Source organism: Lentzea sp. HUAS12, assembly GCF_024125735.1.
Classification (GTDB): Bacteria; Actinomycetota; Actinomycetes; order Mycobacteriales; family Pseudonocardiaceae; genus Lentzea; species Lentzea albida.
This window is the reverse complement of the sequence record NZ_CP099738.1, coordinates 6,813,874-6,869,721: the sequence shown is the minus strand read 5'-3', so window position 1 is coordinate 6,869,721 and position 55,848 is coordinate 6,813,874. Positions and strand designations below refer to the sequence as shown.

The 55,848-nt window shown below is 66.8% G+C and carries 57 protein-coding genes and 3 tRNA genes (2 of these 60 cut by a window edge); 36 read left to right on the top strand and 24 right to left on the bottom strand.

All coding sequences use genetic code 11. The annotated features are described in order from the left end of the window. Together ND450_RS31660 and ND450_RS31655 are read right to left on the bottom strand one after the other, a co-directional pair. On the bottom strand, positions 1-600 hold the 5' portion of the coding sequence (locus tag ND450_RS31660; RefSeq protein ID WP_253322068.1) for a class I SAM-dependent methyltransferase. 252 nt of this gene lie to the left of the window's left edge; only the first 600 of its 852 coding nucleotides appear in the window; the start codon lies at positions 598-600; its stop codon lies off the left edge, out of view. A 67-nt stretch (positions 601-667) separates the two neighbouring features. After that, complete coding sequence (locus ND450_RS31655; protein WP_371927452.1) at positions 668-1,144, bottom strand: bacterial proteasome activator family protein; 477 nt, start codon at positions 1,142-1,144, stop codon at positions 668-670. 91 nt (positions 1,145-1,235) lie between these two features. On the opposite strand from ND450_RS31655, the gene ND450_RS31650 reads away from it, so the two are divergent. Together ND450_RS31650 and ND450_RS31645 are read left to right on the top strand one after the other, a co-directional pair. Next, a complete protein-coding gene (locus tag ND450_RS31650) occupies positions 1,236-2,435 on the top strand; it encodes a cysteine desulfurase-like protein (RefSeq protein WP_089907815.1) in 1,200 nt (399 codons plus the stop codon). A gap of 19 nt (positions 2,436-2,454) precedes the next feature. Then, entirely contained in the window at positions 2,455-3,099 is a 645-nt protein-coding gene (locus tag ND450_RS31645; RefSeq protein WP_253322067.1) for a class I SAM-dependent methyltransferase, read from the top strand. On the opposite strand, the gene ND450_RS31640 is transcribed toward ND450_RS31645, so the two are convergent. After that, positions 3,083-4,048, bottom strand: coding sequence for an NAD(P)H-quinone oxidoreductase (locus ND450_RS31640; protein WP_253322066.1), 966 nt, complete (start codon positions 4,046-4,048; stop codon positions 3,083-3,085). The two genes, ND450_RS31645 and ND450_RS31640, sit on opposite strands and share 17 nt — an antisense overlap. A gap of 45 nt (positions 4,049-4,093) precedes the next feature. On the opposite strand from ND450_RS31640, the gene ND450_RS31635 reads away from it, so the two are divergent. The 3 genes from ND450_RS31635 (at position 4,094) to ND450_RS31625 (ending at position 8,233) form a co-directional block, all read left to right on the top strand. Beyond that, the gene (locus ND450_RS31635; protein ID WP_253322065.1) at positions 4,094-4,726 is read left to right on the top strand and encodes a GNAT family N-acetyltransferase; all 633 of its coding nucleotides are present in this window, start codon (positions 4,094-4,096) and stop codon (positions 4,724-4,726) included. 78 nt (positions 4,727-4,804) lie between these two features. Continuing rightward, a complete protein-coding gene (locus tag ND450_RS31630) occupies positions 4,805-6,316 on the top strand; it encodes a M28 family metallopeptidase (RefSeq protein WP_253322064.1) in 1,512 nt (503 codons plus the stop codon). Between the two features lie 183 nt (positions 6,317-6,499). After that, on the top strand, positions 6,500-8,233 hold the full coding sequence (locus ND450_RS31625; protein WP_253322063.1) for an alpha/beta fold hydrolase: 1,734 nt from the start codon (positions 6,500-6,502) through the stop codon (positions 8,231-8,233). A 141-nt stretch (positions 8,234-8,374) separates the two neighbouring features. Here the strand turns inward: ND450_RS31625 and ND450_RS31620 are convergent, their stop codons facing one another. From ND450_RS31620 to ND450_RS31600, 5 genes are all read right to left on the bottom strand, one after another. Further along, entirely contained in the window at positions 8,375-9,184 is an 810-nt protein-coding gene (locus tag ND450_RS31620) for a phosphotransferase family protein (RefSeq protein WP_253322062.1), read from the bottom strand. A 108-nt stretch (positions 9,185-9,292) separates the two neighbouring features. Next, positions 9,293-9,469: a hypothetical protein gene (locus ND450_RS31615; RefSeq protein ID WP_253322061.1), complete on the bottom strand. Its 177-nt coding sequence runs from the start codon at positions 9,467-9,469 to the stop codon at positions 9,293-9,295. A 6-nt stretch (positions 9,470-9,475) separates the two neighbouring features. Next, positions 9,476-10,588: a radical SAM protein gene (locus ND450_RS31610; RefSeq protein ID WP_253322060.1), complete on the bottom strand. Its 1,113-nt coding sequence runs from the start codon at positions 10,586-10,588 to the stop codon at positions 9,476-9,478. Positions 10,589-10,831: 243 nt separating this feature from the next. Beyond that, complete coding sequence (locus tag ND450_RS31605; RefSeq protein WP_253322059.1) at positions 10,832-11,221, bottom strand: hypothetical protein; 390 nt, start codon at positions 11,219-11,221, stop codon at positions 10,832-10,834. 250 nt (positions 11,222-11,471) lie between these two features. After that, entirely contained in the window at positions 11,472-11,900 is a 429-nt protein-coding gene (locus tag ND450_RS31600) for a hypothetical protein (RefSeq protein ID WP_253322058.1), read from the bottom strand. Positions 11,901-11,941: 41 nt separating this feature from the next. Here ND450_RS31600 and ND450_RS31595 point away from each other — a divergent pair, with 41 nt between their 5' ends. From ND450_RS31595 to ND450_RS31575, 5 genes are all read left to right on the top strand, one after another. Beyond that, positions 11,942-12,328: a hypothetical protein gene (locus ND450_RS31595; protein ID WP_253322057.1), complete on the top strand. Its 387-nt coding sequence runs from the start codon at positions 11,942-11,944 to the stop codon at positions 12,326-12,328. Further along, positions 12,328-12,852: a DUF6879 family protein gene (locus ND450_RS31590; protein ID WP_253322056.1), complete on the top strand. Its 525-nt coding sequence runs from the start codon at positions 12,328-12,330 to the stop codon at positions 12,850-12,852. Before ND450_RS31595 ends, ND450_RS31590 begins: the two co-directional genes overlap by 1 nt. A gap of 16 nt (positions 12,853-12,868) precedes the next feature. Beyond that, positions 12,869-13,741 (top strand): helix-turn-helix transcriptional regulator, encoded by an 873-nt coding sequence (locus ND450_RS31585; protein WP_253322055.1) that lies wholly within the window; start codon positions 12,869-12,871, stop codon positions 13,739-13,741. A 2-nt stretch (positions 13,742-13,743) separates the two neighbouring features. Continuing rightward, positions 13,744-13,926: a DUF397 domain-containing protein gene (locus ND450_RS31580; protein ID WP_253322054.1), complete on the top strand. Its 183-nt coding sequence runs from the start codon at positions 13,744-13,746 to the stop codon at positions 13,924-13,926. Positions 13,927-14,723: 797 nt separating this feature from the next. Beyond that, a complete protein-coding gene (locus ND450_RS31575) occupies positions 14,724-16,508 on the top strand; it encodes an IS481 family transposase (protein WP_371927794.1) in 1,785 nt (594 codons plus the stop codon). Between the two features lie 42 nt (positions 16,509-16,550). Here ND450_RS31575 and ND450_RS31570 read toward each other — a convergent pair whose 3' ends face one another. From ND450_RS31570 to ND450_RS31560, 3 genes are read right to left on the bottom strand one after another with little or no spacing between them, the layout of a single operon-like run. Then, entirely contained in the window at positions 16,551-17,615 is a 1,065-nt protein-coding gene (locus ND450_RS31570; RefSeq protein ID WP_253322052.1) for a ComEC/Rec2 family competence protein, read from the bottom strand. Then, positions 17,605-18,282: a hypothetical protein gene (locus tag ND450_RS31565; protein WP_253322051.1), complete on the bottom strand. Its 678-nt coding sequence runs from the start codon at positions 18,280-18,282 to the stop codon at positions 17,605-17,607. Before ND450_RS31565 ends, ND450_RS31570 begins: the two co-directional genes overlap by 11 nt. Before the next feature lie 35 nt (positions 18,283-18,317). Further along, on the bottom strand, positions 18,318-20,429 hold the full coding sequence (locus tag ND450_RS31560) for an ATP-binding protein (RefSeq protein WP_253322050.1): 2,112 nt from the start codon (positions 20,427-20,429) through the stop codon (positions 18,318-18,320). 422 nt (positions 20,430-20,851) lie between these two features. Here ND450_RS31560 and ND450_RS31555 point away from each other — a divergent pair, with 422 nt between their 5' ends. Then, a complete protein-coding gene (locus ND450_RS31555) occupies positions 20,852-21,871 on the top strand; it encodes a hypothetical protein (protein ID WP_253322049.1) in 1,020 nt (339 codons plus the stop codon). An 8-nt stretch (positions 21,872-21,879) separates the two neighbouring features. Here the strand turns inward: ND450_RS31555 and ND450_RS31550 are convergent, their stop codons facing one another. Next, the gene (locus ND450_RS31550; RefSeq protein WP_253322048.1) at positions 21,880-22,551 is read right to left on the bottom strand and encodes an HAD family hydrolase; all 672 of its coding nucleotides are present in this window, start codon (positions 22,549-22,551) and stop codon (positions 21,880-21,882) included. Between the two features lie 47 nt (positions 22,552-22,598). Continuing rightward, positions 22,599-23,405 (bottom strand): GntR family transcriptional regulator, encoded by an 807-nt coding sequence (locus tag ND450_RS31545; RefSeq protein WP_253328051.1) that lies wholly within the window; start codon positions 23,403-23,405, stop codon positions 22,599-22,601. A 249-nt stretch (positions 23,406-23,654) separates the two neighbouring features. On the opposite strand from ND450_RS31545, the gene ND450_RS31540 reads away from it, so the two are divergent. From ND450_RS31540 to ND450_RS31510, 7 genes are all read left to right on the top strand, one after another. Further along, complete coding sequence (locus ND450_RS31540; RefSeq protein WP_253322047.1) at positions 23,655-24,131, top strand: hypothetical protein; 477 nt, start codon at positions 23,655-23,657, stop codon at positions 24,129-24,131. Positions 24,132-24,399: 268 nt separating this feature from the next. After that, positions 24,400-24,672: a hypothetical protein gene (locus ND450_RS31535; RefSeq protein WP_253322046.1), complete on the top strand. Its 273-nt coding sequence runs from the start codon at positions 24,400-24,402 to the stop codon at positions 24,670-24,672. Between the two features lie 407 nt (positions 24,673-25,079). After that, positions 25,080-25,298 (top strand): hypothetical protein, encoded by a 219-nt coding sequence (locus tag ND450_RS31530; protein ID WP_253322045.1) that lies wholly within the window; start codon positions 25,080-25,082, stop codon positions 25,296-25,298. Positions 25,299-25,408: 110 nt separating this feature from the next. Further along, complete coding sequence (locus ND450_RS31525; protein ID WP_371927451.1) at positions 25,409-26,758, top strand: FtsK/SpoIIIE domain-containing protein; 1,350 nt, start codon at positions 25,409-25,411, stop codon at positions 26,756-26,758. A gap of 56 nt (positions 26,759-26,814) precedes the next feature. Beyond that, complete coding sequence (locus tag ND450_RS31520) at positions 26,815-28,365, top strand: replication initiator (protein ID WP_253328050.1); 1,551 nt, start codon at positions 26,815-26,817, stop codon at positions 28,363-28,365. Between the two features lie 18 nt (positions 28,366-28,383). Next, the gene (locus ND450_RS31515) at positions 28,384-28,563 is read left to right on the top strand and encodes a helix-turn-helix domain-containing protein (protein ID WP_253322043.1); all 180 of its coding nucleotides are present in this window, start codon (positions 28,384-28,386) and stop codon (positions 28,561-28,563) included. A 77-nt stretch (positions 28,564-28,640) separates the two neighbouring features. Then, positions 28,641-29,840, top strand: coding sequence for a site-specific integrase (locus ND450_RS31510; RefSeq protein ID WP_253322042.1), 1,200 nt, complete (start codon positions 28,641-28,643; stop codon positions 29,838-29,840). Between the two features lie 76 nt (positions 29,841-29,916). On the opposite strand, the gene ND450_RS31505 is transcribed toward ND450_RS31510, so the two are convergent. Next, positions 29,917-30,001, bottom strand: a tRNA-Ser gene (locus ND450_RS31505). 28 nt (positions 30,002-30,029) lie between these two features. After that, positions 30,030-30,461, bottom strand: coding sequence for a MarR family winged helix-turn-helix transcriptional regulator (locus tag ND450_RS31500; protein WP_253328049.1), 432 nt, complete (start codon positions 30,459-30,461; stop codon positions 30,030-30,032). Positions 30,462-30,626: 165 nt separating this feature from the next. Between ND450_RS31500 and ND450_RS31495 the strand changes: the two genes are divergently transcribed. The 4 genes from ND450_RS31495 to ND450_RS31480 all read left to right on the top strand — a co-directional run bounded on the left by ND450_RS31495 (position 30,627) and on the right by ND450_RS31480 (position 35,324). Then, entirely contained in the window at positions 30,627-32,342 is a 1,716-nt protein-coding gene (locus ND450_RS31495) for a bifunctional UDP-sugar hydrolase/5'-nucleotidase (protein WP_253322041.1), read from the top strand. Between the two features lie 97 nt (positions 32,343-32,439). Further along, positions 32,440-33,012, top strand: a complete 573-nt coding sequence (locus tag ND450_RS31490) for a hypothetical protein (protein WP_253322040.1) — start codon at positions 32,440-32,442, stop codon at positions 33,010-33,012. Positions 33,013-33,066: 54 nt separating this feature from the next. Then, positions 33,067-33,858 carry a hypothetical protein gene (locus ND450_RS31485; protein WP_253322039.1) on the top strand — a complete coding sequence of 264 codons (792 nt, stop codon included), beginning with the start codon at positions 33,067-33,069 and terminating at the stop codon, positions 33,856-33,858. Between the two features lie 569 nt (positions 33,859-34,427). Further along, positions 34,428-35,324, top strand: coding sequence for a neutral zinc metallopeptidase (locus tag ND450_RS31480; protein WP_089907838.1), 897 nt, complete (start codon positions 34,428-34,430; stop codon positions 35,322-35,324). Here the strand turns inward: ND450_RS31480 and ND450_RS31475 are convergent. The 4 genes from ND450_RS31475 to ND450_RS31460 form a co-directional block, all read right to left on the bottom strand. Further along, a complete protein-coding gene (locus ND450_RS31475; RefSeq protein WP_253322038.1) occupies positions 35,321-36,715 on the bottom strand; it encodes a M28 family peptidase in 1,395 nt (464 codons plus the stop codon). The genes ND450_RS31480 and ND450_RS31475 overlap by 4 nt on opposite strands. A 61-nt stretch (positions 36,716-36,776) precedes the next feature. Beyond that, positions 36,777-37,484, bottom strand: a complete 708-nt coding sequence (locus ND450_RS31470) for a class I SAM-dependent methyltransferase (RefSeq protein WP_253322037.1) — start codon at positions 37,482-37,484, stop codon at positions 36,777-36,779. 157 nt (positions 37,485-37,641) lie between these two features. Further along, complete coding sequence (locus tag ND450_RS31465; protein ID WP_253322036.1) at positions 37,642-38,043, bottom strand: VOC family protein; 402 nt, start codon at positions 38,041-38,043, stop codon at positions 37,642-37,644. Between the two features lie 10 nt (positions 38,044-38,053). Further along, entirely contained in the window at positions 38,054-38,473 is a 420-nt protein-coding gene (locus ND450_RS31460) for a helix-turn-helix transcriptional regulator (protein ID WP_253322035.1), read from the bottom strand. 195 nt (positions 38,474-38,668) lie between these two features. Between ND450_RS31460 and ND450_RS31455 the strand changes: the two genes are divergently transcribed. Continuing rightward, positions 38,669-41,815 carry a hypothetical protein gene (locus ND450_RS31455; protein WP_253322034.1) on the top strand — a complete coding sequence of 1,049 codons (3,147 nt, stop codon included), beginning with the start codon at positions 38,669-38,671 and terminating at the stop codon, positions 41,813-41,815. 123 nt (positions 41,816-41,938) lie between these two features. Beyond that, a complete protein-coding gene (locus ND450_RS31450) occupies positions 41,939-42,691 on the top strand; it encodes a sulfite exporter TauE/SafE family protein (RefSeq protein ID WP_089907854.1) in 753 nt (250 codons plus the stop codon). Positions 42,692-42,697: 6 nt separating this feature from the next. Here the strand turns inward: ND450_RS31450 and hisC are convergent, their stop codons facing one another. Beyond that, a complete protein-coding gene (gene hisC, locus ND450_RS31445; RefSeq protein ID WP_253322033.1) occupies positions 42,698-43,765 on the bottom strand; it encodes a histidinol-phosphate transaminase in 1,068 nt (355 codons plus the stop codon). A 76-nt stretch (positions 43,766-43,841) separates the two neighbouring features. Here hisC and ND450_RS31440 point away from each other — a divergent pair, with 76 nt between their 5' ends. From ND450_RS31440 to ND450_RS31410, 7 genes are all read left to right on the top strand, one after another. Then, a complete protein-coding gene (locus ND450_RS31440; protein WP_089907862.1) occupies positions 43,842-44,483 on the top strand; it encodes a dienelactone hydrolase family protein in 642 nt (213 codons plus the stop codon). Between the two features lie 193 nt (positions 44,484-44,676). Continuing rightward, positions 44,677-45,150 carry a hypothetical protein gene (locus ND450_RS31435; RefSeq protein ID WP_253322032.1) on the top strand — a complete coding sequence of 158 codons (474 nt, stop codon included), beginning with the start codon at positions 44,677-44,679 and terminating at the stop codon, positions 45,148-45,150. Further along, complete coding sequence (locus ND450_RS31430; RefSeq protein ID WP_253322031.1) at positions 45,147-46,439, top strand: hypothetical protein; 1,293 nt, start codon at positions 45,147-45,149, stop codon at positions 46,437-46,439. Before ND450_RS31435 ends, ND450_RS31430 begins: the two co-directional genes overlap by 4 nt. Next, positions 46,436-47,191, top strand: a complete 756-nt coding sequence (locus ND450_RS31425; protein ID WP_089907871.1) for an ESX secretion-associated protein EspG — start codon at positions 46,436-46,438, stop codon at positions 47,189-47,191. The genes ND450_RS31430 and ND450_RS31425 overlap by 4 nt, the downstream gene beginning before the upstream one ends. Positions 47,192-47,266: 75 nt before the next feature. Then, positions 47,267-49,210: an acetoacetate--CoA ligase gene (locus tag ND450_RS31420; RefSeq protein ID WP_253322030.1), complete on the top strand. Its 1,944-nt coding sequence runs from the start codon at positions 47,267-47,269 to the stop codon at positions 49,208-49,210. A 155-nt stretch (positions 49,211-49,365) separates the two neighbouring features. Next, positions 49,366-49,455, top strand: a tRNA-Ser gene (locus ND450_RS31415). A 42-nt stretch (positions 49,456-49,497) separates the two neighbouring features. Then, a tRNA-Arg gene (locus ND450_RS31410) sits at positions 49,498-49,570 on the top strand. Positions 49,571-49,673: 103 nt separating this feature from the next. Here the strand turns inward: ND450_RS31410 and ND450_RS31405 are convergent. Continuing rightward, complete coding sequence (locus ND450_RS31405; RefSeq protein WP_253322029.1) at positions 49,674-50,234, bottom strand: RDD family protein; 561 nt, start codon at positions 50,232-50,234, stop codon at positions 49,674-49,676. Positions 50,235-50,481: 247 nt separating this feature from the next. Between ND450_RS31405 and ND450_RS31400 the strand changes: the two genes are divergently transcribed. Together ND450_RS31400 and ND450_RS31395 are read left to right on the top strand one after the other, a co-directional pair. Further along, complete coding sequence (locus ND450_RS31400; protein WP_253322028.1) at positions 50,482-51,324, top strand: cyclopropane-fatty-acyl-phospholipid synthase family protein; 843 nt, start codon at positions 50,482-50,484, stop codon at positions 51,322-51,324. Positions 51,325-51,404: 80 nt separating this feature from the next. After that, positions 51,405-51,731, top strand: a complete 327-nt coding sequence (locus ND450_RS31395) for a hypothetical protein (RefSeq protein ID WP_143091403.1) — start codon at positions 51,405-51,407, stop codon at positions 51,729-51,731. Here ND450_RS31395 and ND450_RS31390 read toward each other — a convergent pair. Next, positions 51,715-52,536, bottom strand: a complete 822-nt coding sequence (locus tag ND450_RS31390; protein WP_253322027.1) for a serine hydrolase — start codon at positions 52,534-52,536, stop codon at positions 51,715-51,717. The genes ND450_RS31395 and ND450_RS31390 overlap by 17 nt on opposite strands. Before the next feature lie 23 nt (positions 52,537-52,559). Between ND450_RS31390 and ND450_RS31385 the strand changes: the two genes are divergently transcribed. Beyond that, on the top strand, positions 52,560-53,471 hold the full coding sequence (locus tag ND450_RS31385) for a ribonuclease Z (protein WP_253322026.1): 912 nt from the start codon (positions 52,560-52,562) through the stop codon (positions 53,469-53,471). Here the strand turns inward: ND450_RS31385 and ND450_RS31380 are convergent. Further along, positions 53,416-54,273: an NAD-dependent epimerase/dehydratase family protein gene (locus tag ND450_RS31380; protein ID WP_253322025.1), complete on the bottom strand. Its 858-nt coding sequence runs from the start codon at positions 54,271-54,273 to the stop codon at positions 53,416-53,418. The two genes, ND450_RS31385 and ND450_RS31380, sit on opposite strands and share 56 nt — an antisense overlap. Before the next feature lie 66 nt (positions 54,274-54,339). Between ND450_RS31380 and ND450_RS31375 the strand changes: the two genes are divergently transcribed. Next, a complete protein-coding gene (locus ND450_RS31375) occupies positions 54,340-54,549 on the top strand; it encodes a hypothetical protein (RefSeq protein ID WP_089907906.1) in 210 nt (69 codons plus the stop codon). Between the two features lie 159 nt (positions 54,550-54,708). On the opposite strand, the gene ND450_RS31370 is transcribed toward ND450_RS31375, so the two are convergent. Then, entirely contained in the window at positions 54,709-54,882 is a 174-nt protein-coding gene (locus ND450_RS31370; protein WP_245785813.1) for a hypothetical protein, read from the bottom strand. 33 nt (positions 54,883-54,915) lie between these two features. On the opposite strand from ND450_RS31370, the gene ND450_RS31365 reads away from it, so the two are divergent. Further along, on the top strand, positions 54,916-55,848 hold the 5' portion of the coding sequence (locus ND450_RS31365) for a hypothetical protein (RefSeq protein ID WP_253322024.1). It continues 306 nt past the right edge of the window; only the first 933 of its 1,239 coding nucleotides appear in the window; the start codon lies at positions 54,916-54,918; its stop codon lies off the right edge, out of view.

The window sequence follows — 55,848 nt, the reverse complement described above, 5'->3', positions numbered from 1 at the left end:
CGGCCCCTCGTGTTCCGCCAGGAAGCCCGGCAGCACCTCGTCGAACCAGCCCACGACGAGCTCGGCACCCGGCACCTCGGGCAGGCCGTCGACGTTGAACGCGCCGGCGGGGAAGCCGTTGCGCCAGTTCTCCGGCAGGCCCTCGAACGAGTCGAAGCCGAAGACGCCCTCACCCTCGCGCGCGGTCGCGATGATCTTCAGCGTGGTGCCCTGGTAGACGCCGAACTCCAGCGCGAGCCCGCCCGCGGGGGCGAGCGACAGCGCGTGTTCGAGCGTCTCGTGCGGGTGACCGAACTGAGGCGCGTGCGGCATGTGGTCGCGCACGAAGTTCGCGCTCTGCAGCGCGGCCTCCTGCTCACCCGCGAACACCAGGTCGCGGCGGGTGCGGATCTCCAGCTGACGGGTCTGGTCGACGGACCGGTCACCCTGGTGGCGGATCTCGTCGCGCACCTGCCGGCCCAGGTCGTCCACCTGGCGTTGCAAGTCGTCGACCTGCGCGCGGATCGGAGCGACGGCGTCCGCCACGATCTCGATCGCCTTCACCCGCAGCTTGTGGCGCAGTTGCTTCGCCGACAGGGCGCGGCGCACCTGCTCGAGCACGATGGCTCCTCTCCCAGGAAGTTCAGCGCATAGTAGAGCCGCTTCCGGGCATCGTCGCTAGAGGTCGTCAGAGGTACTGACCGGTGCCCTTGCCCGTGATGCCGCCCTCCGTGCCCTCGGCGCCGCTACCCGCGGGCAGCGCACGGCCGCGCATCTGCTCCAACTGGGCGCGGGCCGCCATCTGCTGGGCGAACAGCGCCGTCTGGATGCCGTGGAAGAGGCCCTCCAGCCAGCCGACCAGCTGGGCCTGCGCGATCCGCAACTCGGCGTCGGACGGGGTGCCTTCCTCGGTGAACGGCAGCGACAGCCGCTCCAGCTCCTCGCGCAGCTCGGGCGCCAGGCCGTCCTCGAGCTCCTCGATCGACCGCTTGTGGATCTCCTTGAGGCGGTTGCGGCTGGCCTCGTCCAGGGGAGCGGCCCGCACCTCCTCCAGGAGCTGCTTGATCATCGTGCCGATCCGCATGACCTTGGCCGGCTGTTCGACGAGGTCGGCGATGTCGCCGTCCTGGCCGCCGACGATTACGACGGGCTGCTCCTGGTTCATGGTGTCCATCCTCGCGCCATTCACGTTTTCGAAACTTATCGGGGTGGGGCTGGTCGTCGCGGTGTTTGCTCGCATACGTACGGTGTGTGTCATGGCGTTCGACGTCGCACGGGTACGAGGGCTCTTCCCCGCGCTCGGCGACGGCTGGGTACACCTCGACGCACCCGCCGGCATGCAGGTGCCCGAACAGGTCGCCACCGCCGTCTCCACCGCGCTGCGCGCCCCCGTGTCCGGACCGGGAGGCATCTTCCCCGCGTCCCAGAGGGCCCAGGGCATCGTGGACGCCGCCCGCAGGGCCGTCGCGGACCTCGTCGGAGGCGATCCCGCCGGCGTCGTGCTCGGTCCTTCCTCCGCTGTGATGTTGCAACGCCTCGCCGACGCCATGACCGACGACTGGTTCATGGGCGACGAGGTCCTGGTTTCCCGGTTGGACCACCCCGCGAACATCGCGCCGTGGCTGCGGGCGACACAGCGCACCGGCAGTGCGGTCAAGTGGGCGGAAATCGACATCGAGACCTGCGAGCTGCCGAGCTGGCAGTTCGACGAGCTGGTCACCGACCGCACCAAGCTCATCGCCATCACGGCGGCGTCCGGCGTGGTCGGCACCCGTCCCGACCTGGCCAAGATCTCCGCGGTGGCCCGCGCGCACGGCTCGCTGATGGTGGTCGACGCCTCGTCCGCGGCCCCGTTCGTGCCGCTGGACATCGTTGCCATGGGCGCCGACGTCGTGGCGTTGTCCGCCGGTCAGTGGGGCGGTCCGCCGGTCGGTGCACTGGTGTTCCGCGACCCGTCGGTGCTGGAGCGGCTGCCGTCGGTCTCGGTCGACCCGATGGCGCGCGGCCCGGAGCGCCTGGAGCTCGGCCCGCACGCGTATCCGATGCTCGCCGGGCTCGTTGCGTCGGTTGAGTACCTCGCGGACCTCGACGACGCGGCCTCGGGCACGCGCCGGGAGCGGCTGCTCACGTCGCTCGGATCGGTGAAGGCGTACCAGGCGGGGCTGCTCGCTAACCTGATCAACGAACTGCGTTCGCTGCGGCACGTGATGGTGATCGGCGACGCGATGCGGAGAGTGCCCGCGCTGGCGTTCTCGATCGCCGGGGTCAAGGCGGAGGACGGCGTCGAGCACCTCGCGTCGCGGGGCGTCTGCGCGTTCGCCGATCCGGGCCAGCACGGGGTGTTCTCGGTGCTGGGCGTCGGCGAGATCGGCGGCGCCATCCGCATCGGGCTCGCGCACTACACGAACGCAGTCGAGATGGACGACCTGGTGCGGGCGGTGGCCGAACTGGGCTGAGGGATTCGGGAGAGCACGCTTGGACGACTCGCTGGCTCGCGAGCTCGCTGACCTCTCCGCCCTGCAGCGCATCGGCTCGTTGAACACCGAGTACCTGCCGCGGCTCTCCGGCGACCTCAGGCCGGCGGCACTCGTGGCGGTGATGGACGAGGTCGTGCTCGGCGCCCGGACCGTCCTGGTGGAACTCGGCTGCGGCTCGTCCTCCGTCCTCTTGGCACGGTTGTTGCAGCAACGCGGTTTCGGTCACCTGTTGTCGATCGAGCACGACGAGCGCACGGCTGCTTTCGTTGCCTCACAACTACGTCGTGAAGGTCTTGGCTCGGTGGCCCGCGTCGTGCACGCGCCGTTGTCGAGGCATCCGGCGGCGTTGTCGCGGCACGGCCAGTGGTACGCGCCGCAGCAGGTGCACGACGAGGTGCTCGCGTACGTCGAGCGGTTCGGCCTGGTGGACCTGCTGCTCGTGGACGGGCCGGGGTCCGGCGACTCGCGCTACCCGGCGTTGCCCGTGCTGCGCGCCGTGCTGGCGCCGGGGGCGACCGTGCTGGCCGACGACGCGGACCGGCCGGACGAGGCCGCCGTGCTGACGCGGTGGTCCGAGGAGTTCGGGCTGGAGTTCCACACGGCTCCCCGGACCTCGATGGCGACCTCTACCGTTCCCGCTTGAGCAGCACCTTGCCGAAGACCGTGCTGGACTCCAGCAGCCGGTGGGCTTCCGCGGCGTCCGACATCGGCACGACCTGACCGACGACGGGCTTCACCGCGCCGCTCTCGACCAGCGGCCACAGGTGCTCGCGGACCTGGGCCACGATCGCGCCCTTGTTCTCGACGCTGCGGCCGCGCAGGCCGGTCCCCATCACCGACGCGCGCTTGGCGAGCAGCTTGCCGATCGGCAGCTCGCCCTTCACACCGCCCTGCATGCCGATGATCATCAACCGGCCGTCGGGCGCGAGCACGTCGACGTTGCGCGGCAGGTAGGAGGCGCCCATGTTGTCGAGGACGACGTCGGCCTGCTTCACCTCGGCGACGAAGTCCTGGGTCTTGTAGTTGACCGTGATGTCGGCGCCGAGCTCGGCGCACTTCTGGAGGCGTTCGTCCGATCCCGCCGTGACGGCGACGGTCGCGCCGAGCGCCTTGGCGACCTGGATGGCGTGCGTGCCGATGCCGCCCGCGCCGCCGTGCACGAGGAACGTCTCACCGAGCTTGAGGCGGCCGTCCATCACGACGTTCGACCACACCGTGCACGCGACCTCGGGCAGTGAGGCGGCCGTGACGAGGTCGACGCCCTTCGGCACCGGCAGGAGCTGTGGCGCGGGCACGACGACCTTCTCCGCGTAGCCACCACCGGCCAGCAGCGCGCACACCTCGTCGCCGACGTTCCAGCCGGTGACGCCCTCACCGATCTCGGCGATCGTGCCGGAGCACTCCAGCCCGATGATCTCCGACGCGCCCTTGGGCGGCGGGTACAAGCCCTGGCGCTGCAACAGGTCCGCGCGGTTGACCGCACTCGCCGCGACGTCGATCAACACCTCGCCCTTGCCGGGCGAGGGGTCCTGCACCTCGGTCCACTCGAGCACGTCCGGACCGCCGGGTTCGCGAACAGTGATGGCACGCATGCAGTCGACCGTAATACCGTTCGACAGGTCCGGCACCATCGGATCATGGACGCCTGGCCTCTGCGACACCTCGTTCTCCGCACCCCGCGCCTGGAACTGCGCCCGGACGACGACGCCGGTCTTCTCGAGCTCGTCGACGTGGCGCTGGCGGGCGTGCACGACCCGGACGAGATGCCGTTCAACGTGGCGTGGACCGACCGTCTCCCGGAGGACGGCGGCCGCAGCATGCTCCAGCACTTCTGGGGCGTGCGCGCCCGGTTCGAGGTGGAGGACTGGGCGATCTGCTTCCTCGTGCGGCACGAGGGCCGGGTCATCGGCGTGCAGGAGGTCAACGCGCAGAAGTTCGGCGCGCTGCGTGAGGTGACCACCGGCTCGTGGCTCGGCAAGGAGTTCCACGGCAACGGTTTCGGCACGGAGATGCGCGTGGCCGCGCTGCAGTTCGCGTTCGACCACCTGGGCGCGCGCATCGCTCGTTCGGCGGCTTGGCAGGGAAACCACGCGTCGAACCGCGTCAGCGCCAAGCTCGGCTACGTCCACGACGGCACGATGGCCGCCGCACCGCGCGGAGAACGCCTTGAGCACGTGCGATTGCGCCTCGACGAGCCCGACTTCGTGCGCCCGGACTGGAACGTGGAGGTCGCCGGGCTAGCGGAGTGTGTTCACCTGATCACCAGCTGAACTCCCGCCGACCGACGGATTGTGTGCTGCGTCTCCTTTTTGTGAGGGTTCAGCAATCTCGAACGAAGGGGAACGTTCATGTCCGGCAGATCCAAGCTGGCGGCTGTGCTTGCCATCTCGGCACTAGTCGCAGCCCCCACCGCCACGGCGTCCGCCGCCGCGGAACCCGCAGGACCGGCACTGGCCAAGAAGCTCGCGAAGAAGGTGACCGTAGAGGGAGTCAACCGGCACCTCATCGCGTTCCAGCGCATCGCCGACCGCAACGGAGGCAACCGCGCGGCGCTGACGCCCGGCTACGACGCGAGCGTCGACTACGTGGCGGGCAAGCTCCGCGACGAGGGCTTCCTGGTCACGACGCCGAACTTCAGCTTCGAAATCCCGGTCAGCGACGCCGAGTCCGCACGCGTCGACGGCGTGAACTACCAGGCGATCGTCATGACCGCCTCACCGCAGACCCCGGTGGGCGGCGTCACGGGCCCGCTGCGCGTGGTCCCCGAGGACACCACCACGGGCTGCGAGGCGAGCGACTTCGCTGGCCAGGACTTCACCGGCTCGGTGGCCCTGATCCGCCGAGGCGGCTGCACGTTCGAGCAGAAGCACCTCAACGCGTTCGCCGCGGGCGCCATCGCCGTCCTGGTCTCGAACAACACAGCGGGCCCGCTGTCCAACGTGACGCTGACCAACCCCGGCAAGATCCCGACGGGCGGCATCTCCCAGGCCGACGGCACCACCCTCGCCGGCAAGGCGGGCGCCACCGCCACCGTCGACATGCGCTTCCACACCGAGACCCGCACCCAGCGCAACGTCATCGCCGAGACCCGCACCGGCCGCAAGAACAACGTGGTCATGGCAGGCGCCCACCTCGACAGCGTCGAACTGGGCGCCGGCATCAACGACAACGGCACCGGCTCCGCCGCCCTGCTGGAAACGGCCCTCCAACTCGGCTCCCGCCCGAAGGTCGACAACGCGGTCCGCTTCGCCTGGTGGGGCGCGGAAGAGCGAGGCCTCATCGGCTCCGAGGAATGGGTCCGCTCGCTGACGTTCGAACAGCAGCTGGACATCGCCCTGTACCTGAACTTCGACATGGTCGGCTCCCCGAACGCCGCCTACTTCATCTACGACGGCGACGACTCGGACGCGGTGGGCGCGGGCCCCGGCCCGTACGGCTCGGCCCAGATCGAAAAGGCCTTCGCCGACTACTTCGCCGCCAAGGGCGTCCCGACCGAGGGCACGGACTTCTCGGGCCGCTCGGACTACGGCGAGTTCATCGCGCAGGGCATCCCGGCCGGCGGCCTGTTCACCGGCGCCGAAGGGGTGAAGACCGCGGCTCAGGCTGCCAAGTGGGGCGGCACGGCGGGCGTCGCCTACGACCGCTGCTACCACGCTGCTTGTGACAACCTCGGGAATGTGGACCGGGTGGCGCTGGGGCGCAATGCCGGCGCGATCGCTTTCGTGACGGCCGCCTACGGCGTGTCCACTGAGGACGTCAACGGGGTGCCGCCACGTTCGAAGCGGGCTGAGGCCCGTGCTGCGGCGACGCTGTCGAAGACGGCTGTGGAGCACGACCACTCGCACGCGGCGACTTCGTAGTCGCGTGATCTGACGGGCGGCGGTGCTCTCCGGAGCGCCGCCGCTCTTGTGCCTGTGGTGCGGGCGACGAAGTGAGACGGCGGCGAAAATCGGCCCTGGCCGAAAGTACGAGCTGTCGTGGACAGCGCTTTCCCGGCACTGGTCGGATGAGGTCTTCCCGATCCCTGCCGCGAAAGGACCGCCGTGCGCAGATCGACCGCCGTGGTGCCCGTTCTCGTGACCACGCTCGTCCTCGCCTTCACACCGGTGCAGGCCACCGCCTCCGCCGACCCGTTCTACCGCTACGCCGAACAGGAACTGGCCTGGGGTCCCTGCACCTTCGCCCCACAACCGGACGCGGTGCCCGGCGAGTGCGCGCTGATGAAGGTGCCCAGGGACTGGGCGGCACCGGACGAGGGCCGGGACCTGCTCGTCTCCATCAGCAGGGTCGCCGCGTCCGGGGAGCACCTCGGATCGCTGCTGCTCAACCCCGGCGGCCCCGGCGGCCAGGGCACGTCCCTGCCCGGTGCGCTCGCCGCTCTCCAGCCGCAACTGCACGAGCGGTACGCGCTGATCGGCATGGACCCGCGCGGCACCGGCCAGGAGGGCGGCACCGCCCCGGACCAGCTGCCCGAGACGTGCGACGTGCCCGTCGGGCGTCCGTCGCAGCGCACCGATCTCGACGCGCGCGACCGGTCGGCCGACAGCATCGCCGAGCACCTGAAGCTGCCGCGAGCGATCGCGGAGGCGTGCCAGAGCGAGGCGATCACGCCCTACCTCACGACGTGGCAGACCGCGCACGACATGGAGCTCGTGCGGATCCTGCTCGGCGAGCCCGCGCTGGACTACCTGGGCTACTCCTACGGCACGTGGCTCGGCGCCAAGTACGCCTCGCTCTTCCCCCGCAGCGCGGGCAAGGTGGTGCTGGACTCCAGCACCGACTTCCAGGGACGCCTGCAGGCCTCGTTCGAGGCGTGGCCGCAGATCAACCAGCGGATGTTCGACGACTCGTTCGTGCCGTGGATGACGCGGCAGTTCCCGGAGGAGGTCGGCGCCACGCCCGGCGAAGCCGCCGCGAACTGGGAGCGCGCCCGCCGCTTCTACGCGAGCGCGGGCACCAGCCCCGACCGGTTCGACGCGATCTTCACGGGCATGGGCTCACCGCTGCGATGGGTGCTCGGCGCTCTGGTGTTCGTGCTGGGCGTGAGGGGCGCGAACGGCGAGACCACGCCGCCATCGGCTCTGGCCCCACAACTGGACGCCACCGCACGTGCGGTGTTCGGCACACCGCTCGAATCGCTCACCCCGGCGGCAGCGGCACGGGCGCTCGCCGACGACCCGGCGGACTACGCGCGCTACCCGGCGACCCGCTACGCCGTGGCGTGCGGCGACCAGCAGACCCGCTCGGCGGCCTGGTACCAGAGGCTGTCCGACCGGCAGGGCCCGCAGCACCCGCTCTACGGCTGGCAGTACGGCCTGAGCGAACCGTGCGCCTTCTGGTCCGACGCCCCGCGCCAGCCCCTCCCGCAACTGCCCGCCGAGGTGGCCGGCCGCGTGCTGGTCATGCAGGGCGAACTGGACCCGCAGACCGGCTACGAGCAGGCCAGGGCCGCGGTGCGCGCGGCCCCCGGCGTCAGCATGGTGTCGGTGGCCGACAGCCCGTTCCACGGCCAGTACGGCTTCGAGGGCAACCCGTGCGTCGACGGCGCGGTGACCGTGTTCCTGCTGCACAACTCCCGCCCCGGACACCTCACGTGCCCCGGCCTCCCGTTGCCGAACGAGACCGAGGTCCACCCGGTACCGGGTCCGGTTAAGGCCTCACCGCTCACCGCGGCGACCGTGACAGCACCCCCGCTACCCGCGCTGCGCGAGTCGGTGCGGGCGATGATCAGCGACGTCAACGCACCGCCGGCGGGGGCGCCGCACATCACCCCGTAGAGGCCGAACAGCAAGCAGGTGTCAAAGCTCGACGGTCTACATGAGACCGGACACACCAGGGGCTTGCTCACCGTCTGGTGAGAAAACCCCTGTTCGTGCTGGTCAAACTTCGGAAGCGGAGAGATTTGATCGTTTGCGGGGTCAGACCGAGGCCAGTTGTGCGTCGGCCCACTGGCGAGCGGCGTCCGCCATGCGCTGTTTCCACGGCTGCGGGTCGCTGGTCGCGATGTCGGTCCACATGTCGACGTTGGCGCGTGCGAACACGCCGAGCGCCGTTCGAGGCGCAGAAGCCCATGCACGCGTGCGGCTCACGAGGTGCTCGGCCTGTGCGGCGGTGTGCCCCGCGGCAATCAGCCGCAGGGCGAGGCAGCACGGATCGATCCACGCGGCGCCGCGAGTCGGCCATGCCCAGTCGATCATGCGGGGCGTGCCATCAGGGGTGATCAGGATGTTGTCCGGGTTGTAGTCGGTGTGCAGCAACGTCTCACCGCCGAGCAGCTCGGCCTCGGCGTCGTCGAGGTATCCGCGCCACCGCTTCCGCGCGTCCTTCAACGGCAGGTCTGGCACCGGAAGCGACGTCAGCGTGTCTACAGCCGCCAAGACGGCCGGGAGGTCCGGCGAGCCTGGCGCGTAATCAGGGGGGCGCCCGGAGATGTACTCGAACGCCAAGACGTCCCAGCCGTCGGCGTCGTCGAGCCGCCACAGCAGCGCCGGGGCGAGCGGCTGCACGTGCGGGTTGATCGTCGCTTCGCGCTGTTGCGCGACGACACCAGCATGGTCGGTGCGGATGCCCTTGACGAACACCCGTCCACCGGGAGTGTCCAGGACTGCGGCGAGCGCCGAATTCATCCCCTGCGACAGGGTTCGTGCCGCCGTGATCTGCCCGACCTGTGCGCCGATCGCGTTGCGCAAACTGGCGGTCAGGCTGTCCCACTCGATGCGTTCTTGCATGTTCCTCGACCATCGTCGTCAGCCTGTGAACGGGGGCGAGGCTAGCTGATACGACAAAGGTGGCCGGACGCGACGCGCGTCCGGCCACCTGGCTCGGTGACAACCCGATCAGTACGGGTTGTCGTCCGATGCAGCGCAGTTGCACCGGTTGTAGACACCGAGCACCTCGACGTCGTCGACCATCTCGACGTCGTCGGCGGCAATCGGCTGCTCCGACTGTTCAAGCGTTCCGCCGACTTCAACAGCAGCTGACGGCGGCAACAGATCGAGCATCACCACGGACATGTGTAATCACCTCCCCCCGTGCTGGCAGTAGCGCTCAAGGGGTGCCTTCGCCGTCTGGTACAACTTGGCCAGAGGGCGACAGGTCCAGCAGGTGCCCGACAGCGCGCAGCCGGAACAGCCGCCGGTACGTCCCATGAGCGAGTCAGCGACTCCGGCGAGTTGGCGCAGGGCGTCGAGGCCGTGGTCGACGAGCGAGAACTGTGCGTCGCGACCAACCTTGCAAATGCTCGCCTTGCCGTGCGGGTCAACGTGGAAGTGCGTGTGTCCGGCGCCGCACCCCGTGAACGGCTTGCGGGCGCGCAGGAAATCGGGCGACTGCGACGGCAACGTTTCCGCGCCGCCGTAGATCGTGGGCGAGATGTTCGAGTACACGTTGTAGGTGACACCGAGGTCCTTCGCGAACGCCTCCATCTCGGCGAGTTCGTGCTCGTTCCGCTCTGTGATCACGAGGTTGAAGTGCAACGGCAGTCCATACTCGTGTGCCGCTGCGATGCCCGTCGTGAACGCCTTGTGTGAGCCGCGCCGCGCCGTCACCGCGTCGTATACATCGGTGCTGGCTCCGTAGACGCTGACCGTGATCCGGTACGGACGTCGCTTGGTCAGCAGGTCGAGCATCGGGCGCGCGTGTAGGCGCGACCCGTTCGTCGAGATGGTGACCATCATGCCGAGATCCCATGCGACCGTGTAGACCTGCGGAAACAACTTGTCGATAGTTGGCTCACCGCCGGTGAGTTGCACCCACAGCACGCCGGCGTCGCGGATTGTGTGCAGCAACCGCTCGCGGTCACTCCATTCGAGCCCCTCGAACTCCTTCACCCCGAGGTAGCAATGCGGGCAGTCGTAGTTGCATCCGAGGTTCAGCTCGTACGAAGCACGGCCGTACCCGTGCGGCGACGGCTCTCGGATCTTCACCGCATCGGCTAGCGACCTGCCCGTGATGTCGATGCCCCAACGCTGATGCGCTGCATCGACAAGCCATCGTGGACACGCGCTGTCCGTGTGTGCGGACGCTGCGAGTAACTCCTCGAACCTGGCAGAACCGATCTTCACCGCCCGCTGATCGTCCGGCTTCAACACCAGGTAGTCAGTCAGGAACGGACTTGCGATGAGCGCGTGCATCAGCCTCTCCCGTGGGTGGACATTCCGGAGTTCAGATCAACGGCCGCGCTCTTTGGCGAGGCAGGCGGGACATGCGTGCTCCGGATCGGTCGGCTTCGCCGGTGAGCTGATCGGCACGAACGGCTCCCGGTCACACTTCGGCGTGACCACTCCATCGGCAATCGACTTTGCCCGGTGAGAGTCCCTGTCCTTGATCGACGCGTTGTGCCAGCGGTCGATGTCGCCAATCGGGGTAGCCATGTCCTACGCCGCAAGCAGCTCGGGCGGTGTCCATACCGGCTGCTCTATCTGCTGAGATGGCTCGAACAACAACCCATGTCGTGGTGCGAACAACATGGGCGACTCGATAAGTTCCCGCACCTCGTCGTCGAGCTGGCTCTCCAACATGGCGACCGTAAGGGCGCCCTCGTCAGCATCTGCGTGCTGACCGTGCATCGTGACGAAGAACCAGGGAAGGCAGATTCCCGCCAGCAGCAGCATGAACAAGACGAACGAGCCGGTGAAGACCAGTGCGTTGACAGCCATCGTCGCAACTCCGTTCTGCGCAAGGTCGAGTTGGTGCATCGGGTGAACCGGCGGCGCCAAGGGCAGCCGGCACGGCTCAAGTTCTTGGTCGGGAAGCAGGCCCGTCATCGGCGATGGTGCGGCGCTCCAACCCGACGGCCAGCGAGGCGGACGTCGTCGGGCTGGCCAGAGGGTTTCAACGAGGCTGAACGGCGCGGACCGGTCCGGCCCAGGCGGCAGCCGAGATGCAACCCCAGGCCTTTGCTGAAGAAGACCGCAACGTCGAGGTATGGCCGGCCATTGGGCCACCGCCGGAACAGCAGCCCGTCGTAGCGGCCGTGGTGGTCGAGCAGGGGCAACACGTCAAAGCCAGCGCGCGTCATGCGTTGCACACCTGGGTGAATCGTCGCAGCCGTCCTCGGCGCAGTGCCGCAACATGCTTGTCACGCTTTGCCTGGTCAAGCACAAACACCAAGCGCGCAACGAACATCAGGCCTGCCAGGACCGCGACAACGACCTCGCCATCCTGACGCTCATGGGTCGTCACCTCCTGTTCTTGATCCGTGTTGCCGATGGCCGCGGTCCGATGCACCGTCTTCAGTTCGACCTCGACCGGTGGAGCACGGAACTGGCGCGTAAGTCGGGGAGTCCGCGCCAGTTCCGCCCATCCACCATCTCGAACCAACGCGACCAAATGCAAGCAATTTGAGCAATATTGCGCACATATACTCCGGTTGGCTGACCCGGTGACTACGGAGAGCGAGAGTTGAACACGCAGTTCGCCCGGTTTGCCGTTGACGACGGGCACGATTGCGCAACACCATGCTGATACGTGCGCAATCTTGGGAGATGATCATGCGACTGAAGTTCCTCGGCACCACGAGCAACAGCGGCTCGTGCCCGAACCTGTATGAGACCGATCGAGGTACCTACGTCGTGCAGGGGTACAAGGTGAGCGACCCCGACGCCCTCGCCGCAGCCGGCAACCGGAACATGCTCGACACCGAGACGCTCATCGAGATCCCGGTCGAGTTGCTCGACTTTGCCCCGATCACGATCAACAACGCCTCGTACCCGCACCTGTACGAAACCGGCCGAGGCACCTGCGTCGTGCAAGGTGACAAGGTCACCGACGCCGATGCCCTTGCGACTGCTCGCGAGCGGGGCCTGCCGGACACCGAGACGCTTATCGAGATCACGGTCGGTTCACTGAACCTCGCGCCGATGGGAGTCTGATGCCAGACCTGATCAGCCCGGCAGCGTTCGGCGACCTCTTCCGCAGCTTTCAGCACTCGGCCTGGCGATGGGAGGCCCAGGAAACGTATCGCCAAGCGGACGAGGTTGAGCCGTGGCAGAGGTGGCGCGATGGCATACCGGTCCTTGAAGACCTCGACTGGTTGCGTTCTTGGCTTGACGATGTCCGGGCAGCTACCCAGGCCGGCAGGGTGTTTCAGCGCGTTCGAAAGGTCACCGATCCGTTGACCGAGTACCTGCGGTGGCAGATGGAAGTCACCCCGGCCAACGTCGAGGCAGGTGAGGTCATCCGGCTCCTGCCGGATGACCTGGCACGAGAACTTGGGCTGCCAGAGCACGACTTCTGGATCTTCGATGAGGTCCAGGTCGCCGTACTCCAGTTCGGTTCTGACGGCCTGACAGGAGCGGAGATCGTGACGGAACCCGCTACGGTGGCGCGGTATAACTCCTGGCGCAATATTGCTTGGACAACCGCAGTGCCTTTCGACGATTTCGCCAAGACCTAGCCACAACGAGGAGACCGTGAGCACGCCAGACGATCGCCGGATCGCGTTCGCCAACGAGCTGATCCGTGTCCGCAAGAAGGCCGGACTCAACGGCAAGCAGCTCGCCGAGCGTTGCGGATGGCACGCGTCGAAGGTCTCCAAGATCGAGAACACCCGGCAGGACCCGACTGACTCCGACGTCCTCGACTGGATGACCGCTGTCGAGGCGTCGGAGCCAGAAGTCGAGCGGATGCGCGAGTGGCTCCGCGAGATCGAGATCGACCGCGCTTCGTGGAAGCACCAACTCCACAAGGGCCACGCCGACAGGCAGGCCTACAGCAAGCAGATCGAAAGCAGCGTCTCGACCATCCGTGTGTTCGAGCTGATCGTCGTGCCAGGGCTGGTGCAGATCGCCGAGTACGCCCGCCACATCTTCATCAGCGCTGCACAGTTCCAGCAGACGCCGATGGACACCGACGAGGCCGTGAGCATTCGTATCGAGCGGCAGCGGGCGCTCTACGACAGCGCAAAGAGCATTGAACTGCTCATATGTGAGTCGGCCCTGATGTACTACGTGTGTCCACCCGAGGTGATGGTCGCGCAGATCGACCGGTTGCTCACGCTACTCGGCCTTCGCGTGCGATTCGGCATCATCCCCTTGGGGACGAGACTTCCAACGGTGCCACCGAACGGCTTCTGGATCGTCGGCGATCGGGTACTGATCGAGACCGTTGACACCGAGATCAACACGGAGTCACCTGCCGACCTTGAGACCTACAACCGCCTGATGGACCAGCTATGGACCGTCGCGGCAGAGGGAGACAAGGCGCGCAAGATCCTCGTCCGCTGCGCGGAGGCGGCATCAGCCGCCGCCCAGACGGACCACATTCCGCCGCAGGAGGGGAAGTAACCATGGAACAGATGCAGTTCCGCAAGTCGAGTTACAGCGTCGGCAACCCAGAGCAGTGCGTCGAGGTCGCGTTCGCCCCGAAGGGTGTCCGCGTTCGCGACTCCAAGGGCTCGGCGCTCAACCTGCTTGAGGTCGGGCCAGACGCGTGGGCCGCCTTCTTGAGGTCGTCGCGGTCATCCGCATAGGGCTCCCGGTCTGTGCCACGCACTAGCGTGGGTCGCTCTTCGTCGAAAACGACGAGAGCGTGTGCACTGGGCGCGCTGTGCACGCCCAGCCGTGCACTGCGCGGAGTGCCTCTGCGCTGCGTTTCGGCAGTTCAAAGGCCCTGAGCGGAAGCGGAGGGATTTGAACCCCCGGACGGTTGCCCGTCTCCCGCTTTCAAGGCTGCATCCGGCTGTCCGGGCTCGTTCGGAGTAGTCCGCAGTTGTTGGTCTTGGCTGGTCAGGGGTGCTGTCCCGTCCCAACCCGTCCCGGACCGTTGCTACACCCGTAGCTACACCTCGTCCTGGTGGCTCGCCTGGTAGCTGTCCCGTCCCGCTGGTCCTCGGTGGGGCGGCTTTGGCATGTCCGGTGGCCGATGACGCGGAGCGTCGGCGGGCGTCGATCGCCGTGCCCGGCTCGGTCAGGTCCTGGATCGCGCGATCGTCCTGACGCCTGGGTGCTGGGAGCTCCTGCGCGTCGCCGTCGGTGGCGTGCTGCCGTGGGTGGACGCCGGCCGCGCCGCACGGCCGACGGGCGGAGCGAAGCGGGAGCCCGGCGTGCCGGGATGGATGGGGAGCCGGTGCCAACGTGACGGGCCCCGTGCGCGCCGCCGGCGGCGGCGCGCCTTGATCCCATAGAGCCAAGTTCGGCATCTATCGTGGTTTACAAATGTCGTGTTTCGGCTGATGCTTGACACGTTGGCTTCACCTGATGCTTGACACCGCTGGTCACAGGTTTGATCGCCTCGATATCGCCGTTCGAGGTGGAGGGCCTGGGCCTGATGCTGGTGGAGCTCAGTGTGGTCGAACAGCGCTATCACGCGGTGATGGAAGTCCTGGCAGGCGTCCCGGTCACCGAAGTCGCAGGCAGATACCGGGTCTCACGGCAATCCGTGCACGCCTGGGTCAAGCGGTACCGATCCGACGGTCTCGCGGGTCTGGCCGACCGGTCGCACCGGCCCAAGACCTGCCCGCACCAGGTCGACGTCGACGTGGAAGCCCTGGTCTGCGAACTGCGGCGCACCCATCCCTCGTGGGGCCCGCGCAGGCTGGTGCACGAACTCGAGCGCCGGGACGTCACCCCGCTGCCGTCGCGGTCGACGGTCTATCGGGTGCTGATCCGGGCCGGGTTGCTGGAACCGTTGTCGCGCAAGCGGAAACGCTCCGACTACACGCGGTGGGAACGTTCGGAGCCGATGCAGCTCTGGCAGTTCGACATCATGGGCGGCGTCTTCCTCGCGGACGGCACCGAGATCAAAGTCGTCACCGGCATCGATGACCACTCCCGGTTCATCGTCTGCGCCGCCGTTGTTCTCCGCGCCACAGGCAGGGCTGTCTGCACGGCGTTCGCGCAGGCGTTGAAACGCTACGGGGTTCCGCTGGAAGTGTTGACCGACAACGGAAAGCAGTTCACCGGCAAGTTCGGCGGACCACGCGCGGGTGAGGTGTTATTCGACCGGATCTGCCGCGAGAACGGCATCACCCACCGGCTCACCGCCGTCCGATCACCGACCACCACGGGCAAGATCGAACGGTTCCACGGCACCTTCCGCCGCGAACTATTGGACGACCACGAACCGTTCGCTTCGGTCCTCGCGGCTCAAGCGGCGATCGACACCTGGATCACCGAATACAACATCGACCGGCCCCACCAATCACTCGACATGCGCATCCCGATCGACCGGTTCACCCCCGCACCGGCCGACGAGAATCTGCCGCTGGTGCTGCCCGCCGAACTCGACCTCATCGACGGCCCCGACGAACCCGAGCCGAAGATCGAGGACGCCCGGATGCCGCTGAACCTGTTGCGGCTCAAGCACATGGGACCCTCACCACAGGCTGCGCCGATCACGGTCGAGCTGGACAAGACCGTCCCGGCCTCGGGCAACCTGCAAGTCAAAGGCCAGCAGATCTGGCTCGGCCCAGACCGCGCCGGAACCCCGATCGTTCTCCGGATCTGCACCACCTATCTGCGGGTGTTCCTCGCCGGAGTGCTGATCAAAACCGTCGGCTCCAAGCTCGCGGCCTCCGACTTGCACGCGCTCGTGCACACCCAGCACGCCCGCGTCATCACGACCGACGCGCCCGCCGAGCTGCCGGCCAGCCCGGTGATCGAGGTCGAGCGCACCGTCAACGCCGCCGGCTGCGTCGGCCTGGCCAACAAGGCGGTCAGCGTCGGCTTCCCGCTGGCCGGGCGACGAGTGATCCTGCGCTTCGACGCCGGCCTGATGGCGGTGCTCGACCACGCCGACCGCACCCTGCTCCGCTCAGTTCCGAGCCCGCTCACGACCAGGTCCGTCGCCTATCTCCGCGGCGCCCGACCAGCCGGGCCACCACCCGTCCCACCAGCGGCAACACCGGTCACGGTCGAGCGGATCGTCTCCAGCAGCGGCGGCATCATGATCGCCCGCCAACGCGTCCAGGTCGGCCGCAACCACGCCCGGAAAGTCCTGGCGGTGACGATCGACGAGACCACCATCCACGTCCACGACGGCCCACACCTGCTGGTCACCGCACCCCGCACGACCACCCTCGTCGTCACGCACAAGCGCGCCCAGCACCACTAGATTGGCTAGGTCCGACGTCAAGGATCAGGTGAAGCCGAATCGTCAACCATCACCTGAAGCCCGACATCGTGGTTTACAAAGCGGCGTTGGCACTGCAAGCTGCACGAACTCCTCATGGCGAGCAATAGGCGGATCTATGACGATGCCATCATCGCTAAGAGTCACCGTTATTGTGCCAGCACAACACTTTCCTGCAGCACGGCCTGCAGCCGACCTTAAACTCAAGTGAGTGTCACCCGAAGTCGAACTTCCTGAACGGCAAGATTCCGAAAGCTGCGTACACGCGATGTGTGGTCCTGATGCTGACTCGCGCACCCCAGAAACGATATCTGGATCCGGAGTCGAGTGTTTCCCCCGACCAAGAGAAAAAATAACAACCTTTGGCTCGACAGCTTGACAGACCGCAGCTGCAAACTGCTTGCCAGGTGCGCCAGATCTGCCGCCGTGATGAGGAAAAACTAACACCTCAGACCTCAGGTCAAGTGACTGCGTAAGTATGTGCTCGAACGCTTGATTATCAATGTCGGCGGTTAAGAGAACGGCAGGGCGCCCACCGAGACTCACGCGCACCACTACCGAAAGTGTGTTGCTTGTTATGGCGCCACCAATGCGAGAGTATGAGGTTTGACCGAGGGTCGCAAACTCAATAGAGGGATGCAGAACCTCAATCCCTACACGTCCCATTGACAGCGAATCGCCAACCATGTTGTTTATCGCTAGATTGGCTTTAAGGTCGCCTGCCTTAGCGCGAATGCTCATCTGGCGGGCGAACCTTTGCCAGGCTTTCGACGACTTTGTTCCATCGGGGTTGTACCAAACAGTTCCGATAGGGATACTCAGATCCCAAAGTAGCTTTATCGCGCCACCCATATGATCCAAGTCGGCGTGAGAAAGGACTAGATGTTCGATGCGGCGGATACCCGAACGTTCCAATTCATCGAAAAGCGTGACGCCAGGCGCAGCATCTATGACTATCGCCCGATCATTGTCTCTCAAGAGTGCACAGTTTCCGTGACCGACATCAAGGATGACGATCTCCGCAATATTCGACGTGTCGACGTCCGGAGTTGACTGAGGGCTGGCCATCTCCCGAGCCTCAGTTGCCATTTTTCCACTCCTCCGGCAACTCGGGAGCGATCTCAAAGTTCTTGAAGAACAAGTCTGAGGATTGTTCAGCGTGGCAGTTTACTTCCGCCGTCAGCCATAGCCCTTCCAATTCTAACGGCGGCACACTGAGGTCACTTAGAATCAGGTCTAGAGGAATATCAACTGCAGTAGACATTCGCCAGGCGGGGACAATTGCTTCGACTGCAGGAGTTTCTCTATCCTGCCTTACTGCGAGGACTTCCACGACCGCTGGATGAGCGCGGCGAACGCGGGGTACATGCCCCTGAAGCTCAGCCATAGTTGTTTCCAGGGCGCGTTCCAAGACGGTTGAGTCGTTATCGGTTTTGTCGACAACGCAAGGTATTCCAGCCTTCCATCGCCTTATGGAGGTACTTTGATCGGTACCGGCGAAGGTAGTGTAAAGAACAGCAGGAAGGCCAAGTTGTTTATTGGTCTTGTAAACAAGTTCAGCACCAAAGAATCTAGCTTTCGAGCCAGCGTTTAGGCGATGGTCGCAAACAGCGGCGACGCAATCCTGCTTTATTCGTGTCAGGGTTCCGGTAATCTCTGCTTCAGTTGGAACGATTTGTACGGGTACGAAGCCAGCTTGCTCCAGCAGCAAACTTGTGGTCCACGCCTCTTCCTCGTCATCGTCTACAACTGCCACGCGTGAACTTGGAGGAAGTATTGTTAAAGTTGTCATCACGCAGTACCCGATCCATTTTGATGGCGAGCGTTGATGACGATCTCAAAGTGAGCCCCACCGATGTCGCCATTTGCGGCGGCAGAATAGTTACCACGAAGATCAGCAACGATGTCTCGAACAATAGTTAGCCCGAGGCCGGTTCCATCGGTTCGAGACGTCCGGCCTGGCAGCCATATCTCGTTCAGCGGAATATCGACTATGCCTGGGCCGGAGTCATCGACCGAGAGTTTGAGGCGCCTGTCGACCATCTGTGTTTCGATTCGAATGACTCGTTGCCTACTAGGAGCATCTTCTCTCAGTAGTGCGTGCGCGGAGTTGGTCACGAGATTGGCAAGAATAGCTTCGATGTCGGATACTGTTGTTCGAACAGTTATTGCGCCGGGGAGTAGATTCAACTGAACAGCAATTTGACGCTCGTCTAGGAATGTCTTGAAGAGATCGACTATTTCTCTGCAGACAGCGTTTACGTCTACATCACTGACTGACCGTTTTTGTCGCTGCAAGATTCTCAGGGGAAGCCGAGCGAAGGTCTGGACGGAGTCGGCCGCTCTTTGCACTCGGTCCAGCAAGTCAGCAAACTGCGTTCGAAAAGTAGCTTCATCGACATGCGCTTGGGTTCGTCGGCGAAGTACGTCTAGTATTCGTGAAAGCCTGCCCGCAGGGCCAAGACTTTCATGCGCAAAGACCGCAGTGCTAGTTCCCAGAGTGCTGAGTGTGCGATACAGCAGGAGATTCGACTCTATCGCGGCGACATGCTCGCTAGCTTCATCTTGAAAGGTCTTCAGTTCCTGCTCAACGATAGGCCGATACTGAGGAGGAAGAGCCTTGACTACCTGGTTCAGCCTCTTTTCCGCTTCATGCATCCGTTCACGAGTTTTCGGGGGTGCTTGTGTTCTTTCTTCCTCGCGAAACTCTAGTATTTTTGACGTTGCCCAATCGAGAACGCAGGAAGAGAACTCCTGCAGTTGAAGAAATGCAAGATTTTCGACAAACCCTGTCCTGTCAGTTTTTGGAAGTAGGGCTTGTCCGTCATCATTTGTTTTCAGTCGTCCGACTGAGTTGTTTGTTGATGGGCGTCGCTCCGGGCTGGCAGAACGACGAAGGTTCATTTCGAGCCAGTCATTTCCGGGATCGCCGTATGGGTGCACGCGCAGCCCGCGGTGGTAGAAATGTACTCCACCGACATGCGTTAGCCACTGCCGAACCTGATCAACGCTGCGCCGTGACTCACGTGCTTTGAAGGCATTGCCAGATAGAAGAGTCCACCATAGATCAAACGTGGCGGCCGGCGCTTCAAAACGTATTGGTACATCTGAACGCTTACGTCCGCGACCTCGCCTAGAAACTGCGACCTTCGAGTGATCTCCGGCTGCGATCTCTTCTCCGCGCCAGTTGAATAGACGCGCTGAGGCCTGACCTTCGTTATCTAGAACGGCTTCAATTTTATAGTCGTACTCATCCAGGAAGCCGAGATTGACCGCTTCTGCCATCCTGCGAAATTCTGGTGCATTCAGGTCTGCGCGGAAGTTTGCGGAGTCTTGAAACGGTCCAGTCAGGAGAAGAAGAGATCTAGCAAGGCGCTCCACGTCTGTTGTCGTAAATTTCTGACGTAGGTTCTCTACCTTGACGGTAGTGCCGTGCTTCTTATCAGTACTTTCCGAAACCACTGTCAGTTGAACATCTTCAACAGCTAGCACGGAATCATATTGAGCCCAATCGATGCTTAGGCGGTACGCAGTTCCTGGCTGGCTGCGGGGGCGAGTGAACAACTCAACCTTTTCACCTAGGCGGAGAGCGGCCAATCGCCCTAGCCCTTTTTCGCCAACTTTATATCGCCCCTCCTGCGTGAGTGGAGAGGACGTCTTCTTTGATTTGCCGATCAGCAGAAAACTGTCGTATATGTCTTCTGCTGTCATGCCGTCCCCATCGTCTTCGACGATCAAGACGCCGCCTTTTTCAGATGCTTCGTTTAGCTGGACGGAACAATATTTGGCATCAGCGTCATACGCGTTTCGCACAAGCTCGATGACGCCCAGGTCGGGATGCGGGATCAACTCTTCGCCCAGGCGAGATAGCACTTCAGGCGCGAAACGTAGGTGACGCCTCATGGTCTGCCCCTCCAGGTCGAACCTACCTGTGCTGGCTTTCAGCGCTCGGCCCCATGCTGCAGAATGGTAGCGCCGCTGGTCTACTACAGCCTAGGCTTAGCTCGTTGGCAGGACAGGGACGTGATGTGAGCGCAGCTTCGTACCTTCGCTACACCCGTGAGCTAGACGTGTTGGCAGGTGACCTAGCCCGAGGCGTTTGGGCACCAGTGGAGGACGACGTCAGTGCGGCTCTGAACGGCCGTGCCGCTGCAGAGCTTCGGGCACTTGTGCCAAGAGATCTCCGGCGTGACTGGGGTGCCTTCTTCACGAGTGGGACAGCGAGGACCAAGTTCGATGACTTGCTAGCCGCGACTCCACCACCTGTCGCCGGGTATTGGGACCCGACCTGTGGAGCCGGCGACCTTCTCCTAGGTGCCGCCGCAGTGCTTCCGCTGGCCCAGTCAGTGGAGGCGACATTGCGATCTTGGTCCAAGCAACTTCGTGGGCATGACATTCATGCCGCTTTTGTTCAGAGTGCAAGACTTCGGCTTGTTATCGCCGCACTGGAACGTCACCATCGGCGTGGTGACCAAACTTTGGTGCCGCCGACGGTATGGAGACGGTCTTTTGGACGACTGCATACGGGTGATGGGCTAGCCGCTTTGAATGCCTCACGAAGGTTTTATGGGCACATCTTGCTGAATCCTCCATTTGGGCTCGATGATGGCTCAGGTCAGCCGACATGGTCAACTGGTAAGACATCGCAGGCAGCGGTTTTTATGGCTGCGGCTGCAGAATGCATCCGTGCTGGCGGTCAAGTAACGGCTATTCTTCCTGATGTGCTTCGAAGCGGGAGTCGCTATCGCGCGTGGCGCTCACACATAGAGAGCTTGGTTAAGGTCGAGCGTGTCGACCGGCATGGAATCTTCGATTCCCATACCGATGTAGACGTATTTTATCTCCAAGCTGCAGGGCAGCAATCAGATGCTGCGTCCGCAATGTGGTGGCCAAAAGGCGAAGCAACGAAAGTCATCGGCGAAGTTTTTGATGTTCGCGTTGGAACAGTGGTAGATAATAGAGATCCGCACGACGGTCCTCTGGTCCCTTATCTGACGGCGCGCGATCTTGGCAAAGCTACGGAGATGACAACAATTGATCGGGAGAGAAGATTTGCGGGAAAGCTGATAAAGCCACCGTTTGTGGTTGTGCGTCGAACTTCTCGTCCTGGAGAGATGGCTGGTGGTGGAGGACGCATCGCGGGCGTGCTCGTCCTTGGCGATAGGGAAGTGGCGGTCGACAACCACTTGATTACGCTTAAAGCGCTCGGAACTCGCCCGGGCCCCTATAGAAAGCTATTGCGTATCCTTGGAAGCGCTGCGACAACGAATTTCCTTGACGAAAGGATAAGGTGCAGGCATCTAACGGTTACGGCGGTTCGTTCGCTTCCGTGGGCGGGTAAGTAGAATTGCTGCTAACTCCGCTTTCCAAGATTGACCGCCGCACAAGCTGTTTCCATTTCGCGTATTACTGCGGCAGCACCCGAATCGGTGAGCAAGCGCAATTTTTCAGGTTTGTTAGCATAACCTATCGCGTGTACCGAAGCGCGACGCGCGGCAATCATATCTGATGGCGAATCGCCAATCAGAACAGAATTTTGTGCTCGTACTTTCAGGGCCGCAACAGCATTAATTACCAGGTGCGGTGCTGGCTTTAGCAGTATCGCATTGAAGCTGGTGCGGCTAACTATCTCGTCAATTTTTTCCAGGAGCCCATATTTTTCGAGATACGAACGGACTGCAGCAGTGGAGTTGTTGCTGACAATGGCAATCTTGCGGCCTGTTTCTGACCAGATGTGAATTAGTTCATGTCCGCCAGGGTTTGGTTGTGCAGACTTTACTGCTTCGACCTCGTGTGCCTGCAGAGCTGCTTCCACATAACGAGCGTCATCCTCGCTTAGGTTCGAAGCGTACCGAAATACATCGAACGGATCTCCGGTGTTCTCGATATCCGCCGGAAGCGATGAATGTCCACCCTCTGCAAGAATTTCGCGAAGCTGTCCGGCAACCACGTTTGCTGGAAACCCTGCAAAGACCGAGCAGACCGGACCGTCGAAGTCCAGAAGCAGTCCGTCAGCCTCAGACATGAGGTCACGGAGTGAGTCGGGAGCGTTTTCGGGCTCCGGGCGCGCAGTCATCGCTGATGCTCCACGGAGACCGTGTCCCACATCGAGTCAAACCACATGCGGGCCTGCTCGACGTACTGGCTTCCGGTACTGGTGTCGTCGTCGGTAACGCTGTGGTGGAAGAGGATGGCTTCCTTGCCTACCAAGTCGTAGATCGGCTTGGGCTCACCGTCGAAGCGAATCACATGCTCGCGGACCGGGTAGAAGCCAAAGAAGGCTTCCTCGTTGTTGAGCAGGTAGAGCTTGAACAGCGGTGCGGCGCGGTGGACCTTGATCTCGACCGAGACGTCCTTGACCAGGCCGAGGTCCCCGAGCTCCTGAACGCTGTCCACGATCGCGAGAGTGTGGCGGCGCATGATCTCGTCCATGCGCTTGCGGAAGCCTGGGCTGTCCTGCAAGTCGTCGACCTGGCACGGGATCGCCCAAGGTTGAGATGTGTCCGGAACGAGCATCCGGATGCTGATCGAGGCGGGCGTCAGTCGGCCGATGCGGATCTTGTCTAGCGGTTCCTGCATGACGCCTTGCAACGTCTCGCCGGAGAAGCCGGCGAAGTCGATGGACACGCGCTCAGCCTCGAACGCTCGCTCGATGTGTGGCCGGAGGCCTACGGGACGTTCGGTGCGCTCGCGGACGAAGACGCCGCTGCCCTGTCGTGAGACGATCAGGCCCTCGTCGCGCAGCTCCCGCAGCGCGTTCTGAACGGTCATGGGTGCGACTTCGTACTTCTTCGCCAGTTCGGCACGTGACGGCAGCTTGTCGCCGGCCTTGAACACCTTGGTGAGGATGGCCGCCCGAAGCGCGTTCGCGACCTGCATGTACGGCGGTCGCGGGTCGTCGGGGTCGAGAGCCACAGCTCCTCCAAGCGTCTAACTACTGCCTAATTGTGCCTAATTGGATCGCTACAAAGACGCTACAGACCGCCACAAACAGTCGTCTAGCCCGCCTAGCGAGCTAGCTCAACCGAGTGATTTCGCAGCTCCGCTTGACCTGGCTAGACAACCTAGCTAGCTTGTAACTTGTCTAGGTCGTACATACGGCCTAGCAGGGCTAGGGAGGTTGCAGACATGGCGGTTCCGTACGGCACTCGCTTCGAGGCGTCGTTTGACCAGGTCTTTCCGCAGGGCGCGCTGATGGTCGGCGTGGTTGCTCCGGATATGGAGTACATGAGCAACGAGGACAAGGCGCGCGGGAAGCAGGCCAAGCAGAAGGTGGACGAGCGGTCCGGCAAGAGGCAGTGGAAGGTCGTCGTCACCGATCCGTCTGCGGAGAAGGAGCGGGATGCGTCGGTCACGATCACTGTGCTCGCGGATGTCCAGCCTGTCCCGCCTCAGGCCGTGCAGGTCATGCCCGGCGTTGAGGTCCGGCCGGTCGCGTTCGAGGGGCTGACTGTCGAGCCGCGCGTCATGGGTGACCGGTTCAAGTACCAGGGCTTCACGATCCGGGCCACGGGTCTTGCCTCGCCTCAGGTCGGTACTCCGCCCAAGCGTGAGAACAAGCCTGCAGGTCAGCAGGGTCAGACCGATCAGAAGTCGGCGGCCTAACAGTGGCGCGGCCGTCGCGTGAGGCGGTCGCCCGGTGGAACACCGCGTATGCGGAGCAGACGGCAGCACTGTTCGCGGCCTCCCGCACGGGAGACAAGCAGGCACTTCTTCGTCTGGCTCTGGGCTACTCCGCGGTGGCGGAGGCGTGGCGGATCTTGGCCGCTGATCTGGCGGTGCCGCTGTGGGCTCGTCACGCCTGCTCCATCGCCGCTGAGGAGTTCGAGCGTCGCGCGCGGCTTGAACAGTCCCGTTCTGGGGAGGAGTCGTGATGTTGAAGCTCATGATCTCGCCTGGACCTGCGGCCTCGGCGGACATCGTGGCGTGGCCTGGCTCGGACGCTGCGGAGCACTGCTTGCGGCTGAACCTCGATCCGGCGCAGATCGCTATCCACGTGCCGGATGGGCCTGACGGTCGGGAGCAGTTGGCGGCGTTCCTGCGGACGCTGTCGCAGCACGCCGGTCTGTTGGCTGCGGTCCTCGAACCGTCCAAGGGTGCTGGCTGGGTCGGCAACACCCCTGCGCCGCTGGTGGAGCGCGGCTAGCCGTGCGAGGCGGTGGTGCCGGTGAGGTCTCGCTTGCTGGCTCGGTTGATGTACCGCCTGAACCTGACTGCCACGCACCCGGTGACCGGGCGGGTTCGGATGGAGTACCGGAACTGCTCGCGGTGTCTGGGTGGCGGGTGGTTCCGCAAGACGGAGAGACGGCCGCTCTGCTCCTGGTGCAGGGCGCTCGCGAAGAAGCTCGCTCAGAGCTGATCCACAACTGAACAAACCGCGTTGGTGTGTGTCGCGCGGAAACAGTCCAAGTCTTGGCGGGCCTCGACTGTCTCCGGCGACGTACACCGACTCGAACGACCGTGAAATCGTTGCGAAACAAGGGGATTCGAGTCATGCATAGGGTATCTGCGCGCACCTGGGGCGCGTCAAGTCGACAGGATCGGTTCGCCGCGATGGTGGGCCGTCTGCAAGCCGTCGACACCTACACGGTGATGGTCGACGGCGGCGAACTGGTGAGCCTCGAACTCACCCAGGCTCGGGCTGAGGGGTTCGAGTGCCTGACGTGCAAGCGGCTGTGCGGCAACGGGTTGAGCGCGTTCCGCCCCGTTGGGTTCATCCCGAGCATGGGCATGGTGTTCCGCTGCATCTCGTGCTTGGGCGTGGCGGCATGAGCGGGACGAAGTGGGTAGACCCGGCCCCGTTCGAGGGAGCTCGGCCGCGCTTTCCCTGGTGGATATGGCTTCCACGGTGGGCGAAGGTCATCGCCCTGCCGTTCGTCCTAGTGGGCTTCGCGGTGTGGCTCGGCGTCCGCCTGGTCCTCGTCGCGCTGCGGTACCCGGTCGTGGCCGGTCTGGTGGTCGTTGGGCTCGTGGCCTATCGGGAGTTCGGGCTCTCGCCACTCGTCCTGGCGCTGCTCACGCTCGTCGCTGGCCTGGCCATTTGGTCCGGGCTGCACCGGCCGTCGTTCCTGCGGCACTGCTGGTACCGCGTCCTCACCGAGTGGCGGCGGGCCACGGTCTACGTGCCGAAGTGGCGGACGGTCGTGCGGCTGGCGGACCTGGCCAAGGAACATCGTGGCAAGGAGTACCGGCCTGAGCTGCGGCGCGTCCGGGCTGAAGGCTGGCGGGACAAGGTGCGGGTTCGGATGATCCCGGCGCAGTCTCCAGAGCAGTGGGAAGCGCGGCGGGACAACCTGGCGCACTCGTTCAACGCTCGGTCCTGCCGGGTGCGGATGTTGAAGCCTCGGCTGCTCGAACTCGACTTCATCCACGCTGATCCGCTCGCTCGGCCGGTGAGCGTTCCGCCGCTTGATGACTCCGCGGACGTGGACCTGAAACGGCTGGTCATCGGGGTCACGGAGACTGGTCGGCCCTGGCGGTTGAAGCTCCTCGGCTCACAGGTGCTCGTGGTCGGTGTGCCTGGCGCGGGTAAGGGCTCGGTGCTCTGGTCGATCGTCTGGCAGCTCGCCCCCGCGATTCGCGCCGGCCTGGTTCGCCTCGTCGGCATCGACCCCAAGGGCGGGATGGAGCTGGGCCAGTGCCCGGACGCCTTCGCGAAGGTCGTCTACGACAACGGGCCGGACGCGGTCGAGCTGCTGGAGGAGATAGCGACGGAGGTCAAGGCTCGCGCTTCGCGGTACCGGGGCGTTCGTCGTCTGTGGACCCGTAGTGCTGGGGAGCCGTTCACGGTCCTGGTGGTCGATGAACTGGCGGACCTGATCGCCTACCAGCAGGACAAGCAGCTTCGGGAACGCGCATCGCGCGCGGTGCAGACGATCAGCTCGCAGGGACGGGCTCCCGGTGTCGCGACCGTGGCGCTGGTGCAGGACCCGCGCAAGGAGGTCGTGAGCTTCCGGCACCTGTTCACGACCCGTGTGGCGCTGCGCCTCGACGAGCCGATCCAGGTGGACATGGTCCTGGGCGACGGCGTTCGCCAACGCGGTGCGGCGGCTCATGAGATCAGCGAGAACACGCCCGGTGTCGCCTGGCTCAAGGAGGACGGGCAGCGCGAACCGGACCGGGCTCGGGCCTTCCACGTGACGGATGCAGACCTGGTCGAGCTCGGGCTGTTCCTCGCCCCGGCAACCGTCCACGAGTTCCCCACAAGCCACGACAAGAGGGAGGCCGCGTGAGCACGAACGTCACCACGTTCCCCGGCGACGTTGCAGGCCAGACCCGCGCGCAACGGATGAGGCAGCCTGCCGCGCTCGACGTCACCAAGGCTGCTGCTGAGCAGCACGGGGTGTGCGTCCGGCCGTTCACGATGGAAGTCGAGGACCACGAGTCCTACGAGGTCCGGTACGTCGCGGTCCCGTGCGGCTCGACGGTCGAGAGCGTCTGTGCGCCCTGTGCGAAGAAGGCCAAGGCGTTGCGGATGGCTCAGTGCCGTGAGGGCTGGCACATGGAGGTTGAGCCTGACTTCACCCCTGAACCGGCCACAAAGGACCAGACGGAGCTGCTGGAGTACCGCGCGGATCTCTTCAAGGCCTTCAAGGAGGAGGGCAACTCGGCTGAGGCTGACGAGCTGCGGGAGGAGATCCACAGCGTCGACGAAGAACTTCGGCAACTCGGCGTCCGTGGTCGCCTGCCCTCTCCGGACGACCCCGGCAAGCGGCCCGTGAAGCGCTCGACGAAGCGTCGGCAGGATGCGCCGGACCTGCCTCGGCGGCGTGTGGAGAAACGGACCGTGGGACGGGAGTTCGCGGGAGCCTTCCGTCCCTCGATGTTCGTCACGCTCACCCTCGACACCTACGGCAAGGTGCGCGACGACGGCACGCCTGTGGACCCGGACACGTACGACTACCGGCGTGCGGCACGGGACGCGGTCCACTTCGCAAGCCTCGTGGACCGGTGGTGGCAGAACCTGCGGCGGGTCGTCGGCTGGGACGTCCAGTACTTCGCCACGGTCGAGCCGCAGAAACGCGCCGCTCCGCACCTGCACGCAGCACTCCGCGGTTCGATCCCACACGAGCTGATTCGCCTGGTCACGGCCGCCACCTACCACCAGGTGTGGTGGCCCAACCACGACGAACGCGTCTACGTCGACCGGCTGCCGGTCTGGGACTTCGATGCCAAGGCGTTCGTCGACCCGGACACTCGAAGGGCCTTGACCACCTGGGAAGACGCGGAGGTCGAGGAACCGGCGCACGTGGCGCGCTTCGGGCGTCAGGTGCACTCCAAGGGCATCCTCGGTGGGTCTGAGGAAGCTGGCCGGCACATTGGCTACCTGACGAAGTACCTCACGAAGTCCATCGGTGAGGTGGTCGAGCAGGACACCGAACGGCAACGTCGGCACGCGGACCGCTTGGCTGACGAGCTGGCCGTCACGCCGTGCTCGGATCGATGCGCGAATTGGCTGCTCTACGGCGTCATGCCTCGAGGTGCCAACTCCCGCATGAGCCCGGGACGGTGCAAGGGGCGGGCTCACCGCAGGGCCACGCTCGGGCTGCCGGGGCGGCGGGTTCTGGTGTCTCGCAAGTGGTCGGGGAAGACGCTCGCGGACCACAAAGCCGACCGGAAGCACTTCGTCCTCCAGGCGCTCAAGGCCGTCGGGATCGAGAAGCCCGAGAAGGACCCAACACGGCTCGTCTGGCACAAGGTCCGGCCCGGTGATCCGAACGTGCCACCACGGGCGCACCTGCTCATGCACGCCATCGCCCAACGCGTGACGTGGAAGGCCGAATACGACCGCGCACTGCTCGCGGCTGGGCCTCCAGATCTTTCGGCAACTGCGGCCTGATCAACCAAGGGGGAAGAGATGGACGACATGGTGTACCGCGTCGAGGAAGTTGCTCGTGCCCTTCGGGTGGGTCGGACGAAGGTGTTCGACTTGATCAGGGCCGGTGAGCTGACCTCGGTCAAGATCGGTGGGAGCCGTCGGGTTCCTGCGCGGTCGGTCCAGGACTACGTGTCCCGGCTGATCGCTGAGGCGGCGTGATGGCGGGCGGCAAGCGGTCCAACGGTGAGGGCTCGGTCTACCAGCGGAAGGACGGGCTGTGGATCGGTGCGGCCTACGTGCTCACCACGACCGGGCATCGCAAGCGCGTCACTGTTTCGGCAACTACGGAGTCGGAGGCCTGGAAGAAGCTCCGGAAGAAGATCGCCGACTCGGACGCCGGCATTCCTGTAGCTGCGGAGACGTGGACGCTGGAGAGCTATCTCAAGTACTGGCTGTCCACTGTGGCCGCGACGAAGAGGCCTCGGACGGTCGAGGGGTACGGCGTGGTGGTGCGGCGGCACCTGGTGCCCAACCTCGGGGCGAAGAAGCTCCACCGGTTGTCGGCTCAGGACGTTCGGACGTTCATCACGCGGCTCCGGAACGACTGCCGGTGCTGCGCGGAGAAGATCGACGCCAACCGGCCGAAGGATGCTCGTCGTTGCTGTGCCAAGGGGAGGTGCTGCAAGACGGTTCTCTCCGACCGGACCATTCAGCAGATTCACGCGGTGTTGCGGAATGCATTGGCGCACGCGATGCGGGAGGAGATCATTCCGCGAAACGTCGCCCGGCTCGTTCAGGTCAGGTCGCCCCGATATGACGTCAACCGGGGCCTGACCGCTGATCAGGCAAAGGCGCTGCTCAAGGCGGCGGAGAATGACAGGCTGAAGGCCCTGTACGTGCTGGCGCTCTACCTCGGAATGCGGCGCGGCGAACTGCTCGGCCTGAGGTGGAAGGACATCGATTGGGACGGGTGGGACGAGCCCTGCGCTGAGCACACGGACGACTTCTGCGAAGACTGCGCGGAGGAGTACGCACCGACGTTGCAGATCCGCCAGACGCTTCAGCGGGTCGGTACGAAGCTCGTGTTCGTCCCGCCGAAGACGGACCGGTCGGAGCGGGTCATGCCGTTGCCGCTGCTCGTCGCCTGGGCACTCGTCGATCACTGGGACCTCCAGGACGACGAAGCCGAGGCTGCGGGGGACCGGTGGGAAGAGTCGGGGCTGATCTTCACGACGGTCCTCGGCGGGCCGATCGATCCGACCTACCTCCGGTCGAGCTGGTACCCGATCCGGAAGCGTGCCGGCCTCGATGAGGTGCGCTTCCACGACATCCGGCACTCGTGCGTGACGCTGCTGCTGAGGCTCGGCGTTCCGCCGCACATCGTCCGGGACATCGTCGGTCACTCGAACATCGAGGTGACGATGATGATCTACGCGGCCGTCTCCCTTGAGGACAAGCGGGAGGCTTTGAAGCGGCTCACGGACGAGCTGGGCTGAAGGCGTTGCTACACCCGTTGCTACATCAGAGGGGGTGTGACCAGCCTGAACGGCCGGTCACACCCCCTCTGAACTGCGGAAGCGGAGGGATTTGAACCCCCGGACGGTTGCCCGTCTCCCGCTTTCAAGGCGGGTGCATTCGGCCGCTCTGCCACGCTTCCAGGACGCCAGGAGCGTCGGAGTCAAAGCCTAGCTGTTCGACTCCCGAAGGTGTGTCGTGACCCGGTCGAACACCTTGGCCAGCACCTCCCCCTCCTCCGGAGTCAGAAGATCCACGATGTGCTCCCGCACCCCGCGCAGGTGCGTGGGAGCAGCGGCGACGAGCTGCGCCAGACCGGCATCGGTCAGCTCCGCCAGCACCCCGCGCCCGTCCTCCGTGCACTCCCGCCGCGACACGAGCCCGGCCTTCTCCATGCGGGCGACCTGGTGTGAGACGCGCGACTTGGACGAGGCGACGTCCTCGGCGAGCTGGGTCATGCGCATGCGGTTGTCCGGCTGCTCCGACAGGCGGACCAGGATCTCGTAGTCCGCCAGTGACACCCCGTGCGCGTCCTGCAGTTCTCGGTGCAGGCGGTCCATGAGCATGGAGGATCCGTTCACGTAGGTGCGCCACGCGCGCATCTCACCCTCGTCGAGCCAGTGCGGCTCCTGCTCACTCGATGTCACGAGAACAAGACTAAGCCCGACGATGACGATCCTGTCGTTCCTCTGGAAAACGCGGCGTCCGGAAGGCAGACTCCTCCGCCGTACACGCGCGTTAACCACGCCTTGGAAAGGCTCCAATCCATGAGTTCGTTCAGACGGCTTTCCGTTCTGGCGATCACCGCCGCCGCGGCCACTGTCATCAGCGCTACCGGGCCTGCCCAGGCCGATGTCCAGTCACTGCGCGGTCGGGGCACGGTTGACGTGCGCCTGATCGGCATCAACGACCTGCACGGCAACATCGAGCCGCCCACCGGGTCGTCCGGGCGCGTCATCCTGCCGGACGGCACGACCGTCGACGCCGGTGGTGCCGCGTTCAACGCGACGCACATCAAGAACCTCCAGAGCGAGGTCAAGAACTCCGTCATCGTCGGGCAGGGCGACCTGATCGGTGCCAGCCCGATCGTGTCGGCGCTGTTCCACGACGAGCCGACGATCGAGGTGCTCAACAAGGTCGGCATGGACACGACCGCGGCGGGCAACCACGAGTTCGACGAGGGCTACAAGGAGCTCCTGCGCATCCAGCGTGGTGGCTGCCACCCGGTGGACGGGTGCCAGTTCAGCGACAAGTACAAGGGCGCGAACTTCCCCATCCTCGGTGCGAACGTCACGCTCGCCAAGTCCGGGCTGCCGGCCCTGCCGCCGTTCTGGGTGGAGATCCGCGACGGGATCCCGATCGGCTTCATCGGCATGCCGCTCAAGGACGTGCCGATCCTGGTCGACCCGAACGGCATCAAGGACCTCAAGTTCGGTGACGAGGTCAAGGCGGCCAACAAGTACGCCAACCTCCTCGACGCCATCGGCGTGAAGTCGATCGTGCTGCTCGTGCACCAGGGCGACCAGGTCACCTCGTCCGGTGGCGGCCCCAACGCGTGCAACGTCGCCGCCAACAACCCCGGCAGCTACATCGCGACCAACGTCAGCCCGAAGATCGACGCGGTCTTCTCCGGCCACAGCCACCAGCACTACAACTGCGTGGTCAAGGACCCGGCGGGCAACCCGCGGCCGTTCATCGAGGGCCTGGCCTTCGGGCGTGAGCTCAGCGTCGTCGACCTCAAGATCGACCGCCGGACGCGCGACGTCATCCGCGGCGAGACCAAGGCCGACAACAAGATCGTCACCCGCACGGTCACGCCGGACCCGCAGATCCAGTCGATCATCGACCTCGCCAAGCAGAAGTCGGGCCCGATCGCGAACAAGCAGGTCGGCACGATCGCCGCGGACATCCTGCGCGCGCAGAACGTCGCCGGTGAGTCGCCGCTCGGCAACCTGATCGCCGACTCGCAGCTCGAGGCCACCAAGGGCAACGGCGCGGTGCTCGCGCTGATGAACCCCGGTGGTGTGCGCGCGGACCTCACCTACGCCAGCTCGCCCGCCGGCGAGGGCAACGGCGTGGTCACCTACGGCGAGGCGTTCACCGTCCAGCCGTTCGGCAACATCCTGCAGACGGTCACGCTGACCGGTACGAACATCAAGGCCGCGCTGGAGCAGCAGTTCACCGCGGCACGGCAGTTCGTGCTCCAGCCGTCGTCCGGCCTGAAGTACACGTGGTCCGCCTCGGCCCCGTTCGGCTCGAAGGTCTCGAACGTCACGCTCAACGGCGCGCCGCTCGACCCGAACGCGAGCTACCGCGTGACGATCAACAGCTTCCTGCAGGGCGGTGGTGACGGCTTCAGCGAGTTCACCAAGGGCACGAGCATCACCGGTGGTGGCATCGACCTGGACGCGTTCTCCGCCTACCTGGCGGCGCACCCGAACCAGGCGCCTCCCGCGCTCGACCGCATCACGCAGCAGCCGTAGTCCCGCGGCACGGCTGTAGGCCATCCCGGCGACAGAAGTCGCCGGGATGGCCTTTTTCGTGTGCCCCGTTGCTCCATTTGATCTAGGGTGAGGGCCGATGTCCTGGTTGCGTCGGCTCCTGCTGCTCGCCGGTCTGGTGACCGGTGCCTGGTTGCTGGGCGGCGCAGGTCAGGCGAACGCCGACGTCCGGGTCGAGATCGACCAGCTGAAGATCGAGCTGGAACTCCCCGTCGTCGACGTCGGCCTCGAGATCGGAGTCGCGCCGGACCAGCCGGAAGCGCCGGTTCCGCCGAAGCCCGATCCGCGCGTCGAGCCGCCGGCACCTCCCGCCGAACCGCAACCGGTGGCCACCCAGGTGGAAGCGCCCGCACGGCCCGAGGTGCCGCAACAGCAGCAGCTGCACACACCGCCGCAGCCCGCGCCGCCGCCGACGACGCACCCCACGAACCCCGAACCCGCACCGCAGCAGCCGCAACCGCAGGCCGAGCAGCCGGTCCCCGGCACGCTCCCGCAGAGCGGCGCGGGGTCGGGCACGAGCAACCAGATCCCGGCGGGCACGCTGCCGCACGTGCCGAGGCCGCCCGCCGCCACAGCGTCTCCCATCAGCCCGGAACAGCAGGACGTGCCGCACACCGTGCGCGCGGAGGAGCCGACGTTCTCCCCCGACTGACCCCAAGCGCCACGCAGGAGCACAGGGACCAGTCACTTTTCAGGGAGAACAGCCATGCGCAAGAACGTCAACCGCACCATGTCCGCCGCACTGCTCACCGGCGGCCTGCTGGTCGCGACCGCCGGGTGGGCCCAGGCCGTCCCGGTGCCGCTGAACATCGACGACGAGGTCCGCGTCGGCAACCTCGTGAGCGTCCCGGTCAAGGTTTGCGGCAACGCGATCAACGTGCTGGGCAACAGCGACGCCACCTGCGAGGAGAAGCCCGCGGCGCGCACCCAGGCCGACAAGGCCCTGGTCTCCGCGCCCGTCACGGTGTGCGGCAACTCGGTCGGCGTCGCGGGCGGCGGCACGGGCAGCTGCGGTGAGACCAAGCCGGAGCAGGCCAACGGCACCGTCGAGGCCCCCATCACCGTCTGCGGCACCGCGGCGGGCGTGCTCGGCACCGCGAGCGGCGACTGCGGCAAGAGCGAGGCCCCCGAGCAGCCGGAACAGCCCGAGCAGCCGGAGCAGCCGGAGCAGCCGGGAGAGAACCCCGGCGAGAACCCCGGTGGCAACCCGGGCGAGAACCCCGGCAACGGCAACCCCGGCAACGAGGCCCCGGGCAACGGCAACCCCGGCGGCGGCAACAACGGCGACAACTCCGGTGGCGGCGACACGGGCGACGACTCCGGTGCCGGCACCCCGCAGACCGGCAACAAGGCCTCCTCGCAGCAGGTCGCGGCGGTCGTCCCGAACCTGTCGAGGACCGGCGCCGACCCGCTCGAGTTCCTCCTGGCAGGCCTCGGCCTGATGACCGCGGGCGTGATGGCCCGTCGTGGCGCGCGCCGCACGTCGACGAACTCCTGATCAATTCCTGAACATTTTTCCCAATCGCCCGGTGAGAGCTCCTCTCACCGGGCGATTGCTGTCTGCACTGTCGATCTCCGCAGGTCACCCGTCCGACTTCACCAATTCAGGTTTGGCGTGAGGTGTTGAGAAATGGGCTGATCAAGCGCATAGTCGATAACGAGCTGGCAACCGGAAGGTGAATGAACTAGACCACCGGAGGCCACGCCCAGAAGGGGTAGGTGGTGCTGTGCAGGTATCTCCTCGCTGTGGCGAAACGCGGTCTGTCGCATCCCCGCGAGCGGATCGGACGTGACCGGTCCGGTCGCGACTGTGTAGCGGCGGACACGAGGTTTCGGGTGCCCAGGCGCCGTCGGGCGTCGCTCGGTGCACTTCGACGCTGTTGAGCTCGGCATCGGTGTCGTCTCATGGCGTCACCGGCTGAGCGCCACGCCAACCTTCGTGGGCCGTAGTCGTCACTACCAAATGGGAAAGCCTTGGTGCGGTGCCCCGACGTCGGGCTCCGCACCAAGGCATGTTTCGTGCTTTATCGTTTGCGGCACCCATGGGGTCCTTGGCAGGAGGATGCGGTGCAGTTCAACGAAGGCGCGGAACTCGACACTTCTCAGGTTTCGGACCAACGAGGCTCAGGCGGCAGGGTCGCGGGCGTCGGTGGTGGCCTCGGCGTGGTCGGCCTGATCGTCTACTTCCTGATCCAGCAGTTCACGGGCATCCAGCTGCCCGCGGGGGGCCTGGAGGGCCTGGGCAACAACACCCAGGTCGAGTCCGGCACGCTGCTCGAGAAGTGCAAGACCGGTGCCGACGCGAACCGCGACAGCGACTGCCGGGTCCTGGCCACGATCAACTCGATCCAGGGCTTCTGGACCGACCAGTTCAAGCGCTCCGGCAACACCTACCAGGTCACCAAGACCAACTTCTTCCGCGGCAGCGTGAACACCCGCTGCGGCAACGCCACCTCCGCGGTCGGCCCGTTCTACTGCCCCGCGGACTCCCAGGTGTACATCGACCTGGACTTCTTCAACGAGCTGCGCACCAAGTTCGGTGCGACCGGCGGTCCGTTCGTCGAGGCCTACGTGCTCGCCCACGAGTACGGCCACCACGTGCAGAACCAGCTCGGCACCTCGGACCGGGTGGGCCGGGAGACCGGCCCCACCTCGGGTTCCGTGCGCCTCGAACTGCAGGCCGACTGCTATGCCGGCTCCTGGGCGAACCACGCGACGACCGTGCCGGGCGCCAACGGTCAGCCGCTGATCTCGAACATCACCCAGGAAGACGTGAACGCCGCCCTCGACGCGGCGGCGCGCATCGGTGACGACTTCATCCAGAGCAACCTCGGCGGCGGCCGGGTCGACACGACCCAGTTCAGCCACGGCAGCTCGGCGCAGCGGCAGAAGTGGTTCACGACCGGCCTGGAGACGGGCGACCCGGCGCGCTGCAACACGTTCGACACGAACAACCTGGGCTAACGCAGAGCCGCCCGCTCAGCGCGGGACGGGACGCCGTTCACCCCCTCGGTGGTGACGGCGTACGAGGCGATGACGTGGGCCGCGGCGGCGACGTTGCGGCCCAGCGCCTCCCGGTTGATGTTGCCGAGGTTGTCGCAAGCCTTGTGGTAGCAGGGATCCATCTCCACGCCCGCCGTGCCGCCCCACTTCGCGGCCTGCGCGGCGGTCTTCACCTCGCCGCCGCCGGAGATGATGCCGCCTGCCGGGATGCCGAGCGCGGTGAACGAGCCGTAGTCGCTGGCACCGCGCACGTTCAGGCCCTCCGGCCCGAGGTTCAGGCCCGTGTAGAAGTCGCTGAACGCCTTCTCGATGTGCTTCGAGCCGTAAGGCAGGCCGGGGTCGTTGTAGACGTAGTAGCCGGGGTTGGGCGAGCCGACCATGTCGAAGTTCAGGTACAGCGCGATGTCCAGCTGCTGCTCGAATGACAGGGCCGACGCGTAGGCGCGCGAGCCGATCAGGCCGGCCTCCTCCGCGCCCCACCAGGTGAAGCGGACGGCGTTGGGCAGCTTCGGCCGCGCGCCCATCTTGAGCGCGACCTCGAGCAGTGCGGCGGAGCCGGAGCCGTTGTCGTTCATGCCGGGACCGGCGTCGACGCTGTCGAGGTGCGCTCCGGCGACGACAACGTTGTCGGCGCGTCCGGTCCGGGTCTGGGCGACGACGTTGCGGTCGAGGTGGACCTCGTCGTGGTGGCGCAGGTCGAGCGTCACGGTCTGCCCGGCCAGCGCGGCGAGCGCGGTGCCGTCCGCCTTGGAGGCGGTGCCGCCGGGGACCGTGCCGGGGATGCGCAGGTCGAGGTGGCCGTCGACGTTGTTGGAGATGATCACGGCCGCCGCGCCCGCGTTCACCGCGTTGGCGTACTTGGTGACGAACGTGCAGGTGCCGCGCCGGATCAACGCCACGGAGCCCTTGAAGTCCTGCCCGGCGAAGTCGCTCGCCTCGCAGCCCGGAGTGCCGTCCTCCGGCACGACCCGGAGCGGTGCGGTGAGGCCGCCGTCCGGGGTGTTCGGGGTGTTGCCGACCGGCACGAGCTCGTGCGAGGCCGAGCCGACCACGGCCCGTCCGGCGTCGTCGACCTTCTGCTTGACCTCGAACTCAGGAGTGGTCACGTCGAACCCGGCGTCGCGCAGCCGCCCGGCCACGTAGTCGACGCTGGCCGAGTACCCGCTGGTCGTGGCGGCGCGGTTGCCGCCGTGGGTGTCGGCGATGCGCTGGAACGCGATCAGGTGGCGGTGGGCGCCGTCCGCGCTGACACGGGCGGACAGGTCGCGGGCGGGGTCGGTGGAGGCGCTCGCGGTGGAGCCGAGCAGCACCATGGACGAGGCGAGGGCCGCTATCGCGATGTTGGCACGCATGGGTACGACCTTGGCCCAGGCGGTCGTGAGAGCGCTACCACCTGGGCCGAGGCCCAGACGATCAGCGGTGCGCCACGGCCAGCAACCGGTGGCTGCCGATCTCGAACGCACTGCCGTCTGTGTCACCGAACAACTCGACCGACGAGAACCCGGCGTCGTGCAGCATCCGGGTCAGCTCACCGGCCGTGTAGACGTGCTGCACGCACGTCGACCGCTGTGTCCGTTCACCGTCGGAGAAGGTGAAGTCGATCAGCAGCCGCGCCGAGGCCACGTCGTAGGTGTTCACGGCGACCATGTCGACGCCGCCCGCGGACAGCCGGATCTCACCCGGCAACGAGGGCAGCAACGACTCGGCCGTGCAGCCGTAGTCGACGACCAGCACCGGTGCGGCGGCGGCCAGGTCGGCCAGCAACCGCCGCGAGCCGGCGTGGTCGAGGTAGCCGAAGCTGTTGCCCAGGCACAGGGCCAGGTCGGCCGTCACGCCGAACGAGCCGAGCGACGCGAGGTCTCCCTGTCGCCAGTCGAGCTCGGGGGCCAGCGCACGGGCGTGCGCGATGGCTTCCTCGGAGATGTCGATGCCGGTGACCGAGTAGCCGCGGCGGGCGAGCTCGATGCTGTGCCTGCCGCTGCCGCACGGCGCGTCCAGCACCCGCGGCCCGGCGCCGAGGCCGGCGATGAAGTCGACCTCGGCGGAGGTCTGCGAAGGCTGGACCGCGCCGCGCCAGAAGGTGTTGGCGAGATCGGTGAAGAACGAGGTGTACCAAGACAAGGTGGAACTCCTGGTGATCGCGTGAACAAGAGCGCGGGAGTCACCGGGTACTGCGGAGGCACCCGGTGTGTCCGGGGCTGCCCATGGCATCGACCTTGTCTGCGAGAACGCCTGAAGGCATCACTGAACCACAACTGCCGCACGGGGCAGAAGCGTTTTAACGCAGCGACGAGAAGCGGATCATGTTGCCGGACGGGTCGCGGAACGCGCAGTCGCGCACGCCGTAGTACTGGTCGACCGGCTCCTGCATCACCTCGCCACCGGCCGCGCGCACCTGCTCGAACTTCGCGTCCACGTCCTCGACCGCGAAGATCAGACCCTGCAACGATCCCTTGGCCAGCAACGCTTCCAACGCCTCGAAGTCGGTCGGCGGCACGGGCGGACCGATGCGCGCCAGCCCGATCTCGACCTCGGGCTGCTCGGCGGGACCGACCGTGAGCCAGCGGTAGTCGTTCTCGATCGTCTGGTCCGTGCGCACCTCGAGGCCGATGACGTCGCGGTAGAACTTCAGCGCGGCGTCCTGGTCGTGGACGAAGAGGAACGTGTGCGAAAGCTTCATGGGCCGAACCCTAGGCACGCCGTGAACGCGTCGCTTCTCGAAACCTGCTCGGTCTCGTGAGCCCCTTCAACTGGCATCCGGGCACCACGGCAAGCGCGTCGTGGGCCCGCGCGCGGTAGGCCGACGGCGTCTCCCCGACCAGTTCGGTGAAACGCGCGGAGAACGAGCCGAGCGACGTGCACCCGACCTCGACGCAGACCTCGGTCACCGACAGCTTCCCCAGGCGCAGCAACGCCTTCGCCCGCTCGATCCGCCGGGTCATCAGGTAGCCGTACGGGGTTTCGCCGTACGCCGCGCGGAACTGCCGGGAGAAGTGCGACGGCGACATGAGCGCGGCACGGGCCATCGCGGGCACGTCGAGCGGTCGCGCGTACTCGCGGTCCATCAGGTCGCGTGCCCGGCGCAGGTGCGCGAGGTCCTCGGGCGTCACGGGCGACAGCTTGCCACCAGCGGCGAAAACATGTGAAGGAATCAACTACCAGCGCAGGTGCGGTTGGGGTAGTTTGCCCGAGTTCGCTGGACGCGTGCGGGGGCTTGACGTCCAGGCAGACCACTTCCTACGGGGTCTTGGGGGATTCCAGTGTCCGAGAGATCGGTCAGCCGTGCCCTGCTCAGAATCGGGGCCTTGACCACTGCCGCTGTCCTCGCGTTCGGCACCGCCACCAGCGGTGCGCATGCGCAGGAGCCGGAAACACCGTCGTCGACCGTCGAACCGACGCAGACGACCGAGCCGAGTCAGCCGTCCACTCCGCCGAGCGAGCCGAGCACACCGCCGAGCCCGCCGTCCACGCCCGTCGAGACGCCGCCGAGCGAGCCGTCCACGCCGCCCAGCACGTCGCCGAGCACACCGCCCGCCGAGCCGGGCACCCCTCCGTCCACCGCGCCGGCCAGTCCGGACGCCAAGCAGGAGGACGCGCGGCCGGCGCTCGCCGGTGCGGACGAGCAGCGTGCCGATCTCGCCGTGCGCGTGGTCCCGGACCACGCCGAGTTCCCCGCTGGTGAGGACATCGGCCTCACGGTCTCCGTGAAGAACAAGGGCGAGGCGCCCGCGACGAACATCCGGTTCGGCTACGAGGCATCCCAGTCGTGGCTGGTCTCCGGTGCCGCCGACCTGAGCAGCCGCCCGTCGCTCGCGCCCGGCGCCGAGAAGTCCTTCCGGGTCGTGCTGCGGCCGACCTCGCCGACCACGGAGTCGGTGCCGTTCCTGTTCCGCGCCACCATCGACGGCGTCGCCGACCCGACACCGGGCGACAACGGCTCCTCCCAGTACCTGAAGGTGCGCCAGTTCATGGGTTCCGTGTCCGGCGTCGTCTACGCCGACGCGAACGGCAACGGCGCGTTCGACCAGGGCGAGGGCCTGCCGAACACCAACTTCCGGGTGGAGGGCGGCTCGCCGTTCAACACCAAGTGGGGCTTCACCGACGCCACCGGCGCCTTCAAGATGTGGAACGTCGTCGCCGGCAGGTACACCGTCACGGGCGTCGACAACGACAGGCGTGCGGCCAAGCCCGGTTCCACCGAGTTCGTCGTGGAAGCGAACAAGGACACGTACTTCCCGCTGCCGGTCGCTGCCCCCGTGCGTGACTCGCTCACGGCGACCATGTCGTTCGGAAAGCCGTCGTACCACGTCAGTGAGAAGCCCGGCCTGACCATCACGCTGAAGAACTCCGGCAACCAGCCGATCGAACGCGTCGTCGCGGTGTGCAGCGGCTACGGCCCGGAGTACCTCAACAGCGACAACTTCTCGAACCTGCGCCCGGACGGCCCCGGCGTCACGGTGCCGGCCGGCGGTGAGACGACGGTGTCCGTCACCACGGACATGCCGAAGCTCACCAACCCGTGGATCTACGCGAACTGCTTCTTCGGCAACAACGGCCGCAACACCGCCGGCTCGGTCTGGGTGGGCAACGTCCGCGCGGACGTCACCGGCCTGCACGGCGCCTACTCCGGCAAGGTCGTCAACGCCGAGACCGGTGAGCCGGTCCGCAACGCGGTCGTGAACGTGCTCGACCCGGTCACGCGCCGCCCGGTCAAGGACGTCATCTCGGCCGACTCCAACGGCGAACTGCGGATCTACAGCCTCGACCCCGGCAAGGTGCTCCTGCAGGTCGCCGGCCGGTGGAAGCCGCAGGACGGCACCGAGTTCCTCGTCGACGTCGTCGCCGACCAGACCACCTCGCGCGACCTCGCGGTCGTGCCGAGCGACGTCACCGTGCCCGACGTCAGCCACCGCCCGGACCTCGCGGTGACCGCGGTGTTCGACAAGGACAGCTTCGACCTCGCCGAGCCGATGCGGGCCAAGGTCACGGTGAGCAACAACGGCACCGGCCGTGCGGCCGAGGTCTGGTTGCGCGTCGGTCCGTTGACGCCGGACGTCAAGAACGTGATGGAGTTCGACCGGTCGCAGTTCGGTGACCTGGGTGACCAGGCCAAGAAGGTGTCCCTGTGGCCCGGTGAGAGCCGTGAGATCACCATCGTCGGCACGGCTCCGTACCTGTCCGGCACCGACAACGCGGTGAGGCTCCCGGTCGAGCTCTCCACCCCGATCGACACCAACCCCCGCAACAACGCGGCGCTCGCGACCACCGCGGTCACGTTCCTCAGCGGTGACGCGGCGGTCGTGCTGTACGGCGACGCCAACGAGAACGGCCGCAAGGACGCCGATGAGAAGGCGCTCGCGGACGCCCAGGTCTACATCAGCGGTGGCACCCGGCCGGGCAAGTGGGCGGACGGCCGGACGGACGCGTCCGGTCGCGTGGCGTTCAAGGACTTCCCGCTCGGCGTGTACAGCGTGTCCGCCTCGTACCCGGACGGCTGGGTCCGGCCGGGGCCCGACAGCGTGACCGTCAGCGCCGGCGTGGAGTCCGTGCTGGAACTCGGTGCGCGACGGCCGCTCTCCGACAAGTTCTTCGCGACCCTGAACTTCACGAAGGACGAGTACCGGGCGGACGAGGACTACGAGGCCGTGATCACGCTGGAGAACCGGACCGGCGCGGACATGCCGGTCGTGAACGCGTTCTGCAGCGGTCCCGGCGGTTCCGGCGAGATCTACAACACCGGTTCCGGCTGGGGCCGCCTCGCCTGGGACGGCGGCGGTGTGCCGGTGCCGAACGGGGAGAAGCGCACGTTCCGGGTCTCGGGCCCGTTGCCGGAGGCGGCCGCTTCGATCGGCTACGCCACTCTCGGCTGCGTCTTCGCGCCTGACACGTCCGATCCCGGTGCCGCCGGTGCCGGCGACTCGCTCCGGGTGCCCGGCCTGCGTGCCGACGCGGTCGGCAAGCTCGTGACGGACGGCCCGAACGGGGAGGTCCCGAAGGCGGGTATGACCGTCGTCGTCGTCGAAACCGACACGAAGAAGGTCGCCGCGCGCACCATCACGGACGCCGGTGGCAACTTCGGTGTCTCGCAACTGCCGGTCGGCCGCTACGACGTGGTCGTGCCCGGCCCGTGGAAGGTCGAGATCCGCCGGATGGGGCCGTACTTCTACGTTCGGACCGGCGGTGAGCAGGAGGTGCAGCTCTTCCACCTCGTGCCGGGACCCGAGGTCGAGGACCCCGGCTACCCGCTGCCCGAGGAGCAGACGCCCGGTGGCGTGACGCCGGGAACGCCCGACGGCCCTGACGGCACCGACGGTCCCGCGGGTGCCGGCGGTGTGGCCGAGACGCTGGCCAAGACCGGTGCCTCCGTGCTGGGCCTGGGCCTGCTCGGCGCGCTGCTCGTCGCGTTCGGCTTCGGCGCCAGCATGATCGGACGTCGTCGCCGGATCGCGTGACTCCCGTCCGACCAGCGGGCCCGGCACTCACGCTGAGTGCCGGGCCCGCTGTCATGAGCGCCACACCGCGCTGGTCCGAACGGAGTGTTAGCGTCGCGAACCATCGGGTAACTGGGGGGTGACATGACTGTCTGGGAAGCAATCGCGGTGGTCATCGCGGGTGTGTTCGCAGGCGGCATCAACACCGTCGTCGGCAGCGGCACGCTCGTGACGTTCCCCGTGTTGCTCGCCGTCGGTTACCCACCCGTGGTCGCGAACGTGTCCAACAGCCTCGGGCTGGTGCCCGGCTCGCTGTCCGGCGCGTGGGGTTATCGCGAGGAGTTGAAGGGGCAGGCGGGCCGCGTCAAGCGGTTGCTGCCCGCGTCGATCCTCGGTGGTGTGATCGGCGCGATCCTGCTGGTCACGTTGCCGGACAAGGCCTTCACGGCGATCGTGCCGGTGCTGATCGTGATCGCGCTGGTGCTGGTGGTGATCCAGCCGTGGCTCAACCGCAAGCTCTCGCACCGGCGCAACGCCGACAGCGACGGCGGCTTGTTGCTGTGGTTCGGCGTCTTCGCGGCGGGCATCTACGGCGGCTACTTCGGGGCCGCGCAGGGTGTGCTGGTCATGGGGATCATGGGGGTCCTCGTCAACGAGCACCTGCAGCGGATGAACGCGCTGAAGAACGTCCTCACCGCGTTCGTGAACCTCGTCGCCGGCGTGCTGTTCATCTTCATCGCCGACGTGGCGTGGCTGGCCGTGCTGCTGCTGGCCGTCGGGTCCGTGGTCGGTGGCCAGATCGGCGCCAAGATCGGCCGCAAACTCCCACCCGCCGTGTTGCGCGGCGTCATCGTGGTGGTGGGAGTCGCGGCGATCGTTCAGCTGCTCACGAAGTAGTAGTTCTCAGAGGGTGAACGCGCGGGCGGCGGCCAGGAAGGCGTCGTTCTCGTCGGGTTCGCCGATGGTGACGCGGGCGCCCTCGTCGACGAACGCGCGCACGACGACCTTGTGGTCCAGGCAGTGGGCGTTGAACGCGCCGGTGCGCTCGCCCAGGGGCAGCCACACGAAGTTCGCCTGGGTCTCGGGGACGTCGTAGCCCATCGCGAGGAGTTCGCCGCGCACGCGGGTGCGTTCGGCGACGATCGCGCGGCAGCGGACCATCAGCTCGTCCTCGGCGTCGAGCGAGGCGATGGCGGCGACCTGCGCGAGCGCGTTGACCGAGAACGGCACGTAGACCTTGCGCAGCACGTCCGCGACGACCGGCGGCGCGACCGCGTAGCCCACGCGCAGGCCGGCGAGGCCGTAGGCCTTGGAGAAGGTGCGCAGCACGGCGACGTTGGTGTGCCCGGCCGCCCACTGCTGCTTGGCGAGCTCGACGCCGTCGGGGACGTGGGCGTCGTCGACGAACTCCTTGTAGGCCTCGTCGAGCACGACGAGCACGTCGCGGGGCACGCGGGCGATGAACGCCTCGATCTCCTCGGTGCGCAGCGCGGTGCCGGTCGGGTTGTTGGGGTTGCAGACGAACAGCATCCGCGTGTTCGGGGTGATCGCGGCGAGCATCGCGTCGAGGTCGTGGGTGTGCTCGTCGGTCAGCGGCACGCGGATCTGCCGGGCGCCGGAGACGTGCGTGACGATCGGGTAGGCCTCAAAGGACCTCCACGCGAACAGGACCTCGTCGTTCTCGCCGCAGGTGGCCTGGACGAGCTGCTGGCACAGCATCACCGAGCCGCAGCCGACGGCGATGTGGTCCGCGGGCACGCCGAGCTTGTCCGACAGCCGGTTCGTGAGTTCGACCGAGCCCGAGTCGGGGTACCTGTTGATGCCGGTGGCCGCCTCGGCGATGGCCTCGACGACGCTGGGCAGAGGTCCGGCGGAGACCTCGTTGCTCGCGAGCTTGATGGCGCCGGGGATGCTCCTGCCAGGCACGTAGGACGGCAGGGACGCCAGGTCAGCACGGGTTCGCACGCTCATGCACCCGATCCTCGCATTGCTCCGTCCGATTGGTCACGTTGACTGGAGTTCACCCCCTCGTGGAAGGGTGGGAAACATGACCACACCCCGCATCGAGACGCTTTCCCTCTCCGACGGCCGTGAGCTGCGGGTGACGATCGCCGAACCCGACTCCGCTGTCCGGGGCGGTCTGGTGGTGCTGCACGAGGCGCGCGGTGTCACCCAGGGTGTGCGCACGCTCGTCAGCAGCCTTGCCGACGAGGGCTGGCTCGCCATCGCGCCGCACCTCTACGACGCCGACCGCGTGCACGGTGACGACATCCGCGACCAGGTCAGCAAGCTCAACGGCGACCGGCTGCTCGCGGACACCGACGTCGCGTTCGTCTGGCTGGGGCAGCAGGGTGTGAGCGCCGACCGGATGGGCGTCGTCGGCTTCGACATCGGCGGCACGGTCGCCATGGTGGTCGCCGCCAGCCGCACGATCGGCGCCGCCGTCACCGTGCAGGCCCCCGGCATCCTCGAACCGCTCTCCGACGGCCTCCCCGCGCTCGTGGACGTGGCCGCCGACCTCTCCTGCCCGTGGCTCGGAATCTTCAAGGACGGGGACTCGGAAGAAGTGAGCAAGCTTCGTGATGCTGTGATCAGCTCCGAAACCGCGTCAGATCTGGTCAGGTTCAACGTTTCGAGTGACGAAGCATGGTCTCGTGCGTTGAACTGGTTTGACGCTCACATGAGGTAAGGGTCTTTCCGGCGGATTGGAACCGAACCGTCGGTTGGGTACATCTAAGGAGTGCTTCGGACGGCTGACTGGGTGTAGCTGCGAGTAACGCCCAGTGCTGCGGTGACGAGTTATGCAGTGCAGGGGGTTGTGAGTGATGGCTGAAGGCACTGGGACAGGCACGACTGGTGGCACGACCACTGGCGCTCCACCGGTGACACCCGACGTGACCACGTCGGTCACCGCGCCGATCACGGCTGAACAGCTGGCGGCGGCGAAACCCGTTCTCCAGCAGCAGATGCTGGTGGACAAGGCCGAGGCGAGCAACGCCGCGGCCAAGCTCGACCAGGCGGCCGACAGCGGCAAGCTGACGCTCGACGTCGACGCCGCCGACGCGCTCATCAAGGCGGTCGACGCCGCGCGCGACCAGGTCATGGACCTGTGGAAGCGCGCGACCGACCAGCTCGCCACACCGCTGCAACTGGGGGAGAACCCGGTCGCCAAGGCGATCAGCGCGCGGTTCGCCGACCTGGCCGTCGGTGAAGACTCCGGCGCCGCCAAGGCGCTGCTGGACCTCTTCAAGGTCCTCGACGACATCAGCAACGCGCTCAGCCGCAACCGCGACACCATCCGCGATGCCGACGAAGAAGCCGAACGGTCCATGAAGAACGCCGGGGGGTCGTGGTGAGCCACGGAGGGCACGGGAACAAGGGCAACGGCAACCACGGCCAGGACAACAGAGGCGACGACCGCGGCCACGGCGGCGACAAGGACGGCGGGTACGACCGGAGCGACCTGCACGAGCCCGTCGACTGGATGACGTACACGCACGAGCAGCTCTACAACATGGTGCACACGGGCGTGAACCTCGCCGGTGCCCAGGCCGCCGCCACGAACTGGCAGAAGATCGGCGAGGACATCGCCGGCGTGCGGACGAACCTGCTCAAGGCCGTCGAGGACTCGTCGGTCGGCTGGGACAGCGAGTCCGCCCGGCTCGCGCGCGACGGCCTGACCGAGGTCACCAACTGGGTCGACGACACGGCGAACTACGCCGTCAAGGTGTCGGCCGCGATCACCACCGAGACCAGCAACGTCGAGGCCGCGCGCGCCGCGATGCCGCCGCCTCCCGCCGCCCCCCAGCCGCCGGTGCCCACGGACGCCGCGCTCGTGAACCGGGCGGTCCTGCAGGACCGGCTCACCCAGGTCGACGGCTTCGGCGCGTTGCAGAACGAGCGCGTGCTCGTGCAGCAGCCCCAGACCGATTTCGCGGGCTTCGAGACCATCGGCACCAGCCCCGTCGACACTCTCGCGGCCAACGACGCCTCGCACCGTCTCGCAGCGGACGTGATGGCGACGTTCCAGAAGAACTCGGCCGCGGTCGACCAGACCGTGCCCCAGCAGTTCACGCCCCCGGTCAACCCGATCAACCCGACGCCGACCGGCGGCGACCTCACCAACCGCTCGCACACCGGTGGCACGCCGGACGGCGGCGCGGGCGGTGCCGGTGGTGCTCCCGTCGCGACCAGCGGCGCGCAGAACCAGAACCGCGGCACCACGAACGCCTCCTCGCGCTTCGGCGGCGGTGGAGGTGGCGGTGGCGGCGGCCGCGGTGGCGCCGGAGGGTTCGGCGGCTTCGGCGGCGGCATGGCCCGTCCGTTCGGCTCCGGCAACCAGAGCGGTTCCGGTGGCGGCGGTGCCGGTGGTGGCGTCTCCGGCGGCAACGTCGCCGGCGTGAACGACGGTGCGCGCGGTGGCGGCGCCGGTGGTGCCGCGGCGGCAGCCTCGGCCGCGCCCGGCAACACGACCAAGGCGTTCCAGAACCCGCTCGCGATGGGTGGCGCGCCGATGGCCGGTGCCCCCGCGGCAGGCGGCGGTCAGAACGACTCCAAGGAACACAAGACGGCGAGCTACCTGGAAGAGGACGACAACGTCTTCGGCCTGGACCGCAAGGCGGCCCCGCCGGTGATCGGTCAGTGACCCAGCGCCAGTTCACGGTGAGCTCGCAGGAGTTCTTCCTGCTGTGGCAAGCCGTGCACGGCGAGGACCGCGTCGTGCCGCTCGGAACGCCCCACGTCGGGGCGACCCGGGCGGCGCGGCAGCGCCTCGTCGAAGCGAGTTCGCAGTCCCTTCAGGCCCGCCGCCTCGGCACGATCCAGCGCCCTGACCCGGACCTTCGCGCCCTGGTCAGCGGCCTCGGCGAGTTCGACCGCGCGCTCGAGATCGCGTACTTCAAGGGCGCCGAACTGGCCCGCGGCATCGCGTGCGCGGGCTGGGGCGGTGCCTTCGCCGCCCGCGTGAACGGCGAGGTGCACCTCTACCCGTTCCACCCGACCTCGCTGGCCTCGGCCACGGTGTCGTCGCTGCCGGGCCTCGCGCCGGGCTCCGGCCGTGCCGTGAACGTGCGCTGGGACGACTACGTCCGCGCGGGCAGGGCGGGGGAGCAGGAGGGCAAGCAGGCGTTCCTGGACGTCCTGCGCGACGCCGGCATCCGCGAGCCGGAGGCGCACAACCTCATGCGGATCGTCACGTCCCGCATCGGCGGCGGCGAACTGGGCCTGACCGCCCGCAACCGCGACGGCGTGCCCCGCCCGACCGGCCGTTCGGTCTCGTGGCTCGACACGCGCGAGGGCCGCTACCTCCTGCGCAAGCAGGACGGCTGGCTGGTGCTGGCCCCCGCCGACGCCGCGCGCCTCACGAGCGCGGTCGACGAGCTGATCTCGGCAGGTTAGAACCACACAGGCGGGCTACCGCAAGTCCGTCAATCACACATGGACGTTCCGTTGTGCCTGGGTTAGACATGGGGCATGACCGACACCGACGTCGAACTGCTGTGGCGCCCGGACCCCACGAGGGACAACGGGATGACCGAGTTCCGCTCCTGGCTCGCGGACCGCGGTCACGACTTCCCCGACTACGAGTCGCTGTGGGAGTGGTCCGTCTCCGACCTCGAGGGGTTCTGGGGCGCCATAGCCGCGTACTTCGACGTTCAGTTCCACGCGGGGTACGAGCGCGTCCTGGGGTCCGCGGAGATGCCTGGTGCCCAGTGGTTCCCCGGCGCGACGCTGAACTACGCCGAGCACGCGCTGCGCCGCGGAGCCGACGACGACCTCGCCGTGATCTTCCATCGTGAAGACGGCGTCGCTTCTTCTTTGACGTTCGGTGCGTTGCGTGCGCGCGTGGCCGCTTTCCGGGCCGCGTTGGCCTCCCTGGGCGTCTCGCAGGGCGACCGGGTGGTGGCACTCGTCCCGAACGCCCCCGAGGCCCTCATCGCGTTCCTGGCGGCCGCGTCCCTCGGTGCCACGTGGTCGTCCTGCTCGCCGGACTTCGGCGCCCGCGCCGTGGCCGACCGCTTCACCCAGATCGAGCCGGCGGTGTTCGTCGCGGTCTCCGGCTACGTCTACAACGGACGGTCCTTCGACACCCGCCCGGTGGTCGAGGAGATCCGCGCGCAACTGCCCGGCCTGCGCGCCACGGTCCTGATCGACTACCTGGACAACGGCTCGACGCTGCCCGACACCCTGTCGTTCTCGGAACTGGTCGCGGCCAACGAGGGCGCGCCGCTCGAGTTCACGCCGGTGCCGTTCGACCACCCGCTGTGGGTGCTCTACTCGTCCGGCACCACGGGCCTGCCCAAGGGAATCGTGCAGGGCCACGGCGGCATCGTGCTCGAACACCTCAAGATGCTCGGCCTGCACGGCGACCTGGGCCCCGGCGACCGCTTCTTCTGGTTCACCACCACCGGCTGGATGATGTGGAACTACCTGGTGGGCGGCCTGCTCGTCGGGACCACGATCGTCCTGTTCGACGGCAGCCCCGCTTACCCGTCGCTGAACGCGTTGTGGCACCTGGCAGAGCAGCACCGCGTGACGTACTTCGGCACCTCGGCCCCGTACGTCCAGTCGTGTCTGAAGGAAGGCCTCAACCCGTCGGAGACCTACGACCTGACGGGCCTGCGCGTCGTCGGCTCGACCGGCGCACCCCTGACCCCCGAGGGCTTCCGCTGGATCGCCTCCGCCGTCGGCAAGGACGTCCAGATCGCGTCGGTCTCCGGCGGCACCGACCTCTGCACCGCCTTCGTGGCGGCGTCCCCCGACCGCCCGGTCTGGCTCGGCGAACTCTCCTGCCGCGCCCTGGGCGCCGCCGTCGAGGCCTACGACGAGGCGGGCAACGCCCTGGAGGACGCCGTCGGCGAGCTCGTGATCACGAAGCCGATGCCGTCCATGCCGGTCTTCTTCTGGGGCGACGACGACGGCTCGCGCCTGCGCGACGCGTACTTCGACACATATCCCGGAATCTGGCGCCACGGCGACTGGATCCGCATCACGCCACGGGGTTCGGCGGTGATCTACGGCCGCTCCGACTCGACCCTGAACCGCGGCGGCGTCCGCATGGGCACCTCGGAGTTCTACCGCGTGGTCGAGTCCGTCGACGGTGTCGCCGACTCCCTCGTGATCGACACCTCGGGCGTCACCGAGGGCGAGCTCCTGTGCTTCGTCGTCCTGGACGGCGTCTCGTTGTCCGACGTGGAACCGTTGCTGCGCAAGGAACTGCGGGCCTCCCTTTCCCCTCGCCACGTCCCGAACCGCTTCGTGGCCGTCAGCGAGATCCCCCGCACGCTGAACGGCAAGAAGTGCGAGGTCCCGGTCAAGAAGATCCTCGCCGGCGTGGACCCGGACCGGGCCGTCAGCAGGGGCGCGCTGCGCAATCCGGAGTCCCTCCGGCCGTTCCTGGAAATCGCCTCGGAATGATCTAGGTCACTCGGGCCGCGCCGACCAGGCCTTTTACGCCCCTCTCCGACCCTCAGGACGTGCTCTGACCAGCGCGTTCAGGGTTAGGAGGGGGGCGTTTTGCAACTCGGTTGAGGACCTGTGTAACCTATGTCCCGTGGCCAAGGATGGTCCCGGGAGGCTTCGCCTAGTCTGGTCTATGGCGCCGCACTGCTAATGCGGTTTGGGGTAACCCCCCATCCCGGGTTCAAATCCCGGAGCCTCCGCAAGGCCGAGCCTCTAGGGGATCGGTTACAATTGAATAGCCTGCGCTCGTAGCTCAACGGATAGAGCATCTGACTACGGATCAGAAGGTTACAGGTTCGAATCCTGTCGAGCGCGCTCCACAAAGCCCCAGTCGGACTTCGGTCCCGCTGGGGCTTTGTCGTGTGCATCATTTTCGTTGGTGATCCGGGAATGTTCCCCGGATCACCTCACGGCGAAGTCAGGGCAACCGGATCGCGTCGCGGTGCCGCAGGCCGGTTTCGTGCAGCCGGCGGGTGGCGTCGTCGTCGATGCTGATCCTCCTGATCGACCCCTCGGCGGTGCCCCCGGTCACGAAGACGAGGAGCAACAACGGGAACAGCACGGTGCGCACGAGCATGGCCCAGCACGCCGAGGCGCCGATCCGCCCGCCGTTCGTGGCGCGAACGAGGCGGGTCCCGGTGAGCGCCGCACCGACCGCTCGCCCGTTGCCGAAGAACAGGCCGTATACGAGCGGCGTGCCGATCAGCAGGCCGAGCACGATCAGAGCCGCCGCGCTGTCGGAGACCGGGTCGGTGCGGGTGGCGAGCGCGAACGCGACGAAGCCGGCACCCGCGAAGAGGAGGTAGGTGACGAAGTCCGCGAGCCAGGCCAGCAGCCGCCTCCACCCGCCCGCCGTCACGTAGAGGGTCCCGTCGTCGAACGTGTCGACTCGTTTCGCGATCGTCGGGCCGAAGGCCTGCTCGACGTGCTGCCTGGCGATGTCCAGCCGGGTCGGTCGGCCGGAGCCGGCGACGGTCATCTGCGCACTCCCCGCGGTGTCAGAACACGAAGATCCAAAGTAGCGGACCCGCCTTCGCGGCGATGTGGGTCGATCACCCCCTTGACGGAGCGGGAGGTCCCGTGATCAGCGGCCGGGATCGTGGACAACTGGTTGAACCGGCTACTACGTTGAGCCGTGCCGGTGCTGGTCGACTTCGGTGTGGCCGACGAGTTCTCCCTGGCCTTCCGACGAGCGACCGCGAGCTCAACACGAAAGGCCGGATTTGGTGAACACCTCCGTCGAGCAACAGGTCCGCGAGTACTACAACCACGCAGGGCCCGCCTACCACGCGCTCATGGGGCAGTTCTGGCACCACGGCGACCTGGCGGCCGAGCAAGCGGGCCTGTCACCCGAGGACGCGGCGAAGGCGTTGGCGCGCAGGCAGGTCGACGCGGCCGGGCTGCGGCCCGGCGGGACCGGGCTCGACTTCGGCAGCGGAGTCGGCGGCACGGCGGTCTACATGGCCGAGATCGCCGGCGCGAACGTCGTCGGGATCTCCAACAACGAGTGGCTCTCCGCGCAGGCGCGGAAGTACGCGGCCGAGCAGGGGCTGGCCGATCGGGCCGCGTTCCTCACGGTCGGCGACGAGGACTACAAGTCGCTCATCGCGTGGCCCGACGGGTCGCTCGACATGGTCAGCTTCTACGAGTCGGTGTGCCACCTCCCGGACAAGGCGGCCTTCTTCGCGGCGGCGTTCCGGGTGCTCAAGCCCGGTGCGGCACTGGTCGGCGTCGACTGGATCCGGCGGCCGTTCGGTGACCACCAGACCGAGGAGCAGATCGCGCCGTTCATCGGACCGGTGGAGGAGGTCATCTCCATCCCGCGGCTCGGGACGCTCGACGAGTACCGCGAGATGATGTCGGCCTCCGGGTTCATCATCGAGGCCTCCGAGGACCTCTACCCGGACGTCGAGTGCTGGGGCAGCACGCCTCCCGACGACGGCCAGGGCTGGGGCGAGTACTCCGGTGAGCAGGAGGGCGTGATCCACGACGGCAAGCGCGTGCTCGACGCCGCCCGTGCCGCCGGTGTGTTCTCCGTCGCGCGGTGGGTCGCGCGCAAGCCGGGCTGACGAACGGCCGAGCCCCCTCGGTCTCGGCCGAGGGGGTGTCGGAAGGTGACGCACGCCTGATCTCCGGGCAGAGTGGCGGCGTGGAGCAGCGGGAGATCATGCAGCGGGCGCTCGGCGTCCTCACCCTCAGCTACGACGGCGCCGGTTCCAACGACTACCTGCGCATGGCCCTCAAGTCGTTGCAGGAGGGCGTGTTCAGCTACGAGGTCAAGGTCGACGGCGAGCTGAACGAGGCCGGCGCCCAGGCCCTCAAGCAGGCGATGGACCAGGTGTTGTCGCAGTTCGGCTGGTTCACCGCGGGGCTGCTCTACGCCTTCCACGGGGTCGCGCAGGCGTACGAGAACGACTACGAGGACGCCGACGTGCAGGAGATCCTCCGGCAGCTCGCGCTCAGGCTCGCCGACTGACGAGCTCCGCGCGGACGCCGTCGGAGAACGGCGTCCACGCCTGCACCGCCCACGGCCCGAACCGCAGGTCCGTCAGGGCCACGCAGGCCGCGGAGATCTCCGGGTCGACCCACAGGAACGTGCCGGACTGGCCGAAGTGGCCGAAGGTCCGGGGCGAATGGGAGTTCCCCGTCCAGTGCGGCGACTTCGAGTCGCGGATTTCGAAGCCGAGCCCCCAGTCGTTCGGCTTCTGCATGCCGTAACCGGGCAGCACGCCGTTCAACCCCGGAAAGACGACAGTCGTCGCCTCGCGCACCAGCTCGACGGAGACGAGCTTGGGCGACAGCAGTTCAAGGGCGAACAACGCCAGGTCAGCGGCACTGGACTCGGCGCCGGCGCCCGCCGAGCCGACCAATGCCGAGGAATTCATCCCCAACGGCGCGAAAACGGCCTCGTGCAGATAGGTGGCGAACGGCATTTCGCACGCCTCGCCCACGAAGGACGCCAGGACGTCGAATCCCGCGTTCGAGTAGATCCGGCGCGTGCCCGGCGCGGCCTGCACCTCGGGCTTGTCGAACGCGTAACCGGCGGTGTGCGCGATCAGGTGCCGCACCGTCGACCCCTCGGGGCCGGCGGGCTGGTCCCACTCGACCGCGCCCTCCTCGACGGCCACCAGGACCGCGTACGACGTCAGCAGCTTCGTCACCGACGCGAGCGGGAACACGCGCTGCTGATCGCCCAGTGAACCCACGACGGCACCATCGGCGACGACGGCCACCGCCACGTTCTCGACAGGCCAGGACGCCGCTACTTCCACGCTCCGCATAGGACGCACGTTAACGTCAGGGGGTGACAGTCCGGGAACTGATCGTCCTGGGAACGGCCAGCCAGGTCCCGACCCGCCAGCGCAACCACAACGGCTATCTGCTCAGGTGGGACGGCGAGGGCCTCCTGTTCGACCCCGGTGACGGCAGCCAGCGGCAGCTCCTGCGGTCCGGCGCGGCTGCGAGCGACATCACCCGGATCTGCATCACCCACTTCCACGGCGACCACTGCCTGGGCGTGCCCGGCATCGTCCAGCGGATCAGCCTCGACCGGGTCCCGCACACCGTCCACGCCCACTACCCGCGCTCGGGCGCGCACTTCTTCGAACGCCTCCGGTACGCCAGCGCGTTCTACGACGCCGCCGACGTCCAGGAGGTGCCGGTCGAAGGGGACGGGGTGATCGCCACCGGCAGGTTCGGCCGGCTCGAGGCCTTCGCGCTCGACCACGGCATCGACAGCGTCGGCTACCGCCTGGTCGAACCGGACGGCCACCGCATGCTCCCCGAGAAGCTGAGGGAACACGGCATCCAGGGCCCGCAGGTCCGCGTCCTGCAGGCCGAGGGCGAGCTCGGCGGCGTCAAGCTCGCGGACGTCAGCGAGCCCCGCAAGGGGCAGCGGTTCGCGTTCGTCATGGACACGAGGCTCTGCGACAACGTCTTCGAGCTCGCCGACAACGCGGACATGCTCGTGATCGAGTCGACCTACCTCGCCCGCGACACGAAGCTCGCCGGCGACCACGGCCACCTCACCGCCCAGCAGGCCGCCCGCGTGGCGAAGGACTGCCGCGTCCGCAAGCTCGTCCTCACGCACTTCTCCCAGCGCTACGAGGACCCGGCCGAGTTCCACGCCGAGGCCGCCGCCGAGTTCGACGGCGAGATCGTCATCGCGAAGGACCTCGACCGGGTGCCGGTGCCGAAGCGCGCCACTGGTCCCTGACGATCTCCTTCAACGCCGACGAGCGGGGCTCCCAGCCCAGCGCCCGCAGGCGTGACGCGTCGGCCCGCAGCGAGGGGATCTCACCGGGGACGGCGGGCTTCCAGCTCACGTCCACGGCCCGTCCCGTCACGGCCGCCACGGCGTCCAGCACGTCCCGCACCGAGGCGGGCGTGCAGCCGACGTTGTAGACCGACGACGTGCCCACCTCGCAGGCCTCCAGAGCCACGACGAAGGCAGCAGCAACGTCGCGTACGTGCACGAAGTCGCGCACGGCCGTGCCGTCGCCGTAGACCTCCATCCCGGGCACGGTCCCGGCGGCGCACGCCACGGCCCGCGTGATCACCCGAGTGGTGTCCGTGTCACCACCTCCAGCGACGTTGAACAAACGCAGAGTGGTCGACCCGACCTGTCCGGACCGCGCCGCCCACGTCACCAGGTCCTCCGCGGCGGCCTTGGAGGCGGCGTACGGGGAGGTGGGCTCGCGGACGGACTCCTCGGTCAGCGGGGCGTCCGAGGGCCGGTAGACGGTCCCAGTCGAGGCGAGCAGGAATCGTTGGCCCTCAAGAGCTTTCAGGAGGTTCAGAGTTCCGCCGACGTTCGTCTCGTAGTAGGCGAGCGGATCGACGAAGGACTCGCGGACGCGGGCCGCGGCGGCCAGGTGGATGACGGCGTCCACGTCCGGCAACTCGAACGGCTCGGAGAGCCGCTGACGGAACGGAACCGGTTCATGACCGTGAACCCGCAGCTCACGCATCACGGCGCTGCCGACATAGCCAGTGGCGCCGGTCACCAGAACTCGCACAAGTTGACCCTAAAGGTTGACGCGGGCTGCGCCGATAACCCACAAGTGAGTTATCCCCATCGCGCTGTGCACACAAGCATCGCCGGGCTCCTGCACGACCACGCGGTGCACGAGTTCAAGCGGCAGGAGTTCCTGCGCAACGTGGCCGACATCGTGGGTGCCGCACCCGCGCCCCAGCCGGCCGAGATCACGGCGCCGCTGCCGTCGATCAACCCGAAGCGCGCCTTCCTCAACCGCGTCGACCAGGTCCTCAGGGACGCGGCCCGCTCCCTCTGAGCAGGCACTTCACCGAGAGATCCACTTGCTCGCGGGCTTGAGCCGACAGGCCCGTCGCAAGATTCATCCGGCCGTTGCCGGACCGTGCTTCGACACACATACCGGGTGCATCTACGCTCTGCGTCACCCGGCACTCGCCGGTCACGTCCTCCGCTTCTCTTAAGCGAGTTTTCGGCGATGAATCATGTCCTCTCCGCGCTCAACGAGCGCCTCGGCAGGTTGTTCGGTGATCGGCTGGTAGTTCTGGCCGGTGGCACGCGTCTGGCCAAGCGAGCGCAGGAGCTCCATGCGCTCGGCGCCCGCCATACGCTCGTGCTCGATACCGACGATCATGCGCCGCTACATGATTCGGAGATCGCCCGCTGGGTGTCGCTCGGCATCAAGGGCGGCTTCGTCGCCGTTGAACAGCGCCGCCTGGGCAAGCTGCTGACGAAGCCGAGCGCCGAGGTCAGGGCGATCCTGCGCGACTTCGACGCGCAGCGCGAAGCGGTCGTGATCAGCACGCCGTACAACGAGATCGGCGACTTCCAGGGCCGCCCGGTGCTCAACGCCCGGCAGCACGACTGGGTCGAGCTCGAGAACAAGACCACGATCGACGCGCTCTGGGACGAGCTCTCGGCCCGCCGCGCGCCCGCGATGGTGTTCGACCTCGACTTCGAACGCCTCTGGGGCGCCTCGGAGATCCTGGACCGCGGCGCGGGCGTCGTCTGGTCCGGTGACGGACCCGCGATCAACGGCGGCGCGAACTTCGTGCGCCGCGTGCGGTCCTACGAGGAGGCCAAGGAGGCCTTCGACGTGCTCGCGCCCAAGTGCGAGCAGGTCCGCGTCATGCCGTTCCTCGAGGGCATCCCGGTGAGCGTGCACGGCATCGTCTTCCCGGACGGCACGGCCGTGCTGCGTCCGATCGAGATGGTCGTGCCGCGCCGCCAGGGCCAGGCCAAGTTCCTCTACGCGGGCTGCGCGTCGTTCTACGACCCGCCCGTGTGGATCCGCGACGAGATGCGCAACCTGGCCCGCCGCGTCGGCGAGCACCTGCGCGGCACCGTCGGCTACCGCGGCACGTTCACGCTGGACGGCATCGCGACCGAGGACGGCTTCCTGCCGACCGAGATCAACACCCGCTACGGCGGCGCGATGGTGTGCTTCGAGGACGCCGTCCCGACGCTGCCGCTCGCGCTGGTCCAGGTCGCCCTCGTGGCGGGCTGGGACCTGGGCATCTCCTCGATGGAGTTCGAGGAGCTCGTCCTGCAGGCCGCGGACAACCACCGCGCCGGTGCCGTGGGCGCCAACGTGCGCGCC

Excerpts from the sequence above, each read along its gene's own strand:
- ND450_RS31655 (WP_371927452.1), bottom strand. The coding sequence starts at position 1,144 with ATGAACCAGGAGCAGCCCGTCGTAATCGTCGGCGGCCAGGACGGCGAC.
- ND450_RS31650 (WP_089907815.1), top strand. The coding sequence starts at position 1,236 with ATGGCGTTCGACGTCGCACGGGTACGAGGGCTCTTCCCCGCGCTCGGC.
- ND450_RS31640 (WP_253322066.1), bottom strand. The coding sequence starts at position 4,048 with ATGCGTGCCATCACTGTTCGCGAACCCGGCGGTCCGGACGTGCTCGAG.
- ND450_RS31635 (WP_253322065.1), top strand. The coding sequence starts at position 4,094 with ATGGACGCCTGGCCTCTGCGACACCTCGTTCTCCGCACCCCGCGCCTG.
- ND450_RS31630 (WP_253322064.1), top strand. The coding sequence starts at position 4,805 with ATGTCCGGCAGATCCAAGCTGGCGGCTGTGCTTGCCATCTCGGCACTA.
- ND450_RS31620 (WP_253322062.1), bottom strand. The coding sequence starts at position 9,184 with ATGCAAGAACGCATCGAGTGGGACAGCCTGACCGCCAGTTTGCGCAAC.
- ND450_RS31615 (WP_253322061.1), bottom strand. The coding sequence starts at position 9,469 with ATGTCCGTGGTGATGCTCGATCTGTTGCCGCCGTCAGCTGCTGTTGAA.
- ND450_RS31610 (WP_253322060.1), bottom strand. The coding sequence starts at position 10,588 with ATGCACGCGCTCATCGCAAGTCCGTTCCTGACTGACTACCTGGTGTTG.
- ND450_RS31605 (WP_253322059.1), bottom strand. The coding sequence starts at position 11,221 with ATGACGGGCCTGCTTCCCGACCAAGAACTTGAGCCGTGCCGGCTGCCC.
- ND450_RS31595 (WP_253322057.1), top strand. The coding sequence starts at position 11,942 with ATGATCATGCGACTGAAGTTCCTCGGCACCACGAGCAACAGCGGCTCG.
- ND450_RS31590 (WP_253322056.1), top strand. The coding sequence starts at position 12,328 with ATGCCAGACCTGATCAGCCCGGCAGCGTTCGGCGACCTCTTCCGCAGC.
- ND450_RS31580 (WP_253322054.1), top strand. The coding sequence starts at position 13,744 with ATGGAACAGATGCAGTTCCGCAAGTCGAGTTACAGCGTCGGCAACCCA.
- ND450_RS31575 (WP_371927794.1), top strand. The coding sequence starts at position 14,724 with ATGCTGGTGGAGCTCAGTGTGGTCGAACAGCGCTATCACGCGGTGATG.
- ND450_RS31570 (WP_253322052.1), bottom strand. The coding sequence starts at position 17,615 with ATGGCAACTGAGGCTCGGGAGATGGCCAGCCCTCAGTCAACTCCGGAC.
- ND450_RS31560 (WP_253322050.1), bottom strand. The coding sequence starts at position 20,429 with ATGAGGCGTCACCTACGTTTCGCGCCTGAAGTGCTATCTCGCCTGGGC.
- ND450_RS31550 (WP_253322048.1), bottom strand. The coding sequence starts at position 22,551 with ATGTCTGAGGCTGACGGACTGCTTCTGGACTTCGACGGTCCGGTCTGC.
- ND450_RS31545 (WP_253328051.1), bottom strand. The coding sequence starts at position 23,405 with ATGCAGGTCGCGAACGCGCTTCGGGCGGCCATCCTCACCAAGGTGTTC.
- ND450_RS31540 (WP_253322047.1), top strand. The coding sequence starts at position 23,655 with ATGGCGGTTCCGTACGGCACTCGCTTCGAGGCGTCGTTTGACCAGGTC.
- ND450_RS31535 (WP_253322046.1), top strand. The coding sequence starts at position 24,400 with ATGTTGAAGCTCATGATCTCGCCTGGACCTGCGGCCTCGGCGGACATC.
- ND450_RS31530 (WP_253322045.1), top strand. The coding sequence starts at position 25,080 with ATGGTGGGCCGTCTGCAAGCCGTCGACACCTACACGGTGATGGTCGAC.
- ND450_RS31520 (WP_253328050.1), top strand. The coding sequence starts at position 26,815 with ATGAGGCAGCCTGCCGCGCTCGACGTCACCAAGGCTGCTGCTGAGCAG.
- ND450_RS31515 (WP_253322043.1), top strand. The coding sequence starts at position 28,384 with ATGGACGACATGGTGTACCGCGTCGAGGAAGTTGCTCGTGCCCTTCGG.
- ND450_RS31500 (WP_253328049.1), bottom strand. The coding sequence starts at position 30,461 with ATGCGCGCGTGGCGCACCTACGTGAACGGATCCTCCATGCTCATGGAC.
- ND450_RS31495 (WP_253322041.1), top strand. The coding sequence starts at position 30,627 with ATGAGTTCGTTCAGACGGCTTTCCGTTCTGGCGATCACCGCCGCCGCG.
- ND450_RS31490 (WP_253322040.1), top strand. The coding sequence starts at position 32,440 with ATGTCCTGGTTGCGTCGGCTCCTGCTGCTCGCCGGTCTGGTGACCGGT.
- ND450_RS31485 (WP_253322039.1), top strand. The coding sequence starts at position 33,067 with ATGCGCAAGAACGTCAACCGCACCATGTCCGCCGCACTGCTCACCGGC.
- ND450_RS31475 (WP_253322038.1), bottom strand. The coding sequence starts at position 36,715 with ATGCGTGCCAACATCGCGATAGCGGCCCTCGCCTCGTCCATGGTGCTG.
- ND450_RS31465 (WP_253322036.1), bottom strand. The coding sequence starts at position 38,043 with ATGAAGCTTTCGCACACGTTCCTCTTCGTCCACGACCAGGACGCCGCG.
- ND450_RS31450 (WP_089907854.1), top strand. The coding sequence starts at position 41,939 with ATGACTGTCTGGGAAGCAATCGCGGTGGTCATCGCGGGTGTGTTCGCA.
- hisC (WP_253322033.1), bottom strand. The coding sequence starts at position 43,765 with ATGAGCGTGCGAACCCGTGCTGACCTGGCGTCCCTGCCGTCCTACGTG.
- ND450_RS31440 (WP_089907862.1), top strand. The coding sequence starts at position 43,842 with ATGACCACACCCCGCATCGAGACGCTTTCCCTCTCCGACGGCCGTGAG.
- ND450_RS31420 (WP_253322030.1), top strand. The coding sequence starts at position 47,267 with ATGACCGACACCGACGTCGAACTGCTGTGGCGCCCGGACCCCACGAGG.
- ND450_RS31405 (WP_253322029.1), bottom strand. The coding sequence starts at position 50,234 with ATGACCGTCGCCGGCTCCGGCCGACCGACCCGGCTGGACATCGCCAGG.
- ND450_RS31390 (WP_253322027.1), bottom strand. The coding sequence starts at position 52,536 with ATGCGGAGCGTGGAAGTAGCGGCGTCCTGGCCTGTCGAGAACGTGGCG.
- ND450_RS31370 (WP_245785813.1), bottom strand. The coding sequence starts at position 54,882 with ATGATCGTCGGTATCGAGCACGAGCGTATGGCGGGCGCCGAGCGCATG.